The organism is Natronosalvus sp. KLKA75, from assembly GCF_059736265.1.
This window is the reverse complement of the sequence record NZ_CM185522.1, coordinates 963,167-1,020,837: the sequence shown is the minus strand read 5'-3', so window position 1 is coordinate 1,020,837 and position 57,671 is coordinate 963,167. Positions and strand designations below refer to the sequence as shown.

Annotated in this window: 51 protein-coding genes and 1 pseudogene (2 of these 52 running past the window's edge); 22 read left to right on the top strand and 30 right to left on the bottom strand. The window is 65.7% G+C overall.

Going from position 1 to position 57,671, the window contains the following annotated elements; genetic code table 11:
- The 4 genes and pseudogenes from AC6I65_RS04905 to AC6I65_RS04890 form a co-directional block, all read right to left on the bottom strand.
- Positions 1-637 carry the 5' portion of an NTP transferase domain-containing protein gene (locus AC6I65_RS04905; protein WP_497902938.1) on the bottom strand. Its footprint begins 68 nt before the window's first position, so only the first 637 of its 705 coding nucleotides appear in the window; its start codon is at positions 635-637; the stop codon falls past the left edge of the window.
- Positions 637-1,449: an adenosylcobinamide-GDP ribazoletransferase gene (locus AC6I65_RS04900; RefSeq protein ID WP_497902937.1), complete on the bottom strand. Its 813-nt coding sequence runs from the start codon at positions 1,447-1,449 to the stop codon at positions 637-639. The genes AC6I65_RS04905 and AC6I65_RS04900 overlap by 1 nt, the downstream gene beginning before the upstream one ends.
- The gene (gene cbiB, locus AC6I65_RS04895) at positions 1,446-2,432 is read right to left on the bottom strand and encodes an adenosylcobinamide-phosphate synthase CbiB (protein WP_497902936.1); all 987 of its coding nucleotides are present in this window, start codon (positions 2,430-2,432) and stop codon (positions 1,446-1,448) included. The genes AC6I65_RS04900 and cbiB overlap by 4 nt, the downstream gene beginning before the upstream one ends.
- 161 nt (positions 2,433-2,593) lie before the next feature.
- Positions 2,594-3,223, bottom strand: a pseudogene (locus tag AC6I65_RS04890) (HAD family hydrolase); the annotation flags it as partial.
- 187 nt (positions 3,224-3,410) lie between these two features.
- Here AC6I65_RS04890 and AC6I65_RS04885 point away from each other — a divergent pair.
- Complete coding sequence (locus tag AC6I65_RS04885; protein WP_497902935.1) at positions 3,411-3,749, top strand: SHOCT domain-containing protein; 339 nt, start codon at positions 3,411-3,413, stop codon at positions 3,747-3,749.
- 236 nt (positions 3,750-3,985) lie between these two features.
- Here the strand turns inward: AC6I65_RS04885 and AC6I65_RS04880 are convergent, their stop codons facing one another.
- Entirely contained in the window at positions 3,986-4,582 is a 597-nt protein-coding gene (locus AC6I65_RS04880) for a DUF7344 domain-containing protein (RefSeq protein WP_497902934.1), read from the bottom strand.
- Between the two features lie 885 nt (positions 4,583-5,467).
- On the opposite strand from AC6I65_RS04880, the gene AC6I65_RS04875 reads away from it, so the two are divergent.
- Entirely contained in the window at positions 5,468-6,421 is a 954-nt protein-coding gene (locus AC6I65_RS04875) for a transcription initiation factor IIB (protein ID WP_497902933.1), read from the top strand.
- A 123-nt stretch (positions 6,422-6,544) separates the two neighbouring features.
- On the opposite strand, the gene AC6I65_RS04870 is transcribed toward AC6I65_RS04875, so the two are convergent.
- Positions 6,545-6,721, bottom strand: coding sequence for a hypothetical protein (locus AC6I65_RS04870; RefSeq protein ID WP_497902932.1), 177 nt, complete (start codon positions 6,719-6,721; stop codon positions 6,545-6,547).
- A 228-nt stretch (positions 6,722-6,949) separates the two neighbouring features.
- Here AC6I65_RS04870 and AC6I65_RS04865 point away from each other — a divergent pair, with 228 nt between their 5' ends.
- Positions 6,950-8,887: a DEAD/DEAH box helicase family protein gene (locus AC6I65_RS04865; RefSeq protein ID WP_497902931.1), complete on the top strand. Its 1,938-nt coding sequence runs from the start codon at positions 6,950-6,952 to the stop codon at positions 8,885-8,887.
- A gap of 62 nt (positions 8,888-8,949) precedes the next feature.
- Here the strand turns inward: AC6I65_RS04865 and AC6I65_RS04860 are convergent, their stop codons facing one another.
- Complete coding sequence (locus AC6I65_RS04860; RefSeq protein ID WP_497902930.1) at positions 8,950-9,312, bottom strand: hypothetical protein; 363 nt, start codon at positions 9,310-9,312, stop codon at positions 8,950-8,952.
- Positions 9,313-9,508: 196 nt separating this feature from the next.
- Complete coding sequence (locus AC6I65_RS04855; RefSeq protein WP_497902929.1) at positions 9,509-9,766, bottom strand: hypothetical protein; 258 nt, start codon at positions 9,764-9,766, stop codon at positions 9,509-9,511.
- A gap of 144 nt (positions 9,767-9,910) precedes the next feature.
- On the opposite strand from AC6I65_RS04855, the gene AC6I65_RS04850 reads away from it, so the two are divergent.
- Positions 9,911-11,833, top strand: coding sequence for an ATP-binding protein (locus AC6I65_RS04850; protein WP_497902928.1), 1,923 nt, complete (start codon positions 9,911-9,913; stop codon positions 11,831-11,833).
- 125 nt (positions 11,834-11,958) lie between these two features.
- A complete protein-coding gene (locus AC6I65_RS04845; protein WP_497902927.1) occupies positions 11,959-13,101 on the top strand; it encodes a phosphotransferase family protein in 1,143 nt (380 codons plus the stop codon).
- A gap of 121 nt (positions 13,102-13,222) precedes the next feature.
- Here the strand turns inward: AC6I65_RS04845 and AC6I65_RS04840 are convergent, their stop codons facing one another.
- The 8 genes from AC6I65_RS04840 to AC6I65_RS04805 form a co-directional block, all read right to left on the bottom strand.
- Positions 13,223-14,932, bottom strand: coding sequence for a spermidine synthase (locus AC6I65_RS04840; RefSeq protein ID WP_497902926.1), 1,710 nt, complete (start codon positions 14,930-14,932; stop codon positions 13,223-13,225).
- Between the two features lie 53 nt (positions 14,933-14,985).
- Positions 14,986-16,161: a hypothetical protein gene (locus tag AC6I65_RS04835; protein WP_497902925.1), complete on the bottom strand. Its 1,176-nt coding sequence runs from the start codon at positions 16,159-16,161 to the stop codon at positions 14,986-14,988.
- 30 nt (positions 16,162-16,191) lie between these two features.
- The gene (locus AC6I65_RS04830) at positions 16,192-16,893 is read right to left on the bottom strand and encodes a hypothetical protein (protein ID WP_497902924.1); all 702 of its coding nucleotides are present in this window, start codon (positions 16,891-16,893) and stop codon (positions 16,192-16,194) included.
- Between the two features lie 106 nt (positions 16,894-16,999).
- The gene (locus AC6I65_RS04825) at positions 17,000-17,458 is read right to left on the bottom strand and encodes a hypothetical protein (RefSeq protein WP_497902923.1); all 459 of its coding nucleotides are present in this window, start codon (positions 17,456-17,458) and stop codon (positions 17,000-17,002) included.
- A complete protein-coding gene (locus AC6I65_RS04820) occupies positions 17,455-18,576 on the bottom strand; it encodes a hypothetical protein (RefSeq protein ID WP_497902922.1) in 1,122 nt (373 codons plus the stop codon). The genes AC6I65_RS04825 and AC6I65_RS04820 overlap by 4 nt, the downstream gene beginning before the upstream one ends.
- A gap of 183 nt (positions 18,577-18,759) precedes the next feature.
- Positions 18,760-19,212 (bottom strand): response regulator, encoded by a 453-nt coding sequence (locus AC6I65_RS04815; RefSeq protein ID WP_497902921.1) that lies wholly within the window; start codon positions 19,210-19,212, stop codon positions 18,760-18,762.
- Positions 19,213-19,396: 184 nt separating this feature from the next.
- Positions 19,397-21,556 (bottom strand): methionine--tRNA ligase, encoded by a 2,160-nt coding sequence (metG, locus tag AC6I65_RS04810; protein WP_497902920.1) that lies wholly within the window; start codon positions 21,554-21,556, stop codon positions 19,397-19,399.
- 5 nt (positions 21,557-21,561) lie between these two features.
- Positions 21,562-21,753: a hypothetical protein gene (locus AC6I65_RS04805; RefSeq protein WP_497902919.1), complete on the bottom strand. Its 192-nt coding sequence runs from the start codon at positions 21,751-21,753 to the stop codon at positions 21,562-21,564.
- Positions 21,754-21,856: 103 nt separating this feature from the next.
- On the opposite strand from AC6I65_RS04805, the gene AC6I65_RS04800 reads away from it, so the two are divergent.
- Entirely contained in the window at positions 21,857-23,188 is a 1,332-nt protein-coding gene (locus tag AC6I65_RS04800) for a sodium-dependent transporter (RefSeq protein WP_497902918.1), read from the top strand.
- Positions 23,189-23,278: 90 nt separating this feature from the next.
- Here the strand turns inward: AC6I65_RS04800 and AC6I65_RS04795 are convergent, their stop codons facing one another.
- Entirely contained in the window at positions 23,279-24,664 is a 1,386-nt protein-coding gene (locus AC6I65_RS04795) for an MATE family efflux transporter (protein WP_497902917.1), read from the bottom strand.
- A gap of 206 nt (positions 24,665-24,870) precedes the next feature.
- Positions 24,871-25,956: a tyrosine decarboxylase MfnA gene (mfnA, locus tag AC6I65_RS04790; protein ID WP_497902916.1), complete on the bottom strand. Its 1,086-nt coding sequence runs from the start codon at positions 25,954-25,956 to the stop codon at positions 24,871-24,873.
- A gap of 419 nt (positions 25,957-26,375) precedes the next feature.
- Between mfnA and AC6I65_RS04785 the strand changes: the two genes are divergently transcribed.
- From AC6I65_RS04785 to AC6I65_RS04755, 7 genes are all read left to right on the top strand, one after another.
- Positions 26,376-27,326: a hypothetical protein gene (locus tag AC6I65_RS04785; protein ID WP_497902915.1), complete on the top strand. Its 951-nt coding sequence runs from the start codon at positions 26,376-26,378 to the stop codon at positions 27,324-27,326.
- 454 nt (positions 27,327-27,780) lie between these two features.
- Positions 27,781-29,856: a right-handed parallel beta-helix repeat-containing protein gene (locus AC6I65_RS04780; protein WP_497902914.1), complete on the top strand. Its 2,076-nt coding sequence runs from the start codon at positions 27,781-27,783 to the stop codon at positions 29,854-29,856.
- Between the two features lie 120 nt (positions 29,857-29,976).
- On the top strand, positions 29,977-30,732 hold the full coding sequence (locus tag AC6I65_RS04775) for an ABC transporter ATP-binding protein (protein ID WP_497902913.1): 756 nt from the start codon (positions 29,977-29,979) through the stop codon (positions 30,730-30,732).
- Positions 30,729-31,964, top strand: a complete 1,236-nt coding sequence (locus AC6I65_RS04770; RefSeq protein ID WP_497902912.1) for an ABC transporter permease — start codon at positions 30,729-30,731, stop codon at positions 31,962-31,964. The genes AC6I65_RS04775 and AC6I65_RS04770 overlap by 4 nt, the downstream gene beginning before the upstream one ends.
- A 29-nt stretch (positions 31,965-31,993) precedes the next feature.
- Complete coding sequence (locus tag AC6I65_RS04765) at positions 31,994-32,626, top strand: phosphoribosyltransferase (RefSeq protein WP_497902911.1); 633 nt, start codon at positions 31,994-31,996, stop codon at positions 32,624-32,626.
- Positions 32,627-32,809: 183 nt separating this feature from the next.
- Positions 32,810-33,781: a phosphotransferase enzyme family protein gene (locus AC6I65_RS04760; RefSeq protein ID WP_497902910.1), complete on the top strand. Its 972-nt coding sequence runs from the start codon at positions 32,810-32,812 to the stop codon at positions 33,779-33,781.
- 138 nt (positions 33,782-33,919) lie between these two features.
- On the top strand, positions 33,920-34,096 hold the full coding sequence (locus tag AC6I65_RS04755) for a DUF8066 domain-containing protein (protein ID WP_497902909.1): 177 nt from the start codon (positions 33,920-33,922) through the stop codon (positions 34,094-34,096).
- Positions 34,097-34,163: 67 nt separating this feature from the next.
- On the opposite strand, the gene AC6I65_RS04750 is transcribed toward AC6I65_RS04755, so the two are convergent.
- Positions 34,164-34,370 carry a DUF2196 domain-containing protein gene (locus AC6I65_RS04750; RefSeq protein ID WP_497902908.1) on the bottom strand — a complete coding sequence of 69 codons (207 nt, stop codon included), beginning with the start codon at positions 34,368-34,370 and terminating at the stop codon, positions 34,164-34,166.
- A 153-nt stretch (positions 34,371-34,523) separates the two neighbouring features.
- Here AC6I65_RS04750 and AC6I65_RS04745 point away from each other — a divergent pair, with 153 nt between their 5' ends.
- Positions 34,524-35,909, top strand: coding sequence for a phosphohexomutase domain-containing protein (locus AC6I65_RS04745; protein ID WP_497902907.1), 1,386 nt, complete (start codon positions 34,524-34,526; stop codon positions 35,907-35,909).
- Positions 35,910-35,957: 48 nt separating this feature from the next.
- Here the strand turns inward: AC6I65_RS04745 and AC6I65_RS04740 are convergent, their stop codons facing one another.
- Entirely contained in the window at positions 35,958-36,305 is a 348-nt protein-coding gene (locus AC6I65_RS04740; RefSeq protein ID WP_497902906.1) for a winged helix-turn-helix domain-containing protein, read from the bottom strand.
- 126 nt (positions 36,306-36,431) lie between these two features.
- On the opposite strand from AC6I65_RS04740, the gene cdd reads away from it, so the two are divergent.
- Positions 36,432-36,824: a cytidine deaminase gene (gene cdd / locus AC6I65_RS04735; RefSeq protein WP_497902905.1), complete on the top strand. Its 393-nt coding sequence runs from the start codon at positions 36,432-36,434 to the stop codon at positions 36,822-36,824.
- 141 nt (positions 36,825-36,965) lie between these two features.
- Here cdd and AC6I65_RS04730 read toward each other — a convergent pair whose 3' ends face one another.
- Together AC6I65_RS04730 and AC6I65_RS04725 are read right to left on the bottom strand one after the other, a co-directional pair.
- Entirely contained in the window at positions 36,966-37,676 is a 711-nt protein-coding gene (locus tag AC6I65_RS04730) for a phosphoribosyltransferase family protein (RefSeq protein WP_254159958.1), read from the bottom strand.
- 99 nt (positions 37,677-37,775) lie between these two features.
- Complete coding sequence (locus AC6I65_RS04725; protein WP_497902904.1) at positions 37,776-38,447, bottom strand: helix-turn-helix domain-containing protein; 672 nt, start codon at positions 38,445-38,447, stop codon at positions 37,776-37,778.
- Positions 38,448-38,536: 89 nt separating this feature from the next.
- Here AC6I65_RS04725 and AC6I65_RS04720 point away from each other — a divergent pair, with 89 nt between their 5' ends.
- Entirely contained in the window at positions 38,537-39,163 is a 627-nt protein-coding gene (locus AC6I65_RS04720; RefSeq protein WP_497902903.1) for a methyltransferase family protein, read from the top strand.
- A gap of 72 nt (positions 39,164-39,235) precedes the next feature.
- On the opposite strand, the gene thrS is transcribed toward AC6I65_RS04720, so the two are convergent.
- Positions 39,236-41,194: a threonine--tRNA ligase gene (thrS, locus tag AC6I65_RS04715; RefSeq protein ID WP_497902902.1), complete on the bottom strand. Its 1,959-nt coding sequence runs from the start codon at positions 41,192-41,194 to the stop codon at positions 39,236-39,238.
- Between the two features lie 541 nt (positions 41,195-41,735).
- Here thrS and mutS point away from each other — a divergent pair.
- Complete coding sequence (gene mutS, locus AC6I65_RS04710; RefSeq protein WP_497902901.1) at positions 41,736-44,411, top strand: DNA mismatch repair protein MutS; 2,676 nt, start codon at positions 41,736-41,738, stop codon at positions 44,409-44,411.
- A gap of 93 nt (positions 44,412-44,504) precedes the next feature.
- On the opposite strand, the gene AC6I65_RS04705 is transcribed toward mutS, so the two are convergent.
- From AC6I65_RS04705 to AC6I65_RS04685, 5 genes are all read right to left on the bottom strand, one after another.
- Positions 44,505-46,286: a PAS domain S-box protein gene (locus AC6I65_RS04705; RefSeq protein WP_497902900.1), complete on the bottom strand. Its 1,782-nt coding sequence runs from the start codon at positions 46,284-46,286 to the stop codon at positions 44,505-44,507.
- Between the two features lie 109 nt (positions 46,287-46,395).
- On the bottom strand, positions 46,396-47,247 hold the full coding sequence (locus AC6I65_RS04700) for an ABC transporter permease subunit (RefSeq protein WP_497902899.1): 852 nt from the start codon (positions 47,245-47,247) through the stop codon (positions 46,396-46,398).
- Positions 47,244-48,164, bottom strand: a complete 921-nt coding sequence (locus tag AC6I65_RS04695; protein ID WP_497902898.1) for an ABC transporter ATP-binding protein — start codon at positions 48,162-48,164, stop codon at positions 47,244-47,246. The genes AC6I65_RS04700 and AC6I65_RS04695 overlap by 4 nt, the downstream gene beginning before the upstream one ends.
- Before the next feature lie 208 nt (positions 48,165-48,372).
- Positions 48,373-49,317, bottom strand: a complete 945-nt coding sequence (locus AC6I65_RS04690) for an ArsR/SmtB family transcription factor (protein WP_497902897.1) — start codon at positions 49,315-49,317, stop codon at positions 48,373-48,375.
- A gap of 113 nt (positions 49,318-49,430) precedes the next feature.
- The gene (locus AC6I65_RS04685) at positions 49,431-50,669 is read right to left on the bottom strand and encodes an Nramp family divalent metal transporter (protein ID WP_497902896.1); all 1,239 of its coding nucleotides are present in this window, start codon (positions 50,667-50,669) and stop codon (positions 49,431-49,433) included.
- A 196-nt stretch (positions 50,670-50,865) separates the two neighbouring features.
- Here AC6I65_RS04685 and AC6I65_RS04680 point away from each other — a divergent pair, with 196 nt between their 5' ends.
- The 4 genes from AC6I65_RS04680 (at position 50,866) to msrB (ending at position 54,789) form a co-directional block, all read left to right on the top strand.
- Positions 50,866-51,753 (top strand): dihydrodipicolinate synthase family protein, encoded by an 888-nt coding sequence (locus tag AC6I65_RS04680; protein WP_497902895.1) that lies wholly within the window; start codon positions 50,866-50,868, stop codon positions 51,751-51,753.
- A 3-nt stretch (positions 51,754-51,756) separates the two neighbouring features.
- Positions 51,757-54,024 carry a DNA mismatch repair endonuclease MutL gene (gene mutL / locus AC6I65_RS04675; RefSeq protein WP_497902894.1) on the top strand — a complete coding sequence of 756 codons (2,268 nt, stop codon included), beginning with the start codon at positions 51,757-51,759 and terminating at the stop codon, positions 54,022-54,024.
- 140 nt (positions 54,025-54,164) lie between these two features.
- The gene (locus AC6I65_RS04670; RefSeq protein WP_253433483.1) at positions 54,165-54,326 is read left to right on the top strand and encodes a hypothetical protein; all 162 of its coding nucleotides are present in this window, start codon (positions 54,165-54,167) and stop codon (positions 54,324-54,326) included.
- 61 nt (positions 54,327-54,387) lie between these two features.
- Positions 54,388-54,789 carry a peptide-methionine (R)-S-oxide reductase MsrB gene (msrB, locus tag AC6I65_RS04665; protein ID WP_497902893.1) on the top strand — a complete coding sequence of 134 codons (402 nt, stop codon included), beginning with the start codon at positions 54,388-54,390 and terminating at the stop codon, positions 54,787-54,789.
- A 93-nt stretch (positions 54,790-54,882) separates the two neighbouring features.
- Here msrB and AC6I65_RS04660 read toward each other — a convergent pair whose 3' ends face one another.
- Positions 54,883-55,884, bottom strand: coding sequence for a glutathione S-transferase family protein (locus AC6I65_RS04660; protein ID WP_497902892.1), 1,002 nt, complete (start codon positions 55,882-55,884; stop codon positions 54,883-54,885).
- Between the two features lie 113 nt (positions 55,885-55,997).
- A complete protein-coding gene (locus AC6I65_RS04655) occupies positions 55,998-56,936 on the bottom strand; it encodes a calcium/sodium antiporter (RefSeq protein ID WP_497902891.1) in 939 nt (312 codons plus the stop codon).
- Between the two features lie 103 nt (positions 56,937-57,039).
- Here AC6I65_RS04655 and AC6I65_RS04650 point away from each other — a divergent pair, with 103 nt between their 5' ends.
- Positions 57,040-57,671 carry the 5' portion of a DNA methyltransferase gene (locus tag AC6I65_RS04650; RefSeq protein ID WP_497902890.1) on the top strand. The gene runs 493 nt beyond the window's last position, so the window shows 632 of its 1,125 coding nt (coding positions 1-632); it begins with the start codon at positions 57,040-57,042; the stop codon falls past the right edge of the window.

The following is a 57,671-nucleotide window of genomic DNA, read 5'->3' as shown; positions in this document are numbered from 1 at the left end:
GTCTGTTCACGTTACAGGCCAGTCTGTGGTCGTAGCTGCGTGCGATCATCGTTTCATTGGAGGTGCCGACGACGTTGACACCAGTCGGCGCGAGGTGGCGGTCGGACTCGAGCGTCGCGTCGACGCTGAACCCGAGCCGTCGTTTCAGCGCGGTCGGGACGCAGACGGTCATCGACGGCGCCGGTGTCTCCCCGCCGTCACCGGCTTCCCGTCTTCTCGCCCGAACGCGGCGCCGGTACCGCTCGAGAACGCCGTCCACCGTCGCCTCCTCGAGCAATGGGAGATCCGCGGCCACTGTCAGCACCGGCGTCGAAATCGGGATCGAGTCCGACTCGAGGATCGACCCGAGGTCGGCGACGTACCCGTCGCCAGCGGTCTCGATGATCCGTTCTGGCGTGGCGGGCGTGGTGGGGTCAACGGACTTGCCAACTCCGTCGGCCTCGAGCGAACACGTACAATCGCGTTCCGCCAGGTGATCGCGGGTGTCGGGCGCGTTCGGCGAAACCGCGACGGTAATCCGGTCGACCGCGCTCGCCTCGAGCGCCGCGAGCACCCGATCGATCATCGCGACGACGCCGATCTCGTACAGCGGCTTTTCGGTTCGGCTCTCGAGTCGAGTTCCCTGTCCGCCGGCCATCACCAGAGCGTCCACGCGATCACCCCCAGGTGGACGCCGAGCAGTCGTCCGATCTCGTTGGCCGCTCCGAAGACGTCGCCAGAGACGCCGCCGAGCCGTCGTTGGGCCCACCACCACGGAAGGGCGGTTCCCGCGAGCGCGCCGGCGAGAGCCGCGGCCGCTGCCGGATGGGGCCATGTCAGCGCGACCGCCGGAATCGCCAGCGCCGCGGGTCCGAAGAACGCAGACGGGCCCACGGCGTCCGTCAACTGCGAGCCGAATCCCTCGTGAGCGGCCGTCCCGAAGCAGGCCATCACGGCCATTCCAGTCTTGGCGCCGACCTCAGCGGCGACGGCGACGCCCACAGCGACCGCGACGGGTGCACCGGCGAGCGCGAGGGCGCCCAGCGCGAGTCCCGCCACGATCAGCGAGACGGAGAGCAGCGCGCCGACGCCGGTCGTCGTGTCCGTCATGACAGCCCGCCGGCGATGGGCGTCGCCGTGGACGACGAGCGCATCGCCGAGGTCGGCGACGCCGTCGAGGTGATGGATCCCGGTCAGCGCGAAGACGGCGAGCAGGTATCCGAAGGCAATCGACGCGGCCGGAAGCCGGTTCAAAGCGAGGAAGAGGAGGGCCGCGAGTGCTCCGACGATCCATCCTACTATCGTGAAGGTCCACGGACTCGAGCGAAACGCCTTCCAGTCCCGGTCGGTGCTCGCGTCGGCAGTCGCCCCGCCCGTGTTTCGCGACCTCGAGCCGAACGGAAGGCGCGTCAGGAAGGCGAGAGCCCCACGGAGTGCACGAACGGCCGTTCGAATCCGTCCGCCGATCACGGCATCACCCCCTGAACGCGTGTCGTGACGGCGTCGACGATCGGCGCGATCAGCGACTCGAGCGTCGGCGCGGACGCCACACAGACCGCCGCTACCGCCACGAGCGCGGCGGCAGCCAGGCCGACGACCGACACCGCACGCCGGCCGTCCTCCAGGCTCGGGAGCGATTCCTCGGGGTTCAGCACGTACGCGCCGCGTTTTTCGAGGCGAACACCGAGCACGCAGGCAAGCGTCGCCATCGGCCAGCCGGAATTCGGCGAGGACGGGACTCGCGCCCAGCGACGGGCTCGAAGGAGCGCCCGGGGCCGTCTCGCGACCAGTGCGAGACAGCACGCGGTGACTCGAGCGGGGACGGCCATCACGAGGTCGTCCAGGCGAGCGCTGGCAGTGCCGATCGGTTTCGACGGATAGCCGAGCATCGAGTCCAGGGTGTTGACGCCCTTGACCCAGGCAGCGGCGGCCGCGGCGGCGGGGAGCGAGACTGGGCCCAGGAGCGCGAAGGGAAGGAGCGTCGCGGCGAACCCGTCGGCGAGGTTCTCGGCCGCGCTCTCGACCGCCGCCGAGCGGATCTCCGCGTCCGTGAGCGAGTCCACGTCGCGTCCAACGAGGCCGCGAACGCGCTCACGGGCGGTCTCGAGGTCGTCCCCGGTCGCTGCGACGACTTCCTGTGCGAGGTCGAGGAGCGCCCGCACACTCGTGGTCAGAAAGAGGACAAGCGTCGCGGCGACCGCGCCGAAGAAGGGGTCGATCCCTCCCATCGCGACGACGAGATACCCCGCAATCACCGCCGGAATCAGGGGAACGAACAGGGCGACGAGGAATCCGATTCGACGCTGTGTTCGATCGTTCGTGGACCAGGGGCGGTCGAGTCGATCGATCAGTCGACCCAGCCACGCCACGGGGTGACAACGCGTTGGCGGTTCCCCGATCAGCAGGTCGAGGCTGAGCGCCAGGCCGATCGCGGCGAGCGTTTGTACCGTCATTTCACGTGGTCACTCGAGTCGTCGTTCGAACCACTGTCACTCGAACCACTGTCACTCGAACCACTGTCACTCGAACCACTGTCACTCGAACCACTGTCACTCAAATCGCCGTCACAGGCCGGCTCTCCGCCGGTCGGCGCCGTCGCCGAACTGTTTTCTAACACCAATTCGAGCCGATCGGGGACCGACTCGAGAGGCGTCTCCCCGAGCACGATCGACGTTCCCCCGGCCGCGTCGACGCCGCCGTCGGTTCGCCGATCGTCGCCCACGTGGACCAGGTCGGTGACGTCGACCCCGAGCCGTCGCGCCGTCGTCTCGAAGATGTGCGGCGAGGGTTTGCGCCACCCACAGCCGACGCTCGTCACGACGGCGTCGAAGTCGTCGCGCTCGAGCGTCGAGCGAGCGAGTGTCCGGCCGACCAGTTCCGGAACGGCGCAGTTCGAACAGACGGCGACGGGTCCGCGCTCGCGAGCGGCCTCGACCGCCCGACGGGCGCCGGCCCGGGTCTCGACGTCTGGGTCGAACGCGGCGACGACGGCCCGACGAACGACGTTCCCCGCCCCGGTCTCTCGCCACTCGACGCCAGCGTTCGAGAGCGACCGGCCGACGTGGGCCGGCAGCGGCACCTCCGCACCCACGGGGGCGTCGATGGTCGGGCGAGCGTAACGCTCAGCCCAGTCGCCGGGGACTGCCACGCCGCGTTTCTCGAGTTCGGACGCGACCGCCGTCGCCGGGTCCGCAGGTCGGTCGACGGCGACGAGCGTGCCGAACAGGTCGAACGAAACTGCCACGTGCGTGTGACTGGTGCAAGTCAACTTGAGTTTCGCGGTCTGCGCCGGCCACAGATTCGTCACTCGGAAGACTTTTTCCCTCACCCTCTGATCGAATCCTAAGCGAGCGAAAACGAGTCGATTGCTCGGCTCGATCCCCGCACTAATCGCCGTCGGGACGCTTCCGGTAGCGATTCTCGCCTAGTTTATGGTCGGCGTGTCAGCGGCCGTCTTCGTCGTACTCTTCTGCTGGGTCGGCCTGCTGCCGCTGTCGGGGGTGCTCATCGAGGAGGTCCTCGGAATCGACGGCGACCAGCACGACCCGATGGTTGGCGAACGCCGACCTGCGAGCCTCGACGAATCAGCGACAGACCCCGTCGAGGTCCTCCGGGAACGCTACGCTCGCGGCGAGATCGACGACGAGGCGTTCGAACGCGGCCTCGAGACGCTGCTCGAGAGCGAGGGGAGCGATCCCGAAACGATCCTCGAGCGCCGGCGGAATCGTTCGGAACCTGGCGACCGAAAAATCGAGCGCGAAACGAGCTAACGCTAACGCCGTCGCTCGGCGCGTAGAGGGGCTCCCGCAAGGGAACAGGTTGCTGGCACGCGAACTGCTCCGGTACTGGATGACCTCGGGAGCCAGTTTCGTGTACGTGCTCGAGAACTAAAAGTGCTTCTCGATAATTTGGGCACGAACGGGTCAGTACTCGAGGTTTGCATCGCTGATCGGGTCGAAACAATCGCCGCGTCGCAACCCGCGCGACCGAAGCGCGGCCGTCGAGATTACTGGATCCGGGACAGTTTCTCCTCGATGACCTGCTGGAATCGGTGGTTCACGAAGACGTGCACGAACGAGACCGCGAGGAAGGCCGCGACGATCACGCCAGCGAGGGCCGAGAGCGGGATGGCCGAGATTCCGGGGACGCCGAGGAGGCCGGCGGCGAGTACCACCGCGCCCACGACGCTCATGGCCGCGTACCACCGATCCCACCGCTCGCGACGGTGGGTGTCCGTGTCGAGGTACATGACCAGTAAATCCGCGTTGTCAGCCAGGGTGATGAGACCGCGATCCTGGTCGTAATCGACGATACCCGCGTCGTCCATCTTCGGCAGATGCGTCTGGTAGAGGGCGACGTAGACTCGTTTTCGCTGATCGGAACTCAGCGCGTTGACGTCGGTGTCGTTCTCCCAGGCTGCGATCTGTTCGGCGAGTTCACCCAGCGTTACCGTCTCCTCGGCCTCGAGTAAGTACGCGAGTACCTCTCGCCGTCGCCGGTTTTTCAGCAACTCGAAGATGACGTCTTTCGAGAGCGTTTCGTCGGTACCGTTCGCCGTAACGGAGGTTATCTCCTCGGGAAGGGACGTATCGATGGAGGACATCACCGGCACCTCCCGCCGGGAACTCGACGCCCGAACGCGGCCGGTCGCGCTCGAGCACCGACAAATCGCGCCTGGCTCGACCGGCTTCGAAGTCGGGTACGAGTCGGTTCCGTCCACCGTAGTTGATCGTTTACTGCCACCACAGAGCCGCTTGGCTCCGCCGAGGGAGACCGCTGTCCCGGCGAAGGGATACTCGCAATCACGTTTGACACACCAGTTTCTACGCCAACGGTATCAGTCTTAAACGCGGTCACGTTTTGCATCGCTTGCGAAGCCGGTACGTCGCCGCTTCTCGGCTCGAGCGAGGGTCGAGACGGCTCTCGCTCGAGTCGGTCGAATCGCGACTCGCCCGATGCACCATTTGTATCGGCGATAGGGGCTGTATCGAGCGCATACTGGGCCGACCGACCGCCGTTCCGCGGAGACGGGGGTCGGTCGAGGCGCGCCCTGCGGGGCGATCGAAAACGGGCTAGCGAGGGCTCCTCGGGACCACGTTGGCCGGTACGTCCGTCCTCGACGAGCGGGTGGACTCTATCCAGCAACACGCGCGTCCTTCTCGAGAACCGACCGCTTAACGGTCGTGGTCGGTTCGTCATCGAAGCCGACCGTTACTCCTCTCAGTCGTCATTTACCGAGCTGTAGCCACAGTCAGCGTGCTCGTACGCGGCCGGAGTCGCACCGGCGTGTGGCTAAGGTTGAACCGGCCTCTGGCCAGGGTCGGTCCGACGTTCGATCCGCCGGTGCGGGGCATCCGTCGACCCCGCCTACCGACGCGCGTCGAGCGCCAACCTGCCGAAGGTAGCGCCGTAGCCGGCGGAAAGTCCCTGTTACTCTCGAAACCATGTGACCCCCTTACAAAGACGGCTGGGTTCTCACCGCCTACTAATGACGCGGTCCGTCACCGAACGCACACGACAGGAATCACAGCGGACGAACAGCGGCCAGTGTCCGGATTGTGAGACGAACACGGTCGTGAGCGATCCCGACCGCGGCGAGCTGGTCTGCCGGGAGTGCGGTCTCGTCCTGAGCGACGAACCCATCGACTACGGCCCCGAGTGGCGGGCGTTCAACGCCAAAGAACACGACCAGCTCTCTCGCGTCGGCGCGCCGCTCACCCAGTCGATGCACGACCGGGGACTTACGACCACCATCGACTGGCGCAATCGGGACGCGAACGGCCATACGATGTCGGCTGACAAGCACGGACAGCTCCACCGGCTTCGCGTCTGGCAGGAACGCATCCGCACGAAGAACGCCGGCGAGCGCAACCTCAAGTACGCCCTCTCCGAAATCGACCGCATGGTGAGCGCCCTCGGCCTCCCTAACTCGGTCAAAGAGACCGCCAGCGTCATCTACCGGCGGGCACTCGACCGGGACCTCATCCGCGGGCGCTCCATCGAGGGAGTCGCCACCTCGGCGCTGTACACCGCCTGCCGGGAGGAGGGCATTCCACGGAGTCTCGAGGAGGTGACGGCCGTTTCGCGGGTCGATCAGCGCGAGATCGGACGGACCTATCGCTACATCGCCGACGAACTGAACATCAATCTCGAGCCGACGAACCCGCGCCAGTTCGTCCCCAGATTCTGCTCGGAACTCGACGTCGGCACGGACGTCGAGTCGAAGGCGGTCGAGATCATCGACGCGACGACCGAGCAGGGGCTGCACTCGGGGAAGTCTCCGACCGGGTTCGCCGCCGCGGCCATCTACGCCGCCGGACTCCTGTGTAACGAAACGATCCCCCAGCGAGCGGTCGCAGAGACGGCCCAGACGACCGTCGTCACCGTCAGGAACCGCTACCGGGAGCAACTCGACGCGATCGATCAGAGCGTCGAAGCCTAGGCGTTGCAGCCGCGGCGGTACTCGAGCGGGTGTTGTTCCAGTTCTGAAGCGGACTGAAGACAGTTTGAAGCGATCTGGAGATGGAGCGATCACGAGTGTTCGTCGACGCGACCACGTTATATTTCACATGACCGAACGTTCCTCTCCGCTGTAGACGTCCTCGTCGAGCAACGCGTGAAGCGAGTTGTACGGCACGAACGCGACGAACGCGTCGTCCTCGTCGAACAACTCGACGCCCGTATCGGTGTGTTCGTAGCGCGCACAGATGATCTGGCCTTCGGGCAGGATCGCGCGATACATGGGTTCGAATACGCCAGCACGCGGTAAAGCCGTTTGCCTCGACCGCTGAAACACCACAATCGTTATGTCGCCGTGTGCTAAAAATTGCGCTGGCGCATACCACCACCACCACCTACCGCTGTGCGCCCGGCTGCCACTGCAGCCGTTTTGTGCGGCTCCGACCACCCTGCCCTCGAGCCGTGGCGCTCGAGCGAAATCGGTTTATCACCGAGTCCGGTAGCCTATCCAGTGACTGACGACGCCGCAGACGCCGACGACGCTCACGACTCCACTCGCGGGGATGGAGTGACAGACCCCGACGACGCCCACCCGTCCCTCTCGCTCTCGGCGTTCCACGACGCCTGCCAGCGGGCCGGCCGCCCGTTGCTCACCGCTTCCGAACTCGCCAGACACCTCGAGCGACCCCACAGCGAGGTGACCGACGACCTCGAGGCGCTCGCGGAGCGGGGCGACCTGGAGCGCCTGGCCGTCTCCAGGGACCCCGTGGTCTGGTTCCCGGCCGAACTCGAGGACCTGACCGAACGCGAGCGGGTTGTCGTCTTCCCGAAGCGCCGCGAGATTATCGTCGACCGCCCCGATCAGTTCACCCGTGCGCAACTCTCCCAGTTCGCCCACCTCGCAGACGGCAACGGTGAAGGCGGCTACCGCTACGTCGTCCGCCCGGAGGACGTCTGGCAGGCCCCGCACGACTCGTTTGACGGCCTCCAGCGAACGATGCGACAGGCCCTGGGCCAGCGCTCGGACGCGCTCGAGTCCTGGGTCGAGAGCCAGTGGGATCGCGCCCGCCAGTTCAGGCTCGTCACCCACCCCGACGACTACACCGTGCTCGAGGCCCGGAGCGCGGAGATCATGGGCAACGTCGCCCGACAGAAACTCGACGAAGAGCACGTCCACGCGCCGATTTCCGACACCGAGGACTGGGTGCGCGAGGGATCGGAGGCGGCCATCAAGCGGATCCTCTACGAGGCGGGCTACCCCGTCCGGGACGACCGCGACCTCGAGTCGGGGGACGCCCTCGAGGTCGGACTCGAGGTCTCCCTGCGGGAGTACCAGCGAACCTGGGTGGATCGCTTCCTCGAGGCCGGATCCGGCGTCTTCGTCGGTCCGCCCGGCAGCGGCAAGACGATCGCCGCGATCGCCACGATGGAGGAAGTCGGCGGCGAGACCCTCGTGCTGGTCCCGAGCCGCGACCTCGCCCGCCAGTGGGCCCAGACGGTGCTCGACGTCACGAGTCTGGAACCCGAGCAGGTCGGCCAGTACCACGGCGGCCGCAAGGAGATTCGCCCGGTGACCATCGCGACCTACCAGATCGCCGGGATGGACCGCCACCGCTCGCTCTTCGACGACCGCGAGTGGGGGCTGGTGGTGTTCGACGAGTGCCAGCACGTCCCTTCGGACGTCTACCGCCGGAGCACGCACCTCCAGTCGCGCCACCGCCTCGGCCTCTCGGCCTCGCCGCTCCGTGAGGACGACCGCGCCGCGGACATCTTCACCCTGATCGGACCACCGATCGGCACCGACTGGGAGGCGCTGTTCGAGGCCGACTTCGTCGCCGAACCCGAACTCGAGATTCGGTACGTGCCCTGGGGCGACGACGAACATCAAAACGCGTACGGGTCGGCGGAGGGGCGGGAGCGCTACCAGCTGGCGGCGACGAATCCCGGCAAGGTCGCCGAGGTGCGCTACCTTCTGGCGTCGCATCCGGGCGCCCGCGCGCTCGTCTTCGTCGACTACCTCGAGCAGGGCCGGGACCTCGCGGCGGCGCTCGACGCTCCCTTCCTCAGCGGCGAGACGCCCCACCTCGAGCGCCAGCGGCTCCTGGACTCGTTCCGCCACGACGAGATCGACACGCTCGTGCTCTCGCGGGTCGGCGACGAGGGGATCGACCTGCCGAGTGCCGATCTGGCCATCGTGGCGTCGGGGCTCGGCGGCTCGAGACGGCAGGGCACCCAGCGAGCAGGCCGAACGATGCGTCCCGCTGGGGGCGCGCTGATGTACGTGCTGGCGACCCGCGGAACGCGAGAGGAGGAGTTCGCCCGCCGCCAGTTGCAGCACCTCGGCCGGCAAGGGCTGACGGTTCACGAGGAGACGGTCGAGCGGAATCTCGAGACGGAAGCGGAGACAGAAACGGAGTCCAATACGTCGTCTGAAGCCGCCGACGAATAGTTCTGACGGCGTCGTCGAGGACCAACGTCGCTCGAGTCTTCGGTCGACCGCTTCCGCTCACTCTACGCTCGAGGCGCCACCTGCAAGTCGACCTCCTCCTCGGCGTCCGTCTCGAGGTCGGCCTCGGTCTCGAGTTCGACCTCGACGGTTGCCACCTCCTGGACGGTCACGCCGACACCCTCGTTCAACTCACGTCTCACGACGGCCAGGTCCTCGCCCCGGTCGCCCACGAGGACGAGTCGGGTTTCGAGCGTGACGGTCGTGTCGTTCAGGCCGGGCTCGAGGCCGCGGACGGTCGCGTCGTCGACGCGCTCGACGGCCGCGACTCGTTCGACGATTCGTGCGCCTGCGGTGACGAGGTCGCCGGTCGCGTTCACGGGAACGCGCACGGCGAGTTTCGCCACGACGGTCTGGTATCGTGCCATAGTCCCCCGCCGAGAGTCGAACTCGGGGGCGGTCGCACGTGCCCGGGAATCGGGAACGCTGACGACCGCGCGGTGTCCACCACCGGGGGAAACCGCGCGGTCCAGGCTCGCCGGCAGAACGGATGGGATCGACGGACCGACCTCGAGCGATAGTGGGTCGGCAACGCGTACAAACCGTCCGGCCGGGAGAATGGACCTACGCGGCGCGGACGGAGATTCCGTCGAGATTCGACGAAATCGGGGTCGGGTGACCGAGTGCCCGTCCACGACCCTTCAGTCCGGCAACGCCGGAAGTCCTGGCGACGCCATAGCGTCCGGAGACGCTGGTGACGTCCCAGCCAGCGACGTCGACACACCGACCGGCAGTGCCGGTGACGGTGTCGACGTCGGTGGCGACGCCCGCGTTGCCACTCATCGGGGCGAACGCGGGAATCGGGTGGGTCGTGGTGGTCATGGTCGGTCGCGATCTGTGACGATCGGCTACCCTACACATCTGGGGGGAGTGACATAATCGTTTCCCAGGGTTGTCAAGCGTTCACACTCGTCGGACGCGGCGAGTGTCACGCGAGGCGAACCTTCAAGGGAACCCGAGGGCAGTGTGAACTATGCAGCGTTCGCGCAGGCGAGACGAGGTGAGGAGACGGTGAGCGAGACGCGGGAGGTGACGGTCGGCGAAGCGGCCGACGGCACCGACGTGACGCTCCCTGTCGTCGAGTTGCTGACCGGTCGCGGGTTCGTCACCGGAAAGTCCGGATCGGGGAAGTCCAATACGGCATCGGTGATCGCCGAGGAACTCCTCGAGGCCGGCTTTCCGCTCCTGATCGTCGACACCGACGGCGAGTACTACGGACTGAAAGAGGAGTACGAGATGCTCCACGCGGGCGCTGACGAGGAGTGTGACATCCAGATCGGGCCCGAACACGCCGAGCAGATGGCCTCGCTGGCGCTCGAAGAGAACGTCCCCGTCATCCTCGACGTCTCGGGCTACCTGGACGAGGAGGAGGCCGACGAACTCCTGCGAGAGACCGCCCGACAGCTGTTCGTCAAGGAGAAGAAACTGAAAAAGCCGTTCCTGCTGGTGGTCGAGGAGGTCCACGAGTACATCCCCGAGGGCGGCGGTCTCGGCGAGACCGGCCGACTGCTGATCAAGATCGGCAAGCGCGGGCGCAAGCACGGGCTGGGCATCCTGGGGATCAGCCAGCGCCCCGCCGACGTCAAGAAGGACTTCATCACGCAGGCAAACTGGCTCGTCTGGCACCGGCTCACCTGGGAGAACGACACCAACGTCGTCGGACGGATCATCGATTCGAAGTACGCCGAACTGGTCTCCGAGCTCGACGACGGCCAGGCGTTCATCCAGACCGACTGGATGGACGCAGGCGTCCGCAAGATCCAGTTCCGACGCAAGCGCACCTTCGACGCCGGGGCGACACCCGGCCTGGACGACTTCGAGCGGCCCGAACTCAAGTCCGTCTCCGACGCGCTCGTCGACGACCTCCAGACCATCTCCGAGCGCAAGGATCGCGAAGAGGACCGCATCGACGAACTCGAGAAGCGCCTCGACAGGAAAGATTCCAGAATCGAGACCCTCGAGGACGAACTCTCTTCGGCGCGTGACGTCTCCGAGGCCGCCCGGCAGATGGCCGACGCGCTCTCCCAGGCCGAACCCGTCCAGACGACGTTTCCGGAGACGGGCGGCGACATGCGCCGACTGCACGACGAACTGGTCGACCTCGAGGAACGAATCGAGGAACTCGAGGCCGAGCGCGAGGAACTCGAGGAGGAGAACGACGACCTCCGCGAGCGACTCGAGTCACGCGAGCGGGAACTCGAGAACCGAGACGACGACCTCGAGTGTCTCGAGGCCGAGAACGAGGAACTTCGCGAGCGCTGTCGCGAACTCGAGTTGTGGCTCGAGCCCGCGGATTCGGGTGACGAAGGGATAGTAGACGGCGGCGACGGAGCGGCGGCCGACGGTGGCGGGAACGCGGACGGGAACGGAAACGCGAACGAGAAGGCGGAATCGGAGGCGGCGGAGAGCGAAGAGACGCCGATTCTTCACGCCGACGGCGACGATCTCACGTTCGGCTACACGCCCGTCGACGACGCGAGCGAGGACGACATCCTCGAGACCGGCGCGGCGGACGACCCCGCGACGGGACCGATCGACCTCGACATGATAGTCCCCGATGAACGCGACACCATCGAGGACCTGCTGGCCCTCGAGGAGATTTCGACCCGCGTCACGGCGGCCTGTGACGACTCCCGGTGTGACGAACCGACTGCCCGACGCGTCATCGAGACGGTCGCCATCGACGGGCCGCTCTCGACGACCGCGACGGCGGAGTCGGTCGGCCGCTCGCCCGTCGCCGTCCAGAGCCTCCTCTCGGAGCTTCGAACCCGCGACGTCGTCGACCGCCGGGCGGACGGCACCTACGCCCTCGAGCCAGGACTGCTCGACGCGCTCGACAGGGAGACTGCGGTCGACAGAGAGTCCGCACTCGAGGCGGACGCCGAGTGAGCGGCGTCGTCGACTGGTCCAGCGGTTGCGGCGCGTATATGACTATAGAAAGTATAGTGCAGAGTGCTCGAGAATCACAACCACACAGCCGGGAGTGTTTTTAAATACCGGAGAGTGGTCGTCGTATGAACGACAGCGACGTGGACGCCGACGGCGACGGTGACGTGGACGCCAGCGACGACGTGAACCTCGACGTCGACCGCCTCGAATCCGTCCTCGCCGCCGAACTGGGAACGAGCGTGACCGGACTCGAGGTCGTCGACGACGGCCTCAATCTGATTCTCGAGGTGTTGAACGACGACGCCAGCGGCCCGTACGTGCTGCGAAAGCCGAACAAGTTGCGAGATGCGAGCTACATGAACGACCTGCGACGGGAGTACGCGGTGATGGAGCGGCTTCGCGAGACCTCGGTTCTCGCGCCAGTTCCCGTTCTGTACGGCGAAGACGAATCGATCTTCGGCGATCCGTTCTACCTGATGACTGCACTCGAGGGCGAACCGATTCCCCTCGGCGAGGACCTCCCCGAGCGCTTTCGGACGCCGCAGTCGCGAGAACGGGTGGCCGCGCGACTCGTCGAGACGCTCGCCGATATCCACGCGGTCGACCCTGAGCCGTTCGCGGACGTCTGTCACCGGCTGACGCCGCGGGCCCGCGTCGACCGCGCCGTAGAACGACTCGAGGAGACGGTCCAGGTGACGGGTCACGAGGTTCCGACGCTCCGGTCAGTTGCCGAGTGGCTCCAGGAACACGCGCCGACGGAGACGAGGACGACGCTCGTCCACGGCGACTTCAGACCGGGGAACGTGCTCTTCGCTGGCACAGACCGACCCGAAATTACCGGCGTCCTCGACTGGGAAACGGCCGCGCTCGACGACCCGCTGGTCGACCTGGGCTACCTGCTGCTCCGGTGGCGAGACGCGAACGACTGGCGACCGTCGCTCGAGGCGCTCGAGGCGCGACACGGGGACGAACACGAGCACGCCCTCCGGCAGTTGCGGGAGCAAAACGAGCGCGGCCTCAGCCCGTTCACGGCGAAACCCGGCAGTCCCAGTCGGCGGGACCTGGTCGCTCGCTACGAGGCGGCGACGGGGTTCGAGTTCGAACACAAGCGGTTCTACCGTGCACTGGCAGCGTTCTCGCTCGCGGTCGTGTGGGAGGACCTCCATCGCGACCGACTCGAGGCCGGGGATGCGTCGGATTGGGAGCCATACGTCGAGTACGCGTCGCTGATCGCGGACGGTATCGTCGGCGGCGAGTTCCCGCTGTAGCGACGCCGACGAGTTCGAATTCTCGAGAACGCGCTGGTGTCGCGGGCTTTCGGATAGTGGTTACTGGTTCGAATGTGGTCGCGATGGCGGTCTCGACCGCGAATATGGCCGTATCGATCGATCACGACGCTCGCGCGAGCGGCGCCAGACTCGAGGTGTTTCCGCCAGTATCGCCTTCGCTCGAGTTCGTGCCGTCAGTGGCGTTCGTTTCGTCGGCGTCGTCACCCGGGCCCGAACCCGAACCCGAACCCGAACCCGAACCCGAACCCGTCCCGGACGCCCCGTCGTCGGCCGTCTCCTCGATCACGTACTGTTGGCCGAGCATCGGGTCGAGCAACTCGTTGACCGCCGCCCGGTCGTCGGTGAGCACCGGCACGTCGTCGGTGTTCGGTTCGGCCATGTAATTCTCGATCTCCCCGGAGAGATCGATCGGAAGGTCGGTGTTCCGGTTTCGCGCCTGGAGGTCGGCTTCCGAGTAGCGCGTGGCGTTCTTGGTCGCGACAACCTGGATGTTCTGGACTGCTCCGGTATCGGACGTACGGAAGCTGTACACCTGTGGGAAGACCTCGTCCATGGTCGCGTACTCGGCGCGATAGAACTGCGAGGCCGGGCCGCTGGGCGCAGAGATGACGTTCGAGATGAGGACGCCGTTCTCGCTCAGGTGCTCGTCGACCAGTTGCATGAACTCTACCGTCGTCAATTCGAAGGGCACCTGGTCGCGCTTGAACGCGTCCAGGACGATCAGGTCGTAGGTCTCGTCGCTGTTCTGGAGGAACGATCGCCCGTCGACGGTGTGTGCCTGGAGGTCCGCTGACTGCTCGAGGCCGAAGTAGGTCTCGGCAGTGGCGGTCACCTCCTCGTCTATTTCGACGACGTCTATTTCGACGTCGTACTGGCGCTCGAAGTCCTGTGGTCCGGTGTAGCCACCACCACCGATGAACAACACCCGGTCGACCGACTCGGGGCTCTCGGCCATGAGCATCGGCAAGTGAAAGTACCGCGTGTACTCGAAGACGTGCCGGTCGGGATCGTTCAGATCCCGCGCGCTGTGGCGCGTGTCGTCGAGGTACAGCGTTCGGACGTCGCCGTTGTCTACCACCTCGAGTTGCTGGTGGGCAGTCTGGGTCTGGTAGACGACGTCGCCACGGGGGTCGAGGCCGATGGAGCTACTGGTGGCGGCACCGGCCAGCAGAAGCGAGACGACGGTGACGATGGCGAGCGTCCGCCTCGACGGCCGCGGGAGCGACACGACGACGGCTGTTCCGACGAGCACGAACCCGAAGAAGAGGCTAATCTGCGTGATCGACAGCGACGGGATGAGCATGTACGTCGTCACGCCGGAGCCGACGATGCTCCCGATGGTCCCGAGCGCGTAGATGTGTCCGGAGGCCTCGCCGATCCCCTCCTTGGCCGACAGTTCCGCCGCGTAGGGGCTGATGAACCCGAGGAGGTACGTCGGCGGCCCGAAGAGGATGATGATCGACGGGAGCGAGGCGTACCGCGGCGAGAGCGGGATGGCTGCCGTCGCGTACAGCAGCATGTCGCTCGTGTAAATGATGATCGCGATGTAGATCGCCGTGGCGAACAACAACCACCGCATCTGGCTGTTCGAGGCTCGCTCCGCCGCTCGCCCGCCCTGCCAGTAGCCCAGACTCAGTCCAGCCAGAAAGACCGTCAACAGACCGCCGACCGTGTAAATGTGACTCCCGAACTGCGGTGCGACGATGCGCAGCGCGAGAATCTCGAGACCCATACTGACGACGCCGGAGACGAAGACGGCGAGTTCGGGTTTCGAGAACTTCGTCGACTCGAGCGCCCGTGAAACGTCCATTAGCCGCCCAAAGTGGGTCCACCGACGTGTACCTGTTGGATCGATCGACGGCCTCAGTTTCGTTTCGGCATCGTCGAGTGACGGGTCGTCGCGTTCATGTCCGCTCGTTTCGAGGGCGATCGGGCGACAGTCGAGTACATCGTCCCGCGCCTGCGGCCGCTGCTCGAGCCGCCGAAGGGGCCGCCGTCGTCTCCGGTGCTCAGGAGGCCGTCGTCTTCTTTGTCTTCTTCGGCCTCGTCTCCTTCATCGCCGTCCTCCTCGTCGGTATCGTCTCCATTCGCCTCCTCGTCCTCAGGATCTGCTTCGTCCTCGGCATCCGCCTCCTCGTCGTCACCGAGACCCGCCGCCTCGAGCCCCGCTTTCAGGGATTCGACTTCGTCACCGAACCCGCCGACTGCATCCTTGAGGGCTGACGAAATGGAGTCCTCGAGGTCGCCGTCGTCGTCAGTTTCGTCGGCCTCCTCTGTTTCGTCGCTGTCAGTCTCATCGGTGGCTTCCACTGGTTCGCTATCGGACTCCGACGTGGATTCCTCGCTCTCGTCCGTCTCGTCTTCGTCCTTCTGGTCCGCTTCGCCTTCCTCGTCCATCTCGTCTTCGCCCTTCTCCTCATCCACCTCGTCTTCGTCCGACTCGTCCTCGTCCGTCTCGTCTCCAGCCGCTTCACCACCCTCCTCGTCGGGTTCCTCGGCATCCTCGCTCGCATCGGTGTCGGCCTCGCTGGCCTCATCGTCACCTGTTTCGACCGCGACGCTCTTCGTGAGGAGGCCGTACAGATCCAGCACCGTCTCCTCGAGCGAGTTCGCGTCGTCCAGGTCGGGATCTGAATCTGAATCGGGATCAGCGAGCGAGGCCAACCGCTGGAGAGCCCGCAGCGTGGCGACCTGGCCGGGGTCGCCGTTCGCGATCGCCTCGGGAAGCGACGACGGCGTAGACCCGTCGGGAAGGGTATCCAGGCCGACGCGCTCGAGCAGCGACTGGACGTCACCCTCCTCGACGAGTTCGTGTGCTTCCTCCGCGAGCGACGGCAGGTCGGTAGACGAAATCGGCTCCGGAAGGCTATCCTGGGCGCCGCCTTCGAGGTCGGCGGTCAGTTCGAGTGGTCGCCCCTCGTCACCGCCGTCACCGCCCGCATCGCTTTCGTCCTCCGCCTCGCGAATGCCGAGGTCGTCGAGCGCCGCTCGAGTGTCGGTCAACAGTGTCGTGATTCGGTCGTCCGTTTCTGTAGTCATAGGTGGAACTCACCTCGCTGGTCGTGCTAATCAGGACTCCTCGTCGATTACAGCATCGACGATCTGCTCGCGCATCTCATCGCCCTTGAGGTTCGCCTTCACGCCGACGTCCTTCGCGACCGACTGGAGGTCCCGGTAGGAGAGCATCTCCAGGACGTCCTCGAGGGTTTCCCGGCGCAAGTCCTCGAGTGTGTCGAGGGAGGGAGGGCCGTTCTCGACGATCGCTTCGGTGTCCGTTTCGGCCTCGCCGCCCTCGTCCGATTCCGTTTCTTCTTCTTCGTCCGAATCGGTGGATCCTTCCTCGGCCGTAGAGTCGTCGGTCTCGTCACCCATCCCCTCGTCGGACTCGTCGAGTTCGTCACCGGCCTCGTCCGCGACTCCCACGTCGCCTCCCGCTTCGCCGGCGGCGACCCGCTCGGCCAACCCCTCCTGGCCGAACTCCTCGAGCCAGGCGGCGATCGCGTTCCGGAGCGACACGACGAGTTCCTCGAGGAACGTACGGAGACTCAGGCCCTCCTCCATCGCGTCGGTAGCCGTCTCCTGGATCGCCCGGCCGAGGCGTTCGCCGATCGAGCGACCGAACTGCTCGCCGATCCGTGCGCCAGCGGCGGCGCCGATTTCGCCGGCCTCGACCTTGTCGCCGATACCGTCTCCGTTAATCACGGACTCAATGTCGACGTACTCGAGGGCTTCCTCGACGACGATATCCTGCAGTGTGGGGTCGTCGCTCATTCAGATCCCTCCGTGGACGGCTCGGCGACGGTCGATCCGCTTCTTTCGTCGTTCCACCTCGGGTGACAGTTTCCCTCGAATCGTTCGTTGAGCGCGGAAGGGGGCGTCACGACTCATCATTTTCGTCAGTGTCTTCGGCGTCATCCTCGTTACTCTCGCCGTCCTCACTGTCCTCGTTGTCTTCGCTACTTTCGCTGTCTTCTCCGCCCTCACTGTCCTCGTCTGACTCGCTGCCTTCGGAATCGTTCTCGCCGTTCTCACCGTCGGCCGCCTCGTCCGATTCGGCCTCGTCTTTCGCCGACTCGTCAGCGTCGTCCGTCTCCTCGGATTCCTCCTCGTCGCCCTCGAGGATCGAATCCACGATGACGTCACCGAGCAGTCGGCCAACCTCCTTGCCGACCGTCCGGCCGACCGTCGCACCGATGAGTCCGCCTAGCTCGGGCCCGATCGGTTCCTCCGAGTCGAACTCGTCCTCGAGGGAGGTGCCCTTGAGCAGCGATTCGAAGTCGATGCCGTCGATGATCTCGTCCACGTCGACGCGTTGGGTCAGTGTGTCGTCGGTCATGCAGTTGCCTCCGCTTCCTGGTCCTGCTCCTGATCCGGACTCTCCTCTTCACTATCCGATTCCTCGGCGCTCTCGTCGCCGTCGCCTTCCGACGCGGCTTCCATCCGTTCGATCACCTGCTCGAGGACCGACCGGACGATCGTCGCGAGTACCTGCTCGATCGGCAGCGAGGAGATGGCTCGCTCGAGCGGGTTGCGAAGGGTGTCGACGATCGAACGGCCGAGGCCGCGGAACCAGTCGGCGATCGAGGAGAGGATGCCGCCCTCGCTTTCCTCGCCGTCCTCGGCTTCCTCGTCTTCGTCGCCGTCACTCTCGCCCGAACCGATTCCGGGCAGGAGTCCGCCGAGTCGGTCCCGCAATCCGCCGAGGAGACCGGTCGCGGCGCTCTTGAGCCCACCGGGGATCTTCCCGAGCGCGTTCGAGATGCTCTCGAGCGGCGACCCCAGGCTATCGAGGAGGCCGGTTACCGACGACAACAGGTTACCGAGCAGGTTGTTGTCGCCCGGTCGGGCCGAGACGTCGAGGGTCACTTCGTTCAGGTTCACCTCGAGCCCGAGGACGTCCAGAAAGAGGCCGTCCAGGTCGAGGTGAGCGACGCCGGTGGCGTCCTCGCTCTCGTAGACCTCCTCGGCGTCGCGGTCGTGTTCTTCGCCGGGTTCCTCGCTCTCGTCTTCTGCTTCTTCCTCTGCCTCTTCTTCTTCGTCTGCCTCGCCGCCGTCCTCGCTCTCGTCGTCACCCTCGTCCGCTTCGTCGCCTTCACCGTCACCGTTCTCGGACGCTTCGTCGTCGTCAGCCGATCCGTCCTGATCTTCCGAGTCGTCGGGTTCTCCGTCGTCAGTTGCTTCGTCGGCGCTTTCGGACTCGTCCGCTGCATCACTCGAGTCCTCGCCGTCCTCGGCGTTCGCGTCTTCGTCGTCGGAATCGGAAGAGTCGTCTGTCTCTGCCTCTGCTTCGCCGCCGTCCGGCAGGAGCGTCCTGGGCTCGTCGCCCTCCTCGGCGACGGTGACGGCCGACGGATCACGGCCGACGTCACCCCTCGAGGTCTCGCGCTCGGCGGACGGCCTGTCGTCTCCACTGTGTTTCTGGGCGACCATGATAGTATCCGTGAGGATATACAATGATCTCGCCCGTGTCGTTTGGCCTTGCGTGTGCTATCCGCCGACGAACGACGAACGTTGAAGACAAGCAACGAGGACGTGCGTCGAGAACGAGGACATGCGATGAACGATGAGCGACGAGCGGTGGACGGAACCTCGAGTGTCGAAGCATCCGGCAGCGACACCTGGAGAGCGACCTCGGCCCTAGTTGGTCGGTTCCTGCACGATCGCGAACCAGAAATCCTCGATCGACCGGACGAACTGGAAGAAGTCGTCCGGGGTAACCGGTTTCTGGATGTAGTGATCTGCGTCGACGTCCTGGGACTTGACGATGTCCTCTTCGGCGTCCGACCCCGTGAGGACGACGACCGGAATCTCGGCGAGCGCCGGCTCGTCGTTCAGTTCCGAGAGGATCTCCATCCCGCTTTTTCCCGGCAACTGCGGCTCGAGCAAGACGAGGTCCGGACAGGCGTTCGATTCGTACTCGCCGCGTCCATGGAGAAAGTCGAGCGCGTCTTCGCCGTTGGTCACCGTGTACAGACGGTTCGCGAGTTTCGCCTCGTGCAGCGATTCCGTGAAGAGTCGCGTATCGCCCGGGTTCGGTTCGACCAGCAGGATCGTGATTGGCTCCTCCGTCCCCGCTTCCTTCGCACTCATTGCGGAGGGTAAACGTCGAGACGGTATAACCGCCTCGTTACTCGAGTGCGTCCACTCGATTCTGGTCTCAACCCGCTGAACTGGTTCAGCCGGCACCCGATTCTGGCGTCAGCACGTCGTTACTCCTGAATCCGGCGAAAAGACAATCCCTCAGGTCGGGTCGGTTCCCCTCGAGTCGGCGGCGCTATCGAATCTTCTCGCCGAGGCCGGCGTCGCCGTGGGTCGTCAACAGGTCTGCCTCCTCGCCCGCCGCGAGGATCATGCCGTTCGACTCGACGCCGAACAGTTCGGCGGGTTCCATGTTCGCCAGCAGGACGCACTTCGTCCCCGGCAGCGACTCGAGGTCGTGGAGTCGCTTGATTCCGGCGACGACCTGGCGGGTCTCGAAGCCAATGTCGACCTCGAGGCGAGCCAGGTCGTCAGCGCCCTCGATGCCCTCGGCGGCCTCGATTTGGCCGACGCGAATGTCCAGCTCCTGGAAGTCCTCGAAGCCGATTCGGTCCTCGAGCAGGGGCTCGAGGTCGCTGGTGTCAGAGTCGGCGTCCGCTTCCGTGACGTCTGCGTCGCTCATGTCGCCACCCTCGCACTCGTCGGGTTCGTCACTTTCGGTTTCGGTTTTGGGTTCCTGGCCCTCGTCCGCATCCGCGTCTTCAGCGGCCGCCGCAATCTTCTCCTCGAGCTTCGCCTCGAGTTCGTCGACGCCCTCGTCCTCGATCTTCTCGAAGAGTTCGCCGGGTTCCCCGAAGGTCCGCGGCGGCGCCTCGAGGGCGTCCTCGAGGTGGGTGTCCGCGACGGCGCCGTCCTCGCCGAGTTGCTCCCAGAGGGCCTGGGCCTTGCCGGGGGCGATCGGCTCAAGCAGGACGCCGACGGCCTTCGCGACCTGGACGCAGTCGCGGATGACCTGGGCCTGTTCGGGGTCGCCGTCCTCGAGCTTCCAGGGCTCGTTGCGCTGGATGTACTCGTTGCCGAACTGGGCGAGGCGGGTCGCGGCGAGGCCGACGTTGCGGAGGGAGTAGTCGTTGACCGCCTCGCGGAACTCGCCGATGGCGCCCTCGATGCGTTCCCGGACCTCATCTGAAACGGCTGCGTCGGGCGTCCCCTCGAAATTCCGCTGGGCGAACAGCAGCGAGCGGTACCAGAAGTTGCCGATCGTCCCGACGAGCTCGCCGTTGACCTTCTCCTGGAACGCCGTCCAGGTGAAGTCGATGTCCTGCTGGAGGCCGCCGGTCGTCGTCAGGTAGTACCGCAGGAGGTCTGGGTGGAATCCCTCCTCGAGGTACTCCCTGGCCCAGATGGCGCGATTCCGGCTGGTGGAGAGCCCCTTGCCGTCGATGGTGATGAAGCCCGTCGCGGCCACCGCTCGGGGGGCGTTGTAGCCCGCGCCCTCGAGCATCGCCGGCCAGAAGACGGTGTGGTGCTGGATGATGTCTCGACCGATGACGTGGACGATTTCTCCATCGTCCTTCCACACACGCTCCCAGTCGTACTCGTCGCTCCCGACGCGTTCCGTGTACTGCTTCGTGCTCGAGATGTACTCGATCGGTGCGTCGACCCAGACGTAGAGGACGATGTCCTCGGCACCACCGTCGCCGATGTCGGTATCGGGATAGTCGATCCCCCACTCCATATCACGGGTGAGACACCAGTCCTGGAGCCCCTCCTCGATCCACTGGCGAGGCTGGTTGCGGGCGTTGTCGGTGCCCTCGAGGCCGTCCAGGAACTCTGTCAGGTAGTCGGCGAACTCCGAGACTCGGAAGAACTTGTGGGTTCGCTCGCGGTACTCCGCCGGGTTCCCCGTGCGGACGCTCGTCGGGTTCTCGATTTCGCCCGGCTCGAGGTGGCGCTGACAGCCCTCGTCGCACTCGTCGCCGCGGGCCTTCGCGCCGCAGTAGGGACAGGTGCCCTCGACGTAGCGGTCGGGCAGATAGTCGTCGGCTTTCGGGTCGTACGCGACGAGCACCTCGTCCTCGTAGACGTACCCCTCCTCGTCCAAGGTGCGGACGATTTCCTGGGTGAGTTCGACATTCGTCTCGTCGTGGGTGTGGCCGTAGTTGTCGAAGTCGACGTCGAACTTCGGGAACGTCTCCAGGTACCGTTCGTGAAATCGCAGGGCGAACTCTTCGGGGTCGACGCCCTCCTTCTCGGCGGTGACGGCGATCGGCGTGCCGTGCATGTCCGAACCGCTGACGTAGGCTGTCTCCTGACCCAGCGTCTCGAGGGCGCGGTTGAACGCGTCGGCGCCAATGTAGCCTCGGAGGTGACCGATGTGAAGGTTGCCGTTGGCGTAGGGCAACCCGCAGGTCACCACCGCGGGGCGGTCCGTCGGGAAGTCGTCGTGGCTCATACTCGTCACCACTCGCCCGCGGGCGTAAAACCCGCCGGTTTTCGCCGCGTGGAGTGGGCAATTCCTGCCGGCTCGAGGGCGTCGAGACGGTCCATGCCAGGCGACGGACCGTTCTCGAGTCTCGTCGCGGACCGAGGCTGCTCGAGGATCGATGCCGAAATTCCCGACGATCCCGTCGTCGGTGGGAGGCTGTCCACCTCAACCAGACCCACTCGTCAAACAACAATAAATAATTAATCGACAGACTGCGTCGATGGGAGTTCAATAGGTATTTAATCAATTACCTGGAAACGCACACCCATGGTACGTGATACCTGGGCAACGCGGACGGGGTTCATCCTCGCCGCTGTCGGTAGCGCAGTGGGACTTGGAAACATCTGGCGGTTCCCCTTCCTGACTGGTGAGTCGGGTGGCGCCGTGTTCGTCGTCGTTTACCTGGCTCTCGTCGCGCTCATCGGCCTCCCGGTGATGCTCGTTGAGTTCGTCATCGGGCGACGGTCGGAACGGAATCCGGTCGGCGCGTTCAGACGCCTCGGCCACCCGTCCTGGAAGTTCGCGGGAGCCATCGGCGCGTTAGCGGGCTTCATCATCCTCTCGTACTACAGCGTCGTCGGCGGGTGGGTGCTCCAGTACATCGTGGCCAGCTTTTCGGGCGGGTACACCGGCGACACGGGAGCGTTCTTCGTGCAGACGGCGTCCGGCACGAATGCCATAATCTACCACGCTATCTTCATGGCGCTCGTCGCCGGCATCGTCTCGCTGGGCGTTCGTGACGGCCTCGAGCGAGCGGCCAAATTGATGGTGCCGAGCGTCATCGTGCTCCTCGTGATCCTCGCGGTCTACGCCGCCACGCTACCCGACACCGGCCCGGGGTACGAGTTTTACCTCTCGCCGAACGTCGACACGTTCGCCTCCGATGCCGTGAACATTCTACCCGCCGCGGCCGGACAGGCGTTCTTCACGCTGTCACTCGGGATGGGTGTCATGATCACCTACTCCTCCTATCTCGGCGAAGATCGAAATCTGCTCAACGACTCGCTCATCATCGTTGCCATCGACACGTTCATCGCGATCCTGGCGGGGCTGGTCACCTTCCCGTTCCTCGCCTCTCAGGGCCAGGATCTGGTGCAAGACGGCGGCGGGGCTGGCGCCGTCTTCATCAGTCTCGCGGCCGCGTTCGAGACCATGCCCGCCGGCCATCTCGTGGGCGGTGTCTTCTTCATCATGCTGGCGGTCGCCGCGCTCACCAGCGCGTTCAGCATCCTCGAGATGGTGGTCTCGTTCGTGGTCGATACCTTCGACATCGCACGTCTCCCGGCGACGCTGGGGCTGGCGGCGATCATCTTCGTCATCGGCCTGCCAACGGCGATGGACCTGAACTACCTCGACGCCTACGACAAATTTGCGAACAACATCTTGCTGATCGCTGGCGGACTCGTGCTCTCGCTATTCATCGGGTGGGTGTACGCCTCCGACGCCCTCGAGGAACTCGGCCAGGGGCGCGGCGGAAACGGTGGGTTCGACACCTACTGGATCAACGTCGTGAAGTACGTCGTGCCGATCGCCCTCCTCGTCACGCTGGCGCTCGCAATTCAGGAGTACGTCGAGTTCATCCAGGGAACGTTCTTCTGACGGTCGGAGACGACGTCGTTTTTCCAGCGTTCGGTTTGCACGGGATCCCTGGGCCGAGGCGCCGCCGATCAGTCGTTCGATTCTCTCCACTCAGTCGTCGCTGCCGCCGCTGGTCTCGGCCCGTTCGGCCATCATCGAGGCGGCGAGTCCGGTCCAGTCACCCCAGTGGAACCCGGCCAGGGCCACCGCTGCCCAGCAGACGTAACACAGGACAATGCCGACGTAGACGCCGAAGAGCCCGTACTCGAGGGTGACCCCTAGCAGGTACGACCCGCCGAGCATGAAGACGACCGTCCCGCTGAGGCGGGCGTAGAACGGCGTCCGGGTGTCGCCAGCCCCGCGCAGGGAGCCAGCGATGGGAAAGAAGATCCCGAAGAACAGCATCGAGACGGCGAACACGCGCGTGAACTCGACGGCGTAGCTCGCGGTTAGCGGATCGCGCGTGAACACCCACACGAGCGGTCGTGCGGCTGCGAACAGCAGGACGCCCGAGATGCCGAGGGTCACGATCCCGAGGGCCAGAATCGACCGGGCGGCGTGACGCGCCGCTGCGGGCTCGCCCTCGCCGAGCGTCTGGCCGACGATGATGCTCGAGACGGTCGAACTCGAGCGATAGAGCGGGCCCGTAAATTGTTGATAGATGCGGCGACCGATGTGGTAGGCCGCGTTCGCCTCGGTGCCGAACAGGAGGATCAGGGCGTTGAACGGGAAGTTCGCGAGCGAGGTGCTCATCCCCTCGGCGACGTTCGGCAGGCTGACGGCGAATAGCTGGCGGGTAATGGTGAGGTCCCGCGGCCGAGCGAGCGAAACCGGTGTCCAGGGGCTCGCGATGGCCGCGACGACTGCGCCGGCCTCGACGGTTCGACTGGCCGCCGTGGCGACGGCCACGCCGACGATTCCCATGTCGGGGGCGACCCAGATACCGAGTCCGAGCGCGACCGTCAACACGACGTTGAGCCCGTTCGCCCCGCCGTTGACGATCATCGGCGTCCGCGTGTCGCCGGCGCCCTGTAGCGCGTTCGCCCCGACGAGCCCGACGATGCGCATCGGCGCGGCAGCGAAGACGATCGCCAGGTAGAGCCCGCCGAGACGCACGACCGCCGCCTCCGCCCCGAGCACGGCGATCAGCCAGTGGCTGGCGACCAGCCCGACGATGGCGAGGGGGACGCCACAGAGGGCGCCGATGAGCAGCGCCTGGGTAATCGCGCGGTCGCGCGTGCGTTCCGCGCCCCGGCCCGTGTCCTGGCTCGAGAGTGCGATGGCGCCGGTTCCGAGGCCGAGTCCGATCCGGAGGGGCAGTTGCCCGTAGAGGTCCGCGAGGCCGACCGCGGCGACTGCCGCGGGCGAAAACAGGCCGGTGACGATGACGTCGACGGTCCGCATCAGGGTCGTCAGCGTCTGCTGGACAGCGACGGGCCAGCCCAGGCGCAACGCTCGCCGCCAGACCTGCCGAACGCTCTCGTCGACTCGGAGCATCTACTTGACGAAGGGGACGTCGACGCTTAATTGCCCGCGGTCGTGGCGAAACGGTCGGTCGTCTCGTCCGGCGAGCGCCCCTCGAGCGAACAACCCTGTCTCCGCCGGAAAGCCGGAAACCAGTTCGACACGGGTGACTCGGGAGAGGGAGTGTCGTCGACAGGAGATCCCGGAAGACTGCGTGACGCGATACTCGAGCGGCCTTCTCAGTCGCAACTCGAGACCGGTACCGCCGCCTGCGACGTCAGTTCGGCCAGGTCCGCGAGGAACGCCTCGAGCATCGCTCGCGTTACGTGCGGCATACACACCACGCGCAGTTCGCCCGACCCGGTCCGAGAAATTCGCCAGCCTGCCTCGCGAAGCGCCTCGAACGTCGGCGTCGGGACGTCCGCCGCGATCAGCGGGAGCGTCGGCTCGACGACGTCATAGCCGAGTGCCTCGAGTTCGTCGGCCAGCCACTCGGCGTTCGCCTGCGAGCGCTCGTACTGGGCGGCGTACCCGCCGGGCCAGAGTTCCTCGAGCGCGGCGACCGTACTGGCGACGCCCGCCCCCGACCGCGTGCCGGTGAGCGTGGCCTGCGAGGTCGTCTCGAGGTAGGGCGTGTCGACGGCGAGTTCGTCGAGCAGGGTCTCGTCCTGGACGAGGAGGCCGCCTGCCGGGACGGCCGCCTGGCCCATCTTGTGCGGATCGATAGTCATCGTGTCCACGCTCGCGTGCGCGAAGTTCCACTCGTAGTCCGTGAAGGGGAGGACGAAGCCGCCCCAGGCGGCGTCGACGTGAAAGAGCGCGTCCACCTCTCGAGCGACCTCGCCGAGTTCCGGGATAGGATCGACGCGTCCGTACTCCGTCGATCCGGCGACCCCGACGATCAGGGCGGTCTCCTCGTCAATGGCCTGGCGAACGGCCTCGAGGTCGACGCGGTGGTCGTCCTCGGTCGGGACGACGCGGAGGTCGACCTCGAGCACGGTCGCGGCTTTCCGGAAACTGAAGTGGGCGGACTCGGGCATCACGACATTCGGACGGTCATCGTCGGCGCGCTCGCGAGCGATTCTGACGGCCTGAAGGTTCGCCTCGGTGCCGCCGCTGGCGACGTACCCCGACGCCTCGGCGAGTCCGGCGACGTCGCCGAGGCGCGAGACGGCCTCGCGCTCGAGTTCCGAAACCTGCGGATAGGTGCCGGGATCGCCGGGATTGGTCGCGAGAAAGCGGACGGCGGCCTCTCGAGCGACCGGGTGTGGCTCGGTGCACATAGAGGAGAGTACCCGATCGAACGACTGCGGCTCGGCTCGCATATGCCCAAGGAGGGGGAGGGCGGTTTAGTGATTGTTGTTCTTGTTCGCCCGTGCGGGAACGGACCGTATCGAGTGCGAGAAGTCCGCCAGCGGGTCACCGACAGTAGGAAGCGCCAAAACCGAGGCGTTCCCGACCGTTTCACCGAGGTAACCGTCGGGTAATTCTCGAGTACGCTCGAGCGGTTCGAACGGGAAGCGACGGTTTCGTCTCAACACTATCGACGCACACGACCCAAATCGGCGGTAACGAGCCATTATTCGCAGTCCAGTCCGATGGTCGGTTGTCTCTGAAACTCTTCAACCCACGAATAATCGTTCAAAAATACGTGGACGAACCCAACAGTTCGAAGTAAACTACATAAATTTAATGAGTGTGATAAGAAAAAGTTTATGTGCGAAAGGCCGGGTTACGCAAGTGCATGGCGCAGAAGTCCCCCACTACCGACGTTGAATCTTCGACTACCCTTCGAAACTCGCTGGTAAGCCGTCGTTCCTACGTTCGATCGATCGCGACGGCCGCGGTCGCAGCGGGCGTCTTCGGTGGCGTTGCTGACGCCGCGGCGGCAGAGAGCGACTACGAAACGGTGACCCTCGACCCCGGCGAAGACCACCAGGTCACCGTCGGAGATGGCGAGACGCTCGAGAACGTCCTGTTCGACTGTACGGCCGAGGGCGCGCGCGTGACCATCGCGGCCCACGCGACCGACTGGACGATCCGCAACGTCGGTATCAAGGGTGAGTTCGACGTCGGGTCTCCCGACGCAGCCTTCGGGATTTCCGACCAGGGTGGCAACACCTCGACCATAGAAAACGTGTACGTGGCCGACGGCGCGATTCACGGCTCGGAAGCTACCGACGAGACCGCCTTCTGGGTCTCCCCGGAACACAGCGGCCACATCGACTTCAAGAACGTCAACGTCCAGAACTTCCCGGACAACGGCATCTACGCCTCCGCGCCGGCCGGCAAGGGTGGCGGCACGATCCACATCGACAAGTGCTACGCCGCGAACAACTACGTGGCGAACTTCCGAATCGGCTCGGCGGGCAGCGCCGTCACGAACTCGAGCGTCCACGTCGACCGCGACGGCTACGGCGGCCGCGGCATCTGGGTGTGGGCGCCCGGCGATTGCGAGATCGACAACTGCCAGCTCGAGCTTGGCGGCCACAACTACGCGATCGACGCGGGCGCGAACGGGAGCGGGACGTCGGTGACGGTGACCGACACCGACTACAGCACGGACTTTCACGGCGGGGTCAACGAGACCGCCGGCTCGAGCGTCGACTTCGGCGACGGCGTTGGGAACGACCCCGAGCCGACGATTCCCGACGGCGTCCCCGAGACGGCCGAGGACGCGGCGAACGGGAACTGAGTCGCCCCGTTTTGCTGACGTAGCGACCGTAGCGGCCCTCCACGTCGCCAACGCGACTCTCATTCTGCGTTCCATCGCTCTGACGGCACCTGCCACTCCAGTGTCCCATTCGAGCGACGCGGAACTCGCTCGAACGCGCCGAAACCACCTCCGCGCTCGATAGGTCACTGGAACGACCCGTCGTAACCCAGGATTACACTCGAGGCGGCGCTCACTCGTTCATCGGTGGGCGAAGGTCACGGCAGCCAGTCTATCGCCTCGTTCGGCCGTCAAGACGCGTCTCGAGCAGTAAAATACAATTACTACCGTCCGTTGCGCCGTCGATCGTATAAACTATTGTGAGTAATCGTTCTTGCTTTCGAAAGGGTACGTTCCGATTCCTGTTATTCTCTGTAAATTCAATCGATTCTATCTACGGAAGATTTAAACCAGTATCCTCGCATTACCCGAACGCATGGCACGCGACTCTTCGGTACTGGACGACGATTCGGCTGCGGGACACGACGGGAACGTCCCGCGAGACGGTAATACCACGTTACTCGATCGACGAAGCTACCTCAAGCTCGCGTCCGCGAGCGCGGTGGCGGGTCCGGCACTCGCCGCCGCCACCGGCAACGCTGCGGCGGCCGACTACGACGTGGTCACGGTCCCCGCAGGACAACGTGAAGTAATCCGTGTCGAGTCGAACGAGACGCTCGAGAACACGCTCGTCGACGTCACCGCCGACGGGGCAACGGTCACTATCGCCGCCCACGGCACGAACTGGACGATCCGAAACGTAGGGATCGAGGGCCGCGTCACGAGCGAGAACGCCGCCTTCGGCGTCTCCGATCGTCAGGGTGGCACCTCCAGAATCGAGAACGTCTACCTGGGCGACGGCGCGACGGACGGCCACCGCCACGGCGTCGGTCTGTGGGTCGCCCCCCAGCACAGCGGCCACATCGAGATCGATCGGGTCAACATTTCGGAGATGGGCGACAACTCGTTTTACTGCTCCGCGCCGGGATACAACGGCGCCGGCGGAACGGTCGACATCTCGAACTGTTACTCCCGGGACTCCTGGGTATCGCACTTCCGACTCGGCGAGGGGACGGTCACGAACTGCACGGCCGTGAACACGGGCGCGCACAAAGACGGCCGCGGCATCTGGGCCTGGGCACCCGGCGACGTCGTCGTGGAAGACTGCAACCTCGCGATGAACGGCCGTCACTACTCCGTCGTCGTCGGCGCCAACGGCGGCTCCTCCACCGTTCGGATGGTGAACACGCAGTACGACACCGGCTACAGCGGGGGCTTCAGACGAGCAGGAGGCTCGATCGACCTCGAGTCGGGCAACGGCACGTCGCCCGAAGACGTCGTCCCCGAGGGCTGTCCCACTAGCGCGGAGGCGGCCGCGTCGGGAAACGCGAACAGCGGTGAGAGTCGGATCGAACGCGCGACCGACCAGCGCGACTCGGCGGAGCCGGCGGACCTCCCCAACGTCATCGTCTTCGACGGTCGCGACGCGTCCACGGCGACCACCGACTACGCGTTCACCGTGACCGGCGACCTCGAGTCGTCCACGGACGAGGGGGCGACGATCGACGAGGAATCGACGGTCGACGGATCGAGCGCCGAGGGCGTCGTCGCGAACTACCTCGACGCCTACCGCTTCGACGGCGAACTCGAGAGCCTCCAGCTCGACGGGGACGCCGCGGTTCGCGTCAACGGCGTCGAGATCGATCCCAGCGAGTTCGACGACAGTCTCGAGAACGTGCTCCTCGTCGAGGGCGCGGACGCGGACGTCACCCGCTACGAGTTCGTCGTCGACGGCGAGGTCGTCCCGTCGAATTACGAGGGGGCGACGATCGACGACGCCGACGCAATTACGGACGGTCACGTCCACGGAACCGTCGCGAACTGGAAGGACGCGTTCCGCTTCGACGGCGACCTCGAGCAGCTGACCGTCGACGGCCCCGGTGCCGTTTCCCTCAACGGCGAGGAAGTCGACCCCGGCGAGTACGGCGAGGACCTGCCGAACGTCCTCGAGATCGAGGGCACCGGCGAACCCGCGAGCTACGAGGTCACGGTCGAGGGAACGATCGCGTACGAAGGCAACGACGACGACGAGGTAACGGTCCGCTCGGGGACGACCGTCCAGAGTTCGATCCTCGACGGCACCCAGCGATACCGGTTCTCCGGCGCACTCACCGACGTGACCTTCACCGACGGTGCGGCGGCGGTTCGATTCAACGACGAGACGGTCGATCCCGACGAGACCGGCGACGACGAACTCCTCCCCCACGTGTTCGTCGTTGACGGGACGAACGCCGATGGTCCGTCGACGTACTCCCTCCAGGTGGACGGGTGCGTTCGCAAGGCCGACTATCGAAACGCCTCGGTCGACGAGGGCGACCTGCTCGAGGACCGTACCGTCCGCGGCGCCGTCGGCAACTGGCTCGACGCCTACTGGTTCGACGGCGACCTCGAGGACTTCACGCTACTCGGCGACGCCGAGGTCGACGTCGTCTACAACGCTCGGGACCAGTAAACCAGTTCGGCGATTCGGCGGTACCTCACGACGCGATGCGGATCGAACGAAACGAGGGCCGTTCTAATTCTACGGAGACAGATCAATAGTATAATACGTCGTAGATGACAACCTGGGCGCATGTCTATGCCCGAAGCGCCCGTCGATCAGGACTCCGGTCCGGTCGTCGCCGCGACCGACGTACGTCGGACGTACCATCTGGGCGAACCCGTCCACGCCCTCGACGGCGTCTCCCTCGCGCTCCCCGAGGGGTCGTTCACGGCCGTCATGGGGCCGAGCGGGTCGGGGAAGAGTACGCTGATGAACCTGCTCGGTTGCCTGGACACGCCGGACGAGGGAACCGTCGAAATCGACGGAACGTCCGTCGCGGAGCTCGCCGGAACCGAGCGCGCACGACTTCGAGGCACCGAAATCGGGTTCGTCTTCCAGACGTTCAATCTCATGCCCCGGCTGACCGCTGCCGAGAACGTCACCCTCCCGATGGTGTTTCACGACGCCGTCGACGAGAGCCGGCGAGATTGGGCGCGCTCGCTGCTCGAGCGGGTCGACCTCGGCGATCGACTCGACCACGCGCCAAACGAGTTATCGGGCGGCCAGCGCCAGCGGGTCGCCATCGCCCGCGCGCTCGCGAACGAACCCGCGCTCGTCCTCGCGGACGAGCCGACTGGAAACCTCGACACCGAGACGGGGGCCGAGATCATGGCCCTCTTTCACGCCCTCAACGAGGCCGGCCGGACGATTCTCATGGTGACCCACGAGCGATCGGTCGCTGAACACGCCGACCGGATCGTCCACCTCGTCGACGGCCGAATCGACGAGATCGAGCACCTCGATGGCCAGCCGTCCGGCACCGATGGCGCGGAGGGAGATCGATGAACCTCCGGGAGAGCTTCCGCATCAGTTGGCGGTCGATAGCCGGGCACAAACTTCGCTCGACGCTGACCACCCTCGGCGTCATCATCGGCATCGCCTCGGTCATCACGTTCATGATCCTCGGGGGCGCGTTCACCGACGACATCCTCGGCGACGTCGGCGAGGAGAACGCGCCAATCATGCAGGTCCAGACCCAGACCTCGCCGGAGGCGGGCACCGGCATCATGATCGTCGACTCGCCGATCTACACCGAAACCGACGTCGAGACCATCGAGTCCATGGACGACGTCGCCTACGTCGCGCCGCTCGGGGACCTCTCGGCCGTCCAGTTAACCCGCGGGGACGACCGCGTCACCGGCGGTTTCACGGCCATCGCGACCAGCGGGGAGCGATTCGAGGACGACGACCTGTACACGCTCACCGAGGGCGAGACTTTCACCGGGGGCGACGAGGCCGTCGTCAACACCGGTGCCGCGCAACTGTTCGAGGAGAACGTGACGGTCGGAGATGAGCTCACCGTTGCCCTCGAGGACGGCTCGCGGACCACCGTCACTGTCGTCGGCGTCGTCGATGAGGACCTCACGGGGCAACCCGTTCAGCCCGCAGTCTACCTGCCCCTCGAGTCCCACTACAACGTCACGGTCGAGACGCCCCGCGGAACGATGGAGCGGGCCTATCCGACGCTCGAGGTCCAGGCGAGCGGGCTCGAGACCGTCGACTCCGTCCAGGACGACGTCGTCGAGTACTTCGAGAGCGACTCGGACGCACGAGAACTCAAGAACGACGGCGACCGGATCGAGGTGCAGACGATCCAGGACGCGATCGATCAGGTGACCGGCATCATCGACCAGCTCACGGTCTTCATCGGCGGCATTGCCGCCATCTCGCTGGTCGTCGGCTCGATTGGCATCGCCAACATCATGATCGTCAGCGTGACCGAACGAACCCGCGAGATCGGGATCATGAAGGCTGTCGGTGCCCGAAAACGGGATATCGTCCAGCTGTTCCTCGTCGAGTCGGTGATTCTCGGCGCCGTCGGCGCGGTCTTCGGCGTCGCCCTCGGCGTCGGAGTCGGCTACCTGGCCGTCTCGGTTCTCGGGTGGCCGATGGTGTACCCGCTCGAGTGGATTGCCATCGCGGTCGCAGTCGGCGTTGGCGTCGGCGTGCTGTCCGGGCTCTACCCCGCCTGGCGGGCGGCCAGGGTCGATCCGATCGAGGCGCTCCGCCGCGAATAACCAAGTCACTCGAGCCCGTACCGGTATCCATGTTCGCGGACAGAGCCGACGCCGGGAACCAGGTCGCCACCGAACTCGAACGACGGGGCGTCGAGGCCGACGTCGTCCTCGGCATTCCGCGTGGAGCCCTTCCCATCGCCCGACCGGTAGCCGACGCGCTCGAAGCCGAACTCGACGTCGTCGTCGCGCGAAAGATGGGAGCGCCGTCGAACCCCGAACTCGCCATCGGGGCCGTCGCGAGCGACGGCGCGGTCTGGCTCAACGACTCGCTCGTCGAGCACCTCTCGGTCTCCGAGGACTATCTCGAGGACGTGCGCGAGCAGGAAGCCGAAAACGCGGCGACGAAGGCGGCTCGCTACCGCGACGAGGGCGAGGCAGGAACGCTTCCCGACCTCGAGGGAAAGCGCGTCGTCGTGGTCGACGACGGGGTCGCAACGGGGGCGACGGCCATCGCCTGTCTGCGCCAAGTACGTGAGGCGGGTGCGGCCCACGTCACCCTCGCTGTTCCCGTCGGCTCGCCGGATTCGATTTCCAACCTCGAAGACGAAGCCGACGCGGTCGTCGCACTCCAGACGCCGGCAGGCTTTCGCGCGGTCGGTCAGTTCTACCGCCGGTTCAACCAGGTGAGCGACGAGGAGGCGATGGCGTATCTGGATCGGTAGCGACCCAGCCGTCACTCGAGTCGACGGACGAAAAACGAGATACCGCACGAGAATCGATCGTTTCGAGACCGAGGAGAGCTAATCGCTCGCTCCCGAATACCACGTAAATACGGACAGGTCTTGCGGAAACAGTGAACGGTATCGTCAGCCCTTCTTCCGTACGGAAACGAGGAAGTCCCACAGATGGAACTCCCGCAGCACGGCCACGATCTGCTCGAGTCGACCGCAGCGACGTACCGGGTGCTCGACGTCATCCACGCCGTTCCACCGCACGCCGTCTACGAGGTCAGCGTCGACGGCCGGCGAGCGGTGGTGAAAGTCGATCGCGGCCCCCGCGCGAACGCCGCGGTCGAGGGTCGCGTGCTCCGGCACGTAAGCCGTGAAACCGACGTTCCCGTTCCGACGGTTCTCGCCGTCGGAGCCGGTGGATTCGTGGCCGCCTACCGGGACGACGCTCCCGCGGATCCCCCGGCGACGTGTCGACTCGAGCCCGAGTGGCTTCGGGCCGCCGGCCGAACCCTCGCGCGACTCCGCGAGGCGGCGACGTTCGACCGACCGGGACTCCTGACGGTCGACGGGGACCCGACGGGGCCGGACGCCGATCTCGCAGTCGATTCCCCGGTCGACGCAACGTGGAGCGACGCGCTCGACGACCTGCTCGCGGTGTACGAAGACGCCGTCTCGGGTACGGGGTACGCAACGGTCGTCGACGACGCGCGAGCGTTCCTCGCGCGTCACTCGCTGCGGTTCAACGACGCTGATCGTCGACAGTCGTCGCTGCTCCACGGCTGGTTCACCCCCGAACACGTCTCCGTCCGCGCCGGCGACCCGTCGTGCGTCATCGACTTCGAACACGCCCTCGTCGGCGACGGCGAGTGGGACTACTGGCGAGCCGCGATCCCGCTTTTTCACGGTCCCCGGTGGGAGACGCCCGAGGACGCGGAAGCCGTCTTTCGGGACGGATACGAGTCGGTACGCCCTCTCTCGAGCGGGTTCGAGGCTCGAGCGCCAGCGTACCGCGCCTTCGTCGCCGTCTCGCACCTCGATTCGTTGCACACCCAGCGAGGTATCGACGACGAAACCCACGACATGGCGACGTTTCTCGAGAACGAGATCGAAGCGACGCTCGCGGAACTCGAGCGTGCCTGGGCGTGAACGGACCGTCGACTCCCGAGGGCCCAGTGAATCCACTCCGGCTGTCGAACGGCTAGCGAAACGGCGGTGGGAGTAACGTCATGAAACCAGGTTTATATAGGAAATTATTAGTGTTCCAAATGAATAGTTGAGGGAACGATGGGGAGACAGAATACGTACGAAATAGCGTTACTCGGCTTGATACTTTTTGCTGTGATGGCGGCCTCGGTACTGTGGTCACAGGAGATACTGCTCTGGTTCGGCTACACGGTAGCGGTCTTCCTCGTATACCTCCTGTGGAGATTCGTGCGGGCAATCGAGGAACTGTCCCTCTGATACCGACGGCTCGACGAACGGTCCGTCGTTGGTGCCCGAAAGCCTGGTTTCGATGGGGTCGTCAATTCTACGTGTCGGCCACGACCTCGAGGACGTGTCCTACGGCCCCGTTCTTTAGCTCGACTTCTGGTCCATCCGGGTCGTCGCCGATGACGGTGCCGATCTCGCCGACGATCGGCTCCTGGTCGGTCGACTGGACGTCCTGGTCTCCCTGCACGATCCGGACGGTCATTCCCTGTCTGAGCTCGGTCGCCTGCGGGCGTTCGTTGGACATGCTCGAGGGTCCATCGGTGACGTCAAAAAGCGTGATGCCTGCAGTCGCGCCGAAGGAGAGGAGAGGACGGCGGGGTTCGTAACGGTATCGACGCCAGCCGACGAAACTCCTCGAGACGGTGTCGCTAAGTACCTCCTCGAGCAACACACCCGCATGACCCTCTTTGGAACCGCCGGTATTCGCGGCCCCGTCGCCGACACGGTGACGCCGTCGCTCGCGCTCGCGGTCGGCCAGGCCGCTGGCTCGCCGGGCGAATCCTTCGTCGTCGGTCGGGACGGCCGGGAGACCGGCCCCGCACTGGCTGCCGCGCTCGAGGCCGGCCTCGAGAGCGCCGGATCGAACGTCGAACGCGTCGGCCAGGTGCCGACGCCCGCGCTCGCGTTCGCCTCACAGGGGCGTCGCGGCGTCATGATCACGGCGAGTCACAACCCGCCCGCCGACAACGGGATCAAACTGTTCGTCGACGGCGTCGAGTACGACCGCGAGGCCGAGAAGGCGATCGAATCGGTCGTCGAAACGCCCGACCTCGCCCCGTGGGACGAGTGGGGGAAACCGCGACGCGGCGACGTCCTCGAGGGGTACCGGCGAGCCGTGGTGGACTACGTCCGAGAGCGGTTCCCCGCCGAGGACGACCGCCCGCTCGCGGGTCTGTCGGTCGCCGTCGACTGCGGCAACGGCGTCGGCGCGCTGGCGACCCCGCAGGTGCTCGATATCCTCGGCGCCGACGTGGTGGCGATCAACGCGACCGTCGACGGCCACTTCCCCGCCCGGGAGAGCAAGCCCACCGCGGAGACGCTGACGGACTTTTCGGCGTTCCTGGCCGAGGGCTCGTTCCACCTGGGGCTCGCCCACGACGGGGACGCCGACCGACTCGTCGTCCTGAACGGCGACGGCGAGGTCGTCCACGAGGACACGATCCTGGCGGTCGTCGCCGCCCACTACGCCGAAACGAGCGACGCAGACGACCCGGTCGTCGTCACGACGCCCAACGCCTCCGCCAGAATCGACGAGCGCGTTCGTGAGGCCGGCGGCCGCGTCGAGCGAGTTCGACTGGGCTCGCTCCACGAGGGAATTGCCCGGGTCGAGGCAGCGGCTGCCGGAGACGGTACCGCGGGGGACACCGAAGTCGTCTTCGCCGCCGAACCCTGGAAACACATCCACACCGCCTCCGGCGGCTGGATCGACGGCGTCACAAGCGCGGCCGTCGTCGGCGCGCTCACCCTCGAGGCCGGGTCGCTCGAGGCCCTGCGCGACCCCGTCACCGAACGACCCTACCGCAAGGTCTCGGTCGATTGCCCGGAGTCCGCGAAAGGCCCCGCGATGGCGACCCTCGAGTCGACGCTGCCGGCGGCGTTCGACGAGGCGGCAGTCGACACTGACTACGGGGTCCGCCTCGAGTTTCCCGACGCCTCGTGGCTGCTTGTCCGCCCGAGCGGCACTGAACCCTACGTCCGCCTGTACGCCGAGAGCGACGACGTCGACGCGCTCGTCTCGGACGCGCGTGAGGTAATCGAGTCGGCGGTGGCCGACCACCGGTAACCCGGCCGTGGGGCGTCCGGTACAGGAAAAAGACGCTGGCGACCGAGTCTACAGATCGCAGTACAGCGACAATCCACCACGCACGCACGTGATCCTGATCGGGTCGTCGTAGCTCACTGAGACGTGGTCGGCCGCGCGGACGTACTTCGCTGGGTCGGTCCGACTCACCGAGCGCAACAGTCCGGCGTCCTCGAGTCGGGAGACGGTTCGATAGGTCGTGTTGAGCGGTAGCTCGAGCGCCTCAGCGAACTCGCTGACGATCGTCGGACCGTCCGCGTAGCGATACAGCTCGCGAGCGGTGTCCTCGGAGAGGAGGGAGACGATACGCTCGGGATTGCAGCCACCCTCCCTGTCGCTGATACCGCACGGATGTCCGTCGGATACTACCTGGCTCATACGTAATCGTCACCCTGTGATCACATACCTCCCGCCAGTGGCTCCCACTCGGTGGGAAACGCTGGCAGGCGTTCGTATCCCGACGAAACGCTTTGATACCTCCCCGCCGAATCGTGGGCCACAGCTATGGATTCACTCATCGAGGCCGCCCGCGACGTCCAATCTCGAGCCCACGTTCCCTACTCCAAGTACCCCGTCGGCGCGGCGCTCGAGACGGTCGACGGCGAGGTCTTCGTCGGTTGTAACCTCGAGAACGCGAACTACAGCAACAGCCTCCACGCCGAGGAGGTCGCCATCGCTGAAGCCGTCAAGAACGGCCATCGCGACTTTGCCCGACTCGCCGTCAGTTCGGGTCGTCGCGACGGCGTCACCCCCTGTGGGATGTGCCGCCAGACGCTTGCGGAGTTCGCTGACGACGACCTCGTCGTCTACTGTGACGAGGGCGACGACGACCCGCCCAGTGAGTACACCCTCGGGGAGCTCCTGCCGAACACGATCACCGAAGAGATGCTCGAGTGAGGCGAGTGAGGTGAAAGCGTGGGTCGAGTGAGGGGGAAGCAAGATTGAGAGCGAAAGGAGGGCAAAGAGAGAGAGAGGGTGAGAGCGGGGAGACGAGAGCGAGAGTGGAGGAGATAGAGACGACGAGAGCGAAAACCAACCTCAAACCGTCGTCAACGACCCGACCGGCGCCTCCGTGCGACCCTCAGCACGCTCGATGCCGTCGCTTCCAGCAGCGATGAGCGCGAAGACCCCGGCGACCTCCGCCCCCGCCGTTTCCACGATGTCCAGGAGCAGTTCCTGGGTCTCGCCGGACCGGATCAGGTCGTCGACGACCAGGACGGAGTCGTCCGGGTCGATCGCGGCCGCGGGCAGGTAGTAGGTGAGTTCGATGCCCGACTCGAGGCGTTCGCGAGCCTCGAAGAAGTCCTCGACGGCAGTCTCCTTGCGTTTCTTCGCGTACGCACAGCGGGTTCCGTAGTAGCTGGCGAGCGAGGCGGCCAGCGTGATGCCGTCGGTGGCGGCCGTCAGCACGACGTCGGGGCGCTCGAAGTCGAAGGCGTCGGCCACGACGGGCGCGGCGAGGTCGAGAAACGGCTGGTCGAAGACGGCCCCGGAGTTGTCGACGTACCCTTCCGAGTCGACCTGGATGCGGGCCTCGAGTTCGGCCGCCAGCGCCTCGCGACCGACCTCCTCGACCACCTCGCGGGCGCGTTCGGTACCGGGGAGTACGTGTCCGTTGACGTAACGGTTGAGGTCGCCCGCCGGCAGGCCGGTCGCTTCGGCGAGTTCGTCGTACGTCCGGGTTTCCTTGAGCATTCGCAACACGTCGACCGCTCGCAGCTGGAGCGCGGCTTTTTCGGCTCGGTTCATGCGTGTAAGCACGATTCCACAAGTATGTATATTTCGATCGGTATGTTCGCGAGAGACCACCACATGCGTGGGTAAATCGGCCTCGAGGGCGCGATCCGGCTACCGGTGATACCGGGCCACCAGCCGCCGCGCGAGGCGGGCCTGGGCTCGCTGGAGCAGGCGCGACGCCGTGCTCGAGGCACAGCCCAGTTCCCTGGCGACGGCCGCGATGCCGGCCTCGCGGGGCACCTCGAAGTAACCGACGTCGACGCCCGCGGCGACGGCCTCGAGCTGGCGGTCGGTGAGCGCGTCCGCGATGGGGGCGTAGCGACGGTCATACTCGCCGATCGAGCGAACGGTGACGTCGATGGACTCGGGTAGACCCTCGAGCATCGCCTGCAAGTTCTCGCCCGTGCCGACGACGGTCATTCCGAAATCCGCAGATTCGTCGTAGGTGATCGGCGGGACCACGACGAGGTCGAGCGCGGCGAACGCCTCGCGCCAGCGGACGTCCTCCTCGCGCGTCTCCTGGCAGACGTAGAGGTAAAACGAGTCGTCGTCGATCGGCGTCAGATCGCACCACCGGATCGATTCCGTGGACTCGAGCGCCTCCTCGTAGGGCTCGCGGTCGGCCTCGACGTAGAAGAGTTCGTACTCGAGGCCGTCCTGGCGAGCGTCGACGTTCCAGGCCTGGAGTTCCTCGTAGCGAACGGCGTCGCCGTCCCTGATGAATCGCTGCATCGGGTGGAGCATCCAGTCGGGCTGGGAGAGTGCCACGGAGAGTGTCTTCACGGCTGGTTCGTCTCGAGCGGCCAGATAGGTATAAATACACTAGTCAATTCGTGATAACGCCGATCGAACCCGCGGCGCAACCGACGACCATGGTCGATTGGATTCCGCTCGACGCACCGGAACGACTCGCGTTCGTCGTCGCCGCGAGCGCGTTGTCGCTCAATTTCGTCGGTGTGCTCGCGACGATCGCCGGTCGCGCCGACTACTGGCCGCCCGGCGAGCGCGACTGGCGGTTTTACGCCCAGTGGACGCTCGCGCAGACGTTTTCCGTATTTCTGCTCGCGGTAGCCGTCCTCGATTGGAACAGCCTGGGCCTCCCGCGAACGCCGACGCTCGTCGCCGGCCTCGTGCTCTTCGTCCCCAGCTTCGTCGCCGCACTCGCCGCAGGACGCGATCTGGGAAGCGAGGAGACCGTTGGCCTGACGGGCGAGTTGCGAACCGGCGGCTGGTACCGCTACTCGAGGAACCCGCAGTACGTCGCCTACCTCGTCGCTACGGTCGGATTCGCGCTGCTGGCGAACTCCGCGCTCGTGTCGGCGCTCTGCGCCCTGTACGTCTGCTGGTGGCTCCTCCTGCCGCTGGCCGAGGAGCCGTGGCTCCGCGAGCAGTACGGCGAGGCCTACGAGCGGTACGCCGCCTCGACGCCACGCTTCGTCGGCGTTCGAACGTTTCGGCGGCTCTCGAGCGACCGAAGCAACTCGGATTCAGTGACCTGATCAAATTCGGCGACCTGATCGGACTCGAGGCGCATCGAGACCCGAGAAGATGCGGGGCGACCCGTCGGAGACCTACTCCGCGAGAAAGTCCGGCGCCGACCGTTTCTCGTCGCGCTCGGCCTCGAGGTGCGCCCGGAATTCGTCGATTTCGACGTCGTACTCCTGGTCCTCGAAGCGGTCACGGACCGAGATGTTCCCAGCTTCTTCCTCGTTGTCACCGACGATGATCTGGTAGGGGACGCGGTCGTCGTGAGCCGCACGGATCTTGCGCTCGAGGGTGCTGTCCCGGTGGTCGACCTCCGTGCGGAAGTCGCCGAACTCGTTGGCGACGCGGTGGGCGTAGCCGAGGTTGTCGTCGGAGATGGGCAGGACGCGCACCTGCTCGGGAGCGAGCCAGAACGGGAAGTTCCCTTCGTAGTGCTCGATGAGCATCATGAAGAAGCGCTCGTAACTGCCGTAGAGCGCCCGGTGGATCATGACCGGCTCGTGGGCCTCGTTGTCCTCGCCGACGTAGTCGAGGTCGAAGCGATCGGGCATGTTGAAGTCCAGTTGGACCGTCGGGCCGTCCCAGTGGCGACCGATGGCGTCCTCAAAGGCGTAGTCGATCTTCGGGCCGTAGAACGCGCCGTCGCCGGCCTCGAGGTCGTAGTCCACGTTTCGTTTCTCGAGGACGGACTCGAGTTGGGCCTCCGCTTTATCCCAGATCTCGTCGCTCCCCACGCTCTTCTCTGGGCGCGTCGCGAGCGCGACCTCGTACTCGAGGTCGAACGTCGAGAGTACCTCGTCGATGACGTCCATGATTTGCTCGACCTCGCGCTCGATCTGATCGGGGCGGACGAACAGGTGGCCGTCGTCGATCGTGAACGCCCAGACTCGCGAGAGGCCGGAGAGTTCGCCGCGCTGTTCTTTCCGATACACTTTGCCGTTCTCGGCGTACCGGATCGGCAGGTCGCGGTAACTCCAGGAGTGGTCCTGGAAGATGGCGGCGTGGCCAGGACAGTTCATCGGCTTCAGGCCGAACTCGTCGTCGCCCACGTCGAAGATGAACATGTCGTCCTCGTAGTTCTCGTAGTGGCCGGACTTGTGCCAGAGGTCCGTCTTGAACACGTGGGGCGTCTCGACGTAGTCGTAGCCCGCGTCTTCGTTCAGGTCCTCGACGAAGCCCTCGAGTTCCCGCAGGATCGTCTTCCCCGGCGGGTGATAGAGGGGAAGCCCGGGACCCGTCACGTCCTGGATCGAGAACAGGTCCATCTCGTTGCCGATTTTGCGGTGATCGCGCTCTTTGGCCTCCTCACGGCGCTCGAGGTAGTCCTCTAGATCGGACTCGTCCTCGAAGGCCGTCCCGTAGATCCGGGTCTGCATCGGGTTCTCCTCGTTGCCGCGCCAGTAGGCGCCCGCGATCTCGAGCAGTTTGACGACGCCGATCTCGCCCGTCGACTCGAGGTGCGGGCCGGCACAGAGGTCCTCCCACTCGCCCTGGCTGTAGAAGGTAACCTGTTCGCCCTCTTCGGCCAATTCGTCGAGCAACTCGAGTTTGTACGATTCGTCGGCCAGTCGGTCCTCGGCCTCCGCGACCGAGACTTCCTCGCGCTCGATGTCGTAGTCGGCCTCGATGATGTCCTCGATCTCGGCCTCGAGTGCCGAGAAGTCGCTCTCGTCGACCTCGAGGTCGTCGAAGTCGTAGTAGAAGCCCTCCTCCGTTGGCGGGCCGATGGCGAGTTTCACGTCGTCGAAGTGGCGCTCGACAGCCTGGGCCAGACAGTGGGCCGCGGAGTGACGGAGGACGTCGAGGTACTCGTCGGACTGGTCAGTGACAATCTCGAGTCGCGCCTCGTCGTAGACGGGGGCCTCCTTGGCGACGAGTTCGCCGTCGAGTTTGCCGGCGACCGTGTCGCGGCCGAGGCCAGGCCCGATCTCGTAGGCGCAGTCCTCGACGGTGGCGTCGGGGGAGACCTCGAGTTCGGAGCCGTCGGGGAGGACGACGCTGATCGGTGACTGTGCGGATTCGGATTCGGATTCTGAGTTTGCCATGGTGGATCTGTATGTGGGTGTCGCTATCGAGTGGATGCGTTCGGACGGTGTCTTCGGGGAAACGGTACGCGGATTCGCATCGTCGCGTCCGTACTCGTACCGCTGGGCGTCGTGTGCGCCGCTCGCTGGGACGTTCGTGTCGACACAACGAGCGGTAGGTGGGAATTAGAAACGGGCGGACGGCCCTGTAAAGTAGACACCTACCATCGTACCTCTGGATATCGCCGAGTGGAATAAAAACGTTTTGATGGTGTGTGGATCGCTCGAGCGGTTCCGACGCGAACGCTGCCACTGGTTGTTATCGGCAGGGTCGGCAGGGATTGGGACCGAGGCGCCCATCGAAAGACATCGTGCGCGGGGGTCGACCTCCACTGCGAGACCAATACTATATCTTTTGGAGTTTGAGATTTCGACGGCGGAGCGAGTCTCGGACGACTCGAGCCGAGAGTCTAACGATTCGCCTGCCTCTCGTTCGACCGCCCGCTCTCGAGCCCTTCCCCAACCCGGAGGACTTTACTCGTCGGAACACGCTCGAGCCAGTATGACCGAGGCGACGGGGATCGTCGGCGAGTTTCTCTCTCTGAAAGCCGACACCGACGCGGACGTGCTGGCGATGCAGTGTGGCGACTTCTACGAGTTCTTCGGCGACGACGCCGAACTCGTCGGCGAGGAACTCGAGCTCAAGGTGACCTCCAAATCATCCCAGGGCCAGTCGTACCCGATGGCGGGCGTCCCGCTGGCCGACCTCACCCCGTACCTCAAGGCGCTCGTCGAGCGCGGTTACCGCGTCGCCGTCGCCGACCAGTACGAGACTGACGACGGCCACGCCCGCGAAATCGTTCGCGTGGTGACGCCGGGGACGTTCGTGGAGACGAGTGACGCCGACGCGCAGTACCTCGCGGCGGTGGTCGCGGACCAGGGCTCGGACTCGAGTTCCAGCGCCGAAAGCCGAACCGCGTACGGCCTCGCCTTCGCAGACGTCACGACGGGCCGATTCCTCGTCGCCGGTGCCGAGGACGTCGACGAGGCGATGACCGAACTCTATCGCTTCGCCCCCGTCGAGGTCCTGCCCGGCCCCGACGTGCGGACCGACGACGACTTCCTCGCACAGCTCCGCGACCGACTCGAGGCCCGCCTCACCCTCCACGAGACGGAGGCGTTCGCCCCGAAACGGGCGGCCCACCGGGTGCGCGACCACTTCGGGGCCGAGACCGTCGACCGACTCGACCTCCCCGAATCCGCGCTCGCCGCTGCGGGCGCCATCCTCGCCTACGTCGAAGAGACCGGCGCGGGCGTGCTCGCGTCGATGACCCGCCTCCAGACCCACCGCGGGGACGACCACGTCACCCTCGACGTGACCACCCAGCGCAACCTCGAGCTGACCGAGACCATGCACGGGGACCGCGACGGCTCCCTGTTCTCGACTATCGACCACACGAAGACCAGTGCCGGGGGGCGGTTGCTCAAGGAGTGGCTCCAGCGCCCCCGACGCTCGCTCGAGGTGCTCGAGGAGCGACAGGCGAGCGTCGGCGCCCTCGCCACCGCCGCGCTCGCCCGCGACGAACTCCAGGACGTGCTCGGGGGGGCCTACGACCTCGAGCGCCTGGCCTCGCGGGCGACTCACGGGAGCGCAGACGCGCGGGACCTGCTCGCGGTGCGGGACACCCTCGCGCTGGTTCCCCGGGTGGTCGAAGTCGTCGAGTCGACGCCCGACCTGGCCGACTCGCCGCTGTCGACCGTCGTGAATCGAGTCGATCGCGAACGGGCCGCCGACCTCCGCGAGACGCTGGCGGACGCGCTGGCCGAGGACCCGCCGTCGACGGTGCGCCAGGGCGAGTTGTTGAAGAAGGGCTACGACGACGACCTCGACGATCTTATCGAGCGCTACGACGAACTCGAGCAGTGGCTCGACACGCTGGCCGACCGCGAGAAGCGCCAGCACGGGCTCAGCCACGTCACCGTCGACCGGAACAAGACCGACGGCTACTACATTCAGGTCGGGCGGTCGGCGGCCGACGGCGTGCCCGACCACTACGAGGAGATCAAACAGCTCAAGAACTCCAAACGGTTCACGACCGACGAACTCGAGGACAAAGAACGCGAAATCCTCAGGATCGAGGAACAGCGCGGCGACCTCGAGTACGAGCTGTTCCAGCAGCTTCGCCAAGACGTCGCGGAGCGAGCAGCCCTCCTCCAGGACGTCGGACGCACGCTCGCGACGGTCGACGCGCTCTCGAGCCTGGCGAGTCACGCCGCCGAGAACGGCTGGGTTCGTCCCGTGCTCCACCGGGGGCAGGACCTCGAGATCACCCAGGGTCGCCACCCCGTCGTCGAGCAGACGACCGAGTTCGTTCCGAACGACGTCGCGATGGACTCCGACCGCGGCTTTCTGGTGGTGACCGGCCCCAACATGTCCGGGAAGTCGACGTACATGCGCCAGGTCGCCTGCATCGTCCTATTGGCTCAGATCGGCAGTTTCGTCCCTGCCCGAGAGGCCGAGATCGGTCTGGTCGACGGCATCTTCACCCGTGTCGGCGCCCTCGACGAGTTAGCCCAGGGGCGCTCGACGTTCATGGTCGAGATGAGCGAACTCTCGAACATCCTGCACGCCGCAACCGATGAGTCGCTCGTCATCCTGGACGAAGTGGGGCGGGGAACCGCCACCTACGACGGCATCTCCATCGCTTGGGCGGCCACCGAGTACCTCCACAACGAGATTCGGGCGAAGACGCTCTTCGCGACCCACTACCACGAACTGACCGGGCTGGCCGACCACCTGCCCCGCGTGGCGAACGTCCACGTCGCGGCCGACGAGCGCGACGGCGACGTGACTTTCCTGCGAACCGTTCGCGACGGCCCGACCGATCGCTCCTACGGGATTCACGTCGCGGACCTCGCGGGCGTTCCCGCTCCCGTCGTCGACCGCGCCCGCGACGTCCTCGAGCGCCTGCGCGAGGAGAAGGCCATCGAAGCGAAGGGCGGGGGCTCGAGCGAGCCCGTTCAGACGGTGTTCGACGTCTCGAGCGGGAGTTTTCGGGGACCGGCGAACGCTGACGGCGGCGACCCGGAGCCGACCGCAGACGCGGAGCCAGCAACCGACCCCGACGCCGCGGCCGTCCTCGAGGACCTCGAATCGCTCGACGTGAACAGTACGCCACCCGTCGAGCTGATGGCAACGGTCCAGGAGTGGAAACGACGGCTCGAGAACGAGGAGTGAGCACGGGCCGACACGAGGGTAGTACGCCTCGTGTGTTCGGCCGGTTCAGTAGTCTCAGGTGACGGTCCGATACGACTCGAGCCCTCGATCGCTCTAGCACGTCTCGACGTTCGAAACGTCGATACGAACGCCACCGGCCGACGATTCAACGACTCGTCGCTCCCACTCGTGCAGGTCGGCAATTCGGTCGACGATCGACAGACCGTACCCGGTCCCCTCCGTTGACGTCGAGTACCCCGACTCGAAAACACTCTCTCGTTCACCGTCAGGGATCCCACGGCCGTCGTCCGCGACGTAGAACCCGTTCTCGAGCCCGCCAACCGTCACGGTAACCGCATCGCCGCCGTGCTCGACCGCGTTACGGAAGAGGTTTTCGAGGAGCTGTCGAAGCTGCTGTCGGTTCGCGCGTACCGCAGGCGCCGAGTCGGCGTCGAGTATCGCGGCCTCTGTCCGCACCGTAGCCCAGCAGGCCTCGGCGAGATCGGTCAGGTCGACTGCTTCGAGATCAACGGCCGCGCCGCCCTCGTGAGCGAGTGTGAGTAAATCGTCGACCAGGGCGTTCATGCGCTCGAGTGCAGCGTCCAGATCGGCCAGGTGGTCGCTCTCACAGTCCGCCCCGAGCAACTCGAGTCGCCCCTGGGCTACCTGTAACGGGTTGCGGAGGTCGTGTGAGACGACGCTGGCGAACCGGTCCAATCGTTCGTTCTGCCGGAGCAGTTCGCGCTCTCTGATCTTCTGATCCGAGATGTCCCGATCCATCGCGACGAATCGGTCTTTTCCATCCAGATCCAGTCGGATCAAGTGGACTTCGACGGGAAACGTCGTCCCGTCTCGGCGCTGGAGTTCCGCCTCGAACCGACGGGGGTCGTTCGTCGGCAATCCCGACCAGAAGGCCCGGGCCTGATCGGGTTCGACAGTCGTGTCGATCTCCCAGACTGGCAGGCCGACGAGGTCGGCCGCCGCGTATCCCAGCGCTTCGGCGAATCGGTCGTTCACGTCACGGATCCTGCCTTCGGCGTCGTGGACCGCGATCATGTCTGGTGAGTTCTCGAACAGCGCTTCGAGTCGCGCCCGACTCGAGCGAAGCTGGTCTTCGCGGCGTTTCTGTGCCGTAATGTTTCGAACAAATCCGACGATTCGATCGGGTTCGCCGGTCGAATCGAGGATGGGTTTGCTGTCGGCTCGAACCCAGCGTCGTTCACCGTCGACCACAACCCGGTACTCGATCGTTTCGGAACGCCCCTCGGAGACGGTCTGCATCACCTCCCGAACGCGATCTCGGTCGTCGGGGTGAATCCGCTCGAGAAATCGTTTCGGGTCGGCCTCCAGCGCCTCGATCGAGTCCCCCCAGAGGTCCTCGTAGGCGGAATTGACGAAGAGGAGGTCGGTCCAGTCTGCGGAAAACATGTAGAGGACGTCGTCGGCTTTCGCCGCGATTTGTGTGAGTTTCGTCTGAGATTCCCTGGTCGCTCGCTTCGCGCGAGATTGTTCGACGGCGTTTCGAATGCGGTTCGCCAGCACGGCGTACTGACTCGTTCCGCGCTCTTTTTGCAGGTAGTCCGTGACACCGGCGGAAATGGCGTCGCTGGCGATCTCCTCGCTCCCCTTCCCCGTGTAGAGGATGAAGGGAAGCTCCGGGTGGTCGCGTCGGAGCCGCTCGAGGAATTCGATTCCGTTCGTGTGGGGCATGTCGTAGTCGGAGACCACGCAATCGATTCGCGACTCCGCGAGCAACTGGAGTCCGTCCGGTGGGTTCGACGCGGAAACGACGTCGAGCTGCGGGTCGGTTCGTTCCAGAAACGTCGACGCTAGATCGGCAAAGTGCGGGTCGTCGTCGACGTGAAGAACCGAAATCAGCTCTGACGAATCGTTCATAGCAGAAGACACAAACTACGAGGATATAGGTGCAAGGGCCGAACGAGTGGAGCGAGCGGCGAGTCAACTCGGCTCGAGGTGTGGGCCGGACGACCGGATCCGGGCCCGATCAGAGGTCCGTTCCGTCGAATCGGTAGTAACCGATCGCCAGCGGAACGACTACCCAGAACGCGAGCACGGCGAACCCGACCGTCGGCGTCGCGTAGGCCACATCGAAGCCGGCGGCCTGGGTCTGGGCGTTGGCCTCGTCGGCGACCCCCGGTAGCAGTGCGACGAGCGCCGAGAAGTACGCCGCAGAGGGCGGTATCTGAGTCGCGATGAACATCCAGTCGGGCATCTGCTGGGGGAGCGAGAAGCCGTTCGCGACGTAGACGAGCGCGAGCGGCACCACGTCCCAGGCCAGTTCGAACACGACGAAGAAGCCGAGCGCGAGCGTCGTCGCCCGCGACGTCGACGACGTGGTCGCCGAGAGGCCGACGACGATCGCCGCGTAGACGCCGGCGAAGACCACCGCGGCGAGCACGAACGTCACCAGCGGGACGAGCTCGACCGTTCCGAGCAACACGGAGCCGAATCCGAGGCCGATGAGCAATCCAACGCCGAGCGTGGCCGCGATTACGGCGGCCCGGCCGATCACCTTGCCGAGGAACACGTCTCGCCGGGTGACCGGAAGCGCGAGCAGGAGTTTGATACTGCCCAGTTCGCGCTCCCCGGCGACGGACTTGTAACAGACGACGATCGCCGCCAGCGCGACGAACAGGCTGGAGATCCCCGCCAGGAAGAACACCAGTCCGCCGAACGAAACGTCGCCGGCCGCCCCGAACGCCTCGGGGAGTTCGACGTAGGCGTACGTCGTGAGCAACGAGAACAGCACGAACGCGGCGAGCAGGGCCCACAGCGCCCGCGACTGCACGGCGTCCTGGAAGTCCTTCCTTGCGACGGCAGCCCACCTCGTGTTCATGCTCGCACCTCCTGATCTTCGGTCGTGTACCGCACGAACAGATCCTCGAGCGAGGATTCGTCGACGGAGAAGTCTCCGACGTCTGCGCCGGCGTCGTCGAGCGTGTTCAACACGTCGAACTTCGACCCGCCGGACAGAACCACCCGGAGTCGCCCCTCCTTGAGCGCGACGTCGGTGACACCCTCGAGCCCAGCGACAGTCTCGAGAAGCGCGTCGTCGACGTTCGAGACCGAAATCGACAGGGTCGTCGACGTCTCGGTCGCGTCGCGCAACCCCTCCACAGTGTCGACTGCGACCAGTCGGCCGCGGTTGATGATAGCGACGCGGTCGCAGATCGCTTCAACCTGCTCCATGATGTGACTCGAGAAGAAGATCGTCGTCCCGCGTTCGTTCTCCCGGCGAATGATCTCGCGCATCTCCCTGGCACCGTTGGGGTCGAGGCCGGTGGAGGGTTCGTCGAGGATCAACAGATCGGGATCACCGACGAGCGCCATGGCGAGCACGAGTCGCTGGCGCATTCCCTTCGAGTAGCCGCCTGCCTTGCGGTCGGCCGCCTCGGCGAGCCCCACGCGCTCGAGCAAGGCGTCGACGTCCTCGTCGACCGCCTTCAACTCGACGACGAACTCGAGGTGCCGGCGGCCCGTTAGGCGGTCGTAGACGTGGTAGCCGTCGGGCAAGACGCCGGTCCGCTGGCGGACGGCGAGGCTCTCCTTCTGCGCGTCGTAACCGAGTACCGTTGCGGTGCCGTCGGTTGGTCGCGTGAAGTCGAGCAGGATGTCGATTGTCGTCGACTTGCCGGCTCCGTTCGGGCCCAGGAAGCCGAAGATTTCGCCCTCCTCGACCGTCAGGTCGAAGTCGTCGACGGCCAGGACGTCGCCGAAGCGTTTCGTCAGTCCGTCGAGTTCGATTGCGGCCACGCTAGCGCCCTCCGCCGAAGGGTAGTCGCCGGTCGCGATCGTGTGTAATAGCGCTCATCACGTACGCCTTCGCTCGAGACGTGAAAAGTATTGTTATAGTTCTTACATATTGACAACGATGCTACTCAAATACGTTTGAGCAAGCGTGACGCAGGTTTCACCAACGTTGTGGTGCATTTTCGATCCTCGTGTTCGAATCAATTTTTACTTATTTGTTCGATTCCGGACTAATCTCCGGGGTATCCGCAACCGGGGTAACCTCGAGGTCGTCGCCCATCTCGAGGACGAGCGTCTCGTCACCACACGAGAGTTCGAATCGGGCCTCGAGTGGCGACGCCGATCGGACATCGGTCGTCCAGTTCTTGGACGTGAAGTGTCCGAACAGTTCCCAGAGTGGCGTCTCGAGAATCGAGATGCCGTGTCGGTGGAGGAACGCTGCGGTTGCGGGGTGGAGCGCGACGAACACCTCTATCGGCAGGTGGATCATCGTGCGACACTCGCGACAGGTGTGGTCGACCGTGTGCACGACCAGACCGACGCGCTCGTGGGAGTCGACGGAGGCGTCGACAACGCCGTTACACTCTGGGCAGACGCCACCGTCGACCGCGACGGCCGTACTCCAGATGCCGCAGCCGAAACTCTCGGCGATTTCGGACGGCGATCGGTGTGCCGCCTGACTGCGCGGAAAGGCATCGGCCAGGAGCATCGAGTCACACGCCGTACACCGGACGACGAACCGCTCCTCGAGTGAGTCCGCGACGAGCGCGGCTTCTCGACAGAACGGGCACACGCCGTCGACGTCGACGGCCTCGAACGTCAACGTCGCCTCGTACAGGCCCGACCGAACGGCGCGAACGATCTTATCGCCGGCGTACGTGAGTTGGTACCCACCGTCCATTTCGGCGACGAATCGGCCGACGAGGTGCTTGAGGTGGTAGGAGAACTGGGACGTGCTGTCAACGTCGACCGCGTCGTACAGGTCGGTAAACGACATGACGTGCCCGTTCTCCTGCACCTCCCACTCGCGGTCGGCCAGCGCGAACAGGATCTCGAGGCGGCGGTCGTTCGCGAGTGCGTCAATGGCGTCACTGACCGCCGGATCGATATGACCCTCGTCGTCGGTCGAATGCATGGCGATATCGTTGGTGGTCACCACCTATACAAGCATTCGTACGGAACGTGAACGATAGCGGTCACTGACAGTTCGAGGCAACCCGTTCGCGGGTGAAAACAGGTCGTGAGTGATTGATCCTGGTCGACAGTGGGTTAGAGGAACGTGATCACTTCGCGCAGATAGTTGAGGACGATACCGATGATCGCAAGGTAGCCGACGATCCCGAGGACGTTGACGATCAACCCGTTCGTGTACGGGCCCATAAACTCCTCGTCGTTCGCGATGCCGAGAATCAGGAAGCCGAGGATCGGGAACGCGATCACGGCAACCGCCTGCGCTATCCGAAGGAGTTGGATTGGGTCTTCCTGGTACACGATCACGACGGCGAGGCCGAAGAGAACGGCAAGAGTCGCCCACGTCTTGACGGGTCGGCCGTCCATCGTCGGATCCTGACCGAACCCGTCGGCGAGAAGCGTCGCTCCGAGGATCGCGTTGACGACCAGCGAGGAGAGCGCGGCGAAGAAGAAGCCGAGCGTAAAGAGGTAGAACGCGCCCGAACCGGCGACGGGCTCGAGCTGGGAGGCCATGCCGACGGCATCGAAGACTGGATCGGTCTCGCCGTGAATAACGCTCGCGCTCGTCAGCATAATGACCGTCACGATGAGCCCGAGGACGGCGATACCGAGAATGCTATCCGACCCCTTCTCGGCGAGCTGGTCCGGGCCCCACTCTTTCTCCCGGACGAGATACGTCTGGTAGGCCGCGGCAGCAATCGAGAACGTCGTTGCCGCCATTCCGAGCGCGAGGAAGAGCGCGTCGACGTTCGGGACCGACGGGATCAGACCGCCGGCAGCCGCGGGAACGTCGAACCCGACGATGGCGAGCGTCCCGACGAACGCGACGAGCATGATCCCGACGACGAGTTTGATGAGGAGTTCGATCTTGTCGTACAGGTTCGGCAACCAGATGAAACCGATCGCCGCGAGGGAGAACACGGCGGCCCAGAGCCTGACGTCGTAGCCGACTAACGCGTTCGTCGCGAATCCGATGCCCGCGTTGTTCCCGGCTTGAAACGCGAGAATAGCGAGGAAGCCGAAGACACCGCCAACCGTCGCGAGGCCATTCCCGTACTTCTCTCGGGCGGTCTCGAGGAGCGTTTCCCCGGTGGCGAGGCCAATCCGTGCGGCCATCCACGTGTACGTGATCATGAAGATCGTCGCGATTATCGGCACCCACAGTAGCTGGTAGCCGTAGAGGCTCCCGGCGATCGTACTCAGCGCGATACTGCCCGGTCCGACGACGACGGCCGCCAGGATGAGCGCGGGACCGATGGCCGTGATCCGATTCCAGAGGGATCGACTCGATGCTGTTTCTGTGTTGGTTGCAACCATACCGCAAAGCTACGTTCAGGAAATAAATAGATACTGGCGATTCGAACAGACATCACCGAGAACAATTCCGGAAGGAACGCCGAAAAGCGTTGAATTATCGCTCACACAGGACCATCGTTCGACGCACCTGCGAGGGTCACGAACCCAGTCGAATTCCCGTCGATACCCTTTTGCGTCCGCTCAGAAACAACCATACATGACTTTCCAGCAGGCACTCGAGGGCGTCACGTGCCCGATTGTGACGCCGTTCGACGAATCGGGATCGGTCGACGAAGAATCGCTGGGGTCGCTCGTCGACGCGCTCCTCGAGGGCGGCATCGACGGGCTCTTTCCCTGCGGGACGACCGGCGAGTTCGCGAGCCTCTCGCCCAACGAACGGCGTCGAGTCGTCGAGGTCACGGTGGAGCGAGCCGACGGCGAGGTGCCGGTGCTCGCCGGCGCCGCCGCGACCAGCGTCCCGGAGACGGTTGAGTACGCCGAAGCGGCCGCCGAGGTCGGCGCCGACGTCGCGGTGGTCGTTCCGCCGTACTTCCACGCGGCGAACGACCCCGCTGGTGACCGCCGATTCTTCGAGGCGGTGGCCGACCGGTCGCCACTCCCGCTCGTCCTCTACAACATCCCGTCGTGTACGGGCCAGCCCATCGCCCTCGAGACGCTCGAGGCAGTCGCCAGTCACGCAAACGTCGTCGGCCTGAAGGACTCGAGCGGCGACTTCGAGTACTTCCTGGCGGCGATGCGCCGGACGCCCGAAGAATTTCTGTGTCTGCAGGGATTCGACACGTTGCTCGTCCCTTCTCTCCGAATGGGCGCCGACGGCGGCGTGAACGCGCTCTCGAACGTCGCGCCGGAGGCGTACGCCGAGGTGCTCGAGACCGCCGAAACCGAGCGCGGAGAGGCGCTCCAGGCGTCGATCTCTGGGCTGTTCGAGGCGTGCGGAACCTACGGATTCGCTCCCGCGACCAAAGCCGCCCTCGACCACCGTGGGTGGCTCCCCTCCGGCGCGGTTCGTCCGCCGCTCGTCACCGTTCCTGAGGCGGGCCGAGAGGCGATCACCGACCGTACCGACGCGCTGCTCGAGGGTTGATCCATGACCGACGACACAATCGACACCCCATCTGACGATCCAACCGACGACTCGGACGACGCAGACGACCGAGTACCGGACGATCGATCGACTGACGGTCAGCCGACCATCCACCAACTCGACGAGCACACCGTCGCCCGGATCGCCGCCGGAGAGGTCGTCGAACGGCCCGCCAGCGCGGTCAAGGAACTGGTCGAGAACGCCCTCGACGCCGACGCCACCCGCATCGAGGTGACGATCGAGAAAGGCGGCACCGAGTCCATCCGGGTCAGCGACGACGGCCGCGGGATGACCGAGACGGACGTCCGCCGGGCGGTTCGCCAGCACACGACGAGCAAGATCACGGGCCTCGAGGACCTCGAGAGCGGCGTCGAGAGCCTGGGCTTTCGAGGGGAGGCGCTCCACACCATCGGTTCGGTGTCGAAGCTGACGATTCGGACCCGTCCTCGAGCCGACGGAACCGCCGACGAATCCCCGACGGGAACCGAACTCGTCTACGAGGGCGGCGACGTCGTCGCCGTCGAGCCGACCGGCTGCCCGGAGGGAACCACCGTCGTCGTCGAGGACCTCTTCTACAACACCCCCGCCCGACGGAAGTTCCTCAAGACCACCGCAACAGAGTTCGCCCACGTCAACCAGATCGTCACCCGCTACGCCCTCGCCAACCCGGACGTGGCGCTCTCGCTCACCCACGACGGGCGCGAGGTGTTCGCCACGACGGGCCAGGACGACCTGCAGGCCGCCATCCTCGCGGTCTACGGCCGGGAGGTCGCCCGATCGATGATCGACGTCGAGGCCGAAGCCGAGGAGCTCCCGGTCGGCCCGCTCGAGACGGTCTCGGGAACCGTCTCCCACCCGGAGACGAACCGGGCCAGCCGGGATTACCTCGCGACCTACGTCAACGGTCGGGCGGTCACCTCCGAGGCCATCCGCGAGGGGGTCATGGACGCCTACGGCGGCCAGCTCGGCGGGGACCGCTACCCCTTCGTCGTGCTCTTCCTCGAGGTCCCCGGCGACGCCGTCGACGTGAACGTCCACCCACGCAAGCGCGAGGTTCGGTTCGACGACGACGACGCCGTCCGCCGGGCGGTCGAGTCGGCCGTGGAGGACGCGCTGCTCGAGCACGGGTTACTCCGCTCGCGAGCGCCGAGAGGGCGCTCGGCGCCCGACGAGGCGACAGTCGGACCCGACGAGTACGAGGACGGAACGCTCGCGGGGACGGCTAACGAAACCGAGGCAGGCGAGTCGAGCGGTTCGGAGCCGTCGAACTCCTCGGTCTCGAGCGATGCCGTCGGCTCGCGTTCGGTCGACCGCCGGGACAACTCGAGCGAGGCATCCGCAACCCAGGCAGACGGCTCCAAGGCACCAGAGGCACCCGAAACTGGGCAGTCGTCGGACGGGTCACGAACGAACGCCTCGAGTCGGCCAGAAACGTCGCCGTCGACTCCTTCGTCCGACCTGGAGGCGAGCCGTTCCGATCCCTCGAGGGCATCCGAACAGACGAATCGAACGTCGGATACGTCGGACGCGACGGACGCAACGGAGACGACAGACGCAAGAGACCGATCCCGACACGCCGCCTCGAGCGACCCGTCGCGCTCGATCACCCCGTCGACCGACCAGCGGACGCTAGCGGGCGGGACGGCCACCGACGCGCTCGAGTACGACTCCTTGCCCTCCCTGCGGGTACTCGGCCAGCTGAAGGACACCTACGTCGTCTGTGAGACGCCCGAGGGACTCGTCCTGATCGACCAGCACGCCGCCGACGAGCGCGTCAACTACGAGCGCCTCCAGCGAGCGTTCGCCGACGATCCGACGGCCCAGGCGCTCGCCTCGCCCGTCGAACTCGAGCTCACTGCTGTCGAGGCCGAGGTCTTCGAGCACTACCGGGACGCGCTCGTGCGCCTGGGCTTTTCCGCCGACCGCGTCGACGACCGCACAGTCGCCGTTACGACGGTCCCCGCCGTCCTCGAGAAGACCCTCGAGCCGGCCCAGCTCCGGGACATCCTTGCCTCGTTCCTCGACGGCGACCGCGAGGCGGGCGCCGAGACGGTCGACGCGCTGGCCGACGACTTCCTCGCCGACCTGGCCTGCTATCCGTCGATCACCGGCAACACCTCGCTCTCTGAGGGATCCGTCCTGGACCTGCTCGAGGCGCTCGACGACTGCGAGAACCCCTACGCCTGTCCCCACGGACGCCCCGTCCTCGTGCAGTTCGAGTACGGCGACCTCGAGGACCGATTCGAGCGGGATTATCCAGGTCACGCCTGATTCGGTCCGACAAAGAGCGTCTTCTGTCTCACTATATAATTTATAGTATAAACCGACGGTAGCCGGCGGACCAATCACGAGCGAAGAGAGTCACTCGAGGTCGCGAAAACGACTATGCCATTATCTATCATAGCTCGAGTATGGCGATGCAATCCCCCTCCGGTCGACACTCGCGCTGCCTGAACTGCGGCTTCGAAGCGCCCGGCGGTGACGACGCGTGGGTTCGCCTGGAGGTGCCCGGCCTCGGGCGGATGACCCAGTGTCCGGAGTGCGAGAGCACGAACGTGATGACGGGGCGCTAGTGCGCGTCACCTGTCGCACCGTCGCAGACAGACTCTTGAGTCCGACGCCCCTACTGGACCTATGAGCCAGGAATCCGACGAGCGAGCGCTGACCGACGAGGAGTGGCGTGAGCGCCTGACCGACGAGCAGTACCGCGTTCTCCGGGAGGCCGGGACCGAGCGCCCGTTCTCCGGCGAGTACGTCGATCACGAGGAGGACGGCTCCTACTCGTGTGCGGGCTGTGGAGCCACGCTCTTCGAGTCCGACACGAAGTACCACTCGGGGTGTGGCTGGCCGAGTTTCTACGACGCCGACGACGACGTGGTCGAGACGCGCGTCGACACCAGCCACGGCATGCACCGCACCGAAGTCCTGTGTGCCAACTGTGGCGGCCACCTCGGGCACATCTTCGAGGACGGCCCCGAGCCCACCGGCCAGCGCTACTGCATCAACTCGGCGGCGCTCGAGTTCGAGGACGAGTAGGGACGAGTAGTCACGATGCGTTTCGGATCGGCGAGCGCGGAATCGTCGGTGACCGATTCGAATGGAGGGTAAAACGATCGCGAACTGGACAGGTTAGTCGAGCGACGACGCCAGCGCCGCGGGTGGCTCTCCAGCGAGCGCGTCCCGGTCGTGTGGCGTCTCGAACTCGAGGTCGGGGCCGCGGGCGACGATACCGTGCGGGTTCACGTCCGGGTGGGTCGTGTAGTAGTGTTCTTTGATGTGGTCCATCTCGACCGTCTCTGCGACACCGGGCGTCTGGTAGAGGTCGCGCAGGTACGGCCAGAGGTTCTCGAACTCGCGAATGAACTTGACGTTACACATGAAGTGCGTGTGGTATACTTGGTCGAATCGCACGAGGGTCGTGAACAGGCAGACGTCGGCCTCGGTCAGGCGATCACCGGCGAGGTAGCGCTGCTCGGCGAGCACGTCGTCCCAGTGTGCGAGCGCATCGAAGAGGTCGTCGACGGCCTCCTCGTACGGCTCCTGCTTCGTCGCGAACCCGGCCCGGTAGACGCCATTGTTGATCGGCTCGTAGATCGCCTCGATGATCTCGTCGACCTCCTCGCGGTAGCCCTCGGGGTAGAGGTCGACGTCCTTGGTCGCCAGGTCGTCGAACTCGGTATCGAGCATGCGGATGATCTCTTCGGACTCGTTGTTGACGATGGTGTCTTCCTTCGTGTCCCAGAGCACCGGCACCGTGACGCGACAGGTCGCGTCCGGGTCGGCGCGCACGTAGAGTTCCCGGAGGTAGTCCGCCCCGTGGACGTGGTCGACGGTGCACCCGTCCTTCTCGGGCGTGAACTGCCAGCCGTCCTCGGCGCGATAGGGGTCGACGACCGAGACGGAGATTGCGTCCTCGAGACCCTTCAGCGATCGCACCAGGAGCGTCCGGTGGGCCCACGGGCACGCGTAGGAGACGTAGAGGTGGTAGCGCCCGGCTTCGGGCTGGAAGCGGGCGTCCGGCTCGTCCCGTACCTCGTCGCGGAAGGTCGTCGTCTGGCGCTCGAAGGCCCCCTCCTCGTTCGTAGTCTCGGACGCGTCGGTTCGCCACTCGCCGTCGACGAGCATGTTCATAATCGAATAGAGGGGGCGCTCGCACAAAGGCCCTCGCTAACACCAATGTCACCTCGAGCGACGACGATGGACGAGTGGCTCGAGGAGCCACCGAGGCTCGAGTCGAACCCCACTCAACCCGCCGCCAGCACCCAGTAGCCCGCCACCGAGAGTACGAGCGCGACGCCCTCGAGACGGGTCAGCCGACGACCGGTCGCCAGGAGGACCGCCGAAACGGCAGTCAACGCGGCGAGCCACCACAGTCCCGAGCGAACACTCAGGTCGACGGCCAGCGGTGCGGCCATCGCGGAGATGCCGAGCACGCCCAGCAGGTTGAACACATTCGACCCGACGACGTTCCCGGCCGCGATGCCGACCTCGGCGCGCCGCGCCGCGACGACGGATGCTGCCGCTTCGGGGAGGGAGGTTCCCCCTGCAACCACCGTCACGCCGATGAGCCACTCCGAGACGCCCCCGGCGCGAGCGAGTTCGACCGCGCCCTGAACGAGCAACCGGCCGCCGAGACCGACCAGGACCAGGCCGACGACGAGGACGAGCGCGTCGACCCCGGGATGGCGGTTCGTTCCCGAGCGCTCGGCTTCGCCAACGTCGACGTCGGAACCGCGTGCGGATCGGGCAAGCCAGGACATATAGATGACCAGACACGCGAGGAGAATGAGACCCTCTGTGCGCGAGACGTACAGATTGACCAGAACCGCGATCCCGACCCCGGTCGCCGCCGCCATCGCGACGGCGTCTCGCCGGACGAGGGTGTCGGCGACGCGAAACGGACTGATGATCGCCAGTGTACCCAGAATCGCGCCCAGGTTGAACGCGTTCGATCCGACCACGTTGCCGACGGCGATGGCGCCGCGTCCCTCGAGGGCCGCCTCGACGCCCACGACGATCTCGGGTGCCGACGTCCCGAAGGCGACGACGGTGAGACCGACGATCAGCGGTGGGATGCCCGCCGCTCGAGCGAGTCGGGAGGCCGCGGTGACGAGCCACCGCGCCCCCAGCCAGAGCGCGACCAGACCGACGAGGGTCGACGCCGCAGGTCCGAGCAAAGACACGGGTGACCTTCCACTGCCGACCGGATAAGCGTCGGCGTCGACACTGGTCCGACACCGATCCGCGAGCGAAAGCGCTTATGCCCGACCGGTGAGGACTCGAGGTATGGCCGACGACGGCGACGCAGGCGGCGAGAACGGGCACCGCCAGAGCCGCCTGTTCACCGACGACGATGGCGACTTCGACGCCGAGCGGGCGCGCGAGGAGTCCCTCCCCGTCGAGGACGGCGACGTGGTCAACACCGACGAACTGGCCGACCACCAGACCTACCTCGAGGGCCGGGGGATCTACGACGAGCGAAACCGGCTCAACGACCTCACCGGTCGGGAGTGGAAGTTCGCTACGAAGTCGGTGATCCCCGAGGCGTATCCGCCGGACCTCCAGCACGACCTGCGGAGCGAGCACGGGGGCCAGAAACCCCCGCGGCTCTGTGCGGACCTCGTCGATCGGTTCAGCAAGGCGGGCGAGACCGTCCTCGACCCGTTCGCGGGCGTCGGCGGCACGCTACTGGGTGCGAGTCTCTGCGAACACGAGGGAACCGGCCTGCGGGAGGCCATCGGCTTCGAGCGCAACGCCCGGTGGATCGAGGTCTACGAGACGGCGCTCGAGCGGGAAAACGAGGAGCGCCGGGAACGCGGTGAGGCGCCGCTGGCTGCCCAGGACGTCCGCGAGGGCGACTGTGCGGACCTGGTCCAGGACCTCTCCGAGAACTCGGTCGATTTGCTCCTGACCGACGT

Excerpts from the sequence above, each read along its gene's own strand:
- cbiB (WP_497902936.1), bottom strand. The coding sequence starts at position 2,432 with ATGACGGTACAAACGCTCGCCGCGATCGGCCTGGCGCTCAGCCTCGAC.
- AC6I65_RS04885 (WP_497902935.1), top strand. The coding sequence starts at position 3,411 with ATGGTCGGCGTGTCAGCGGCCGTCTTCGTCGTACTCTTCTGCTGGGTC.
- AC6I65_RS04880 (WP_497902934.1), bottom strand. The coding sequence starts at position 4,582 with ATGTCCTCCATCGATACGTCCCTTCCCGAGGAGATAACCTCCGTTACG.
- AC6I65_RS04875 (WP_497902933.1), top strand. The coding sequence starts at position 5,468 with ATGACGCGGTCCGTCACCGAACGCACACGACAGGAATCACAGCGGACG.
- AC6I65_RS04870 (WP_497902932.1), bottom strand. The coding sequence starts at position 6,721 with ATGTATCGCGCGATCCTGCCCGAAGGCCAGATCATCTGTGCGCGCTAC.
- AC6I65_RS04860 (WP_497902930.1), bottom strand. The coding sequence starts at position 9,312 with ATGGCACGATACCAGACCGTCGTGGCGAAACTCGCCGTGCGCGTTCCC.
- AC6I65_RS04855 (WP_497902929.1), bottom strand. The coding sequence starts at position 9,766 with ATGACCACCACGACCCACCCGATTCCCGCGTTCGCCCCGATGAGTGGC.
- AC6I65_RS04845 (WP_497902927.1), top strand. The coding sequence starts at position 11,959 with ATGAACGACAGCGACGTGGACGCCGACGGCGACGGTGACGTGGACGCC.
- AC6I65_RS04840 (WP_497902926.1), bottom strand. The coding sequence starts at position 14,932 with ATGGACGTTTCACGGGCGCTCGAGTCGACGAAGTTCTCGAAACCCGAA.
- AC6I65_RS04835 (WP_497902925.1), bottom strand. The coding sequence starts at position 16,161 with ATGACTACAGAAACGGACGACCGAATCACGACACTGTTGACCGACACT.
- AC6I65_RS04830 (WP_497902924.1), bottom strand. The coding sequence starts at position 16,893 with ATGAGCGACGACCCCACACTGCAGGATATCGTCGTCGAGGAAGCCCTC.
- AC6I65_RS04825 (WP_497902923.1), bottom strand. The coding sequence starts at position 17,458 with ATGACCGACGACACACTGACCCAACGCGTCGACGTGGACGAGATCATC.
- AC6I65_RS04815 (WP_497902921.1), bottom strand. The coding sequence starts at position 19,212 with ATGAGTGCGAAGGAAGCGGGGACGGAGGAGCCAATCACGATCCTGCTG.
- metG (WP_497902920.1), bottom strand. The coding sequence starts at position 21,556 with ATGAGCCACGACGACTTCCCGACGGACCGCCCCGCGGTGGTGACCTGC.
- AC6I65_RS04800 (WP_497902918.1), top strand. The coding sequence starts at position 21,857 with ATGGTACGTGATACCTGGGCAACGCGGACGGGGTTCATCCTCGCCGCT.
- AC6I65_RS04795 (WP_497902917.1), bottom strand. The coding sequence starts at position 24,664 with ATGCTCCGAGTCGACGAGAGCGTTCGGCAGGTCTGGCGGCGAGCGTTG.
- mfnA (WP_497902916.1), bottom strand. The coding sequence starts at position 25,956 with ATGCGAGCCGAGCCGCAGTCGTTCGATCGGGTACTCTCCTCTATGTGC.
- AC6I65_RS04785 (WP_497902915.1), top strand. The coding sequence starts at position 26,376 with ATGGCGCAGAAGTCCCCCACTACCGACGTTGAATCTTCGACTACCCTT.
- AC6I65_RS04780 (WP_497902914.1), top strand. The coding sequence starts at position 27,781 with ATGGCACGCGACTCTTCGGTACTGGACGACGATTCGGCTGCGGGACAC.
- AC6I65_RS04775 (WP_497902913.1), top strand. The coding sequence starts at position 29,977 with ATGTCTATGCCCGAAGCGCCCGTCGATCAGGACTCCGGTCCGGTCGTC.
- AC6I65_RS04770 (WP_497902912.1), top strand. The coding sequence starts at position 30,729 with ATGAACCTCCGGGAGAGCTTCCGCATCAGTTGGCGGTCGATAGCCGGG.
- AC6I65_RS04765 (WP_497902911.1), top strand. The coding sequence starts at position 31,994 with ATGTTCGCGGACAGAGCCGACGCCGGGAACCAGGTCGCCACCGAACTC.
- AC6I65_RS04760 (WP_497902910.1), top strand. The coding sequence starts at position 32,810 with ATGGAACTCCCGCAGCACGGCCACGATCTGCTCGAGTCGACCGCAGCG.
- AC6I65_RS04755 (WP_497902909.1), top strand. The coding sequence starts at position 33,920 with ATGGGGAGACAGAATACGTACGAAATAGCGTTACTCGGCTTGATACTT.
- AC6I65_RS04750 (WP_497902908.1), bottom strand. The coding sequence starts at position 34,370 with ATGTCCAACGAACGCCCGCAGGCGACCGAGCTCAGACAGGGAATGACC.
- AC6I65_RS04745 (WP_497902907.1), top strand. The coding sequence starts at position 34,524 with ATGACCCTCTTTGGAACCGCCGGTATTCGCGGCCCCGTCGCCGACACG.
- AC6I65_RS04740 (WP_497902906.1), bottom strand. The coding sequence starts at position 36,305 with ATGAGCCAGGTAGTATCCGACGGACATCCGTGCGGTATCAGCGACAGG.
- cdd (WP_497902905.1), top strand. The coding sequence starts at position 36,432 with ATGGATTCACTCATCGAGGCCGCCCGCGACGTCCAATCTCGAGCCCAC.
- AC6I65_RS04730 (WP_254159958.1), bottom strand. The coding sequence starts at position 37,676 with ATGAACCGAGCCGAAAAAGCCGCGCTCCAGCTGCGAGCGGTCGACGTG.
- AC6I65_RS04720 (WP_497902903.1), top strand. The coding sequence starts at position 38,537 with ATGGTCGATTGGATTCCGCTCGACGCACCGGAACGACTCGCGTTCGTC.
- thrS (WP_497902902.1), bottom strand. The coding sequence starts at position 41,194 with ATGGCAAACTCAGAATCCGAATCCGAATCCGCACAGTCACCGATCAGC.
- mutS (WP_497902901.1), top strand. The coding sequence starts at position 41,736 with ATGACCGAGGCGACGGGGATCGTCGGCGAGTTTCTCTCTCTGAAAGCC.
- AC6I65_RS04705 (WP_497902900.1), bottom strand. The coding sequence starts at position 46,286 with ATGAACGATTCGTCAGAGCTGATTTCGGTTCTTCACGTCGACGACGAC.
- AC6I65_RS04700 (WP_497902899.1), bottom strand. The coding sequence starts at position 47,247 with ATGAACACGAGGTGGGCTGCCGTCGCAAGGAAGGACTTCCAGGACGCC.
- AC6I65_RS04685 (WP_497902896.1), bottom strand. The coding sequence starts at position 50,669 with ATGGTTGCAACCAACACAGAAACAGCATCGAGTCGATCCCTCTGGAAT.
- AC6I65_RS04680 (WP_497902895.1), top strand. The coding sequence starts at position 50,866 with ATGACTTTCCAGCAGGCACTCGAGGGCGTCACGTGCCCGATTGTGACG.
- mutL (WP_497902894.1), top strand. The coding sequence starts at position 51,757 with ATGACCGACGACACAATCGACACCCCATCTGACGATCCAACCGACGAC.
- AC6I65_RS04670 (WP_253433483.1), top strand. The coding sequence starts at position 54,165 with ATGGCGATGCAATCCCCCTCCGGTCGACACTCGCGCTGCCTGAACTGC.
- msrB (WP_497902893.1), top strand. The coding sequence starts at position 54,388 with ATGAGCCAGGAATCCGACGAGCGAGCGCTGACCGACGAGGAGTGGCGT.
- AC6I65_RS04660 (WP_497902892.1), bottom strand. The coding sequence starts at position 55,884 with ATGAACATGCTCGTCGACGGCGAGTGGCGAACCGACGCGTCCGAGACT.